Here is a 56,464-nt window from a genome sequence, read left to right as displayed (position 1 = left end):
CTCGCAGGTCGTGGGCTTCAACGGCTATCCGAGCATCAAGATCTCGGGGAGCGCCGCGCCGGGCTACGCCAGCGGCGATGCGATGGCCGAGATGGAGCGCCTCGCCGCGCAGCTTCCCGCCGGCTTCGACTATGCCTGGACCGGTCAGTCGCTTCAGGAGAAGCTCTCGGGCAGCCAGGCGGTCTATCTGCTGGCCCTGTCGCTGTTCTGCGTCTTCCTCTGCCTCGCGGCGCTCTACGAGAGCTGGTCGATCCCGCTCGCCGTGCTGCTCGTTGTGCCCACAGGCATCGTCGGCGCCGTCTTCGCCATGCTGCTGCGCGACATGCCGAACGACGTCTACTTCAAGGTCGGCCTGATCACCGTGATCGGCCTCACCGCGAAGAACGCCATCCTGATCATCGAGGTCGCCAAGGACCTCGCGGCGCAGGGGCGCTCCCTTCGGGAGGCGGCGCTCGAGGCGTGCGTCCTGCGCTTCCGGCCGATCGTGATGACCTCCTTCGCCTTCATCCTCGGCGTGGTGCCGCTCGCCATCGCCACGGGCGCCAGCATGAACAGCCAGCGGGCGATCGGCACGGGCGTCCTCGGCGGCATGATCACCGCCACCGTGCTCGCCGTGTTCGTCACGCCGCTCTTCTACGTCCTCATCGCACAAGCCTTCCGGCGCGAGCCCAAGGCGGCCGCCGGCCCAGCCGTCGCCGAGGAGGCTTCGGAGGGCGCACGCTAGGAGATCGACGCGCATGGTGGACTTGCCCATCGCCCGCTTGCGGCCGGCGCCCCGGATCGCCCATAAGGGCGGCGATGACCGCGACGCGACGTCATGGGGCCTTCGGGGCGCTGACGGGCTGGTGGGCGAGTGCCGCCCGCGCGCTGGCGCTCGTCCTGGCGCTCGCCGTCGCCGCGCCGACCGCCGGCCTCGCCGAGGATCTCGCGTATCACCAGGATCACCCCGGCCACGCGCAGACGGAGCGCGCCTTCGCGTCCTCGGCCGACGCCGGCGGAAGCCAGACCGCCGATCCCGGCCTCGGCTGCCACGTCCATTGCGGCTGCCATGCCGGCATCGCGCTGGACGAGGCCGCGTCCGCGCCCCTGCCTTCGGCCTCCCGTCCCCGCTACGAGCGGGTGAGCCTGGCCGCCGCCTCGATCTTCCCCGACCGCCTGCCGAGACCGCCCCGCGCCTGAGGCGACGCCGCGAAGGCGCGCGTCCCGAGCCCGGAGCGAAGCGTTCCGGAGCCGCCCTCACGCAACGGAACCGGACCGACCGCGACGCCGCTGCTGCGTCGGGTCCAAGGCCGAGCAGGCATCATGCGCATTCTTCTCTCCGCGGCCCTCGTGGCCGCCGGCGTCCTCGTGGGCGCCGCCTTTCCCGCCGTCTCCGATCTCGTCCGCGGCCTGCTGGCCTCCGCCGGGCTGCCGCCGACGCTCTTCACCCCCGCCGCAGGGCCCGGGCACACCGAGGGCGACGGCCACGACCACGGCAAGCACGCCGCGAAGGGCGAGTCTTCCCACGGCGGTCACGACCAGTCGGAGGCCGAGGGCGAGGAGGATCACGTCCGGATGACCGCCGAGCAGATCGAGAACCAGGAGATCCGCGTCGCGAAGGCCGAGGGCGGCACGCTGTACCGGCACATCCTGGTGCCCGGCACCGTCGCGCCCGATGCCGACCGGATCGCCCGCGTGCCCGCGCGGGTGGTCGGCACCGTCTCCGAGATGCGCAAGCGCCTGGGCGACGACGTGGCGAAGGGCGAGGTCGTCGCCGTGCTCGACAGCCGCGAGGTCGCCGACGCCAAGAGCGAGTACCTGACCGCCTCGGTCAAGGCCGAGCTGGAGAAGATCAACTTCGAGCGCCAACAGAAGCTGCTGGCGTCCCAGTCGGCCTCCGAGGCCGCCTTCCAGAGCGCCCGCGCCGTCTTCCTGGAGGCCCGCCTGCGCGTCGATCTCGCCCGGCAGAAGCTCTCCGCCCTCGGCCTCGACGCCGCCGAGGTCGCCGCCGCGCAGAAGCGCGACGAGGCGACCCCGAACACCTCCACGCTGCGCCAGTACGAGCTGCGCGCGCCGATGGCCGGCCGGATCGTCGAGCGCAAGGTCGATGTCGGCACCGCGGTGGGCAAGGAGGGCGACCCCCCCGACCTCTACGGCGTGGCCGATCTCTCGACCGTCTGGATCGAGCTCGCGGTCCCGACCGTCGAGCTCGCCAGGGTCCGGGAGGGCGCCCGCGTCACCGTCACGCCGACGCGGGAAGGCCGCGAGCGCCACGCGGAGGGCCGGGTCGTCTTCGTCAGCCCGCTCCTCAACGCCGAGACCCGCTCGGCCCGCGTCGTGGTGGCGCTGCCCAACAAGGATATGGCTTGGCGCCCCGGCACCTACGTCACGGCCGAGGTCGAGATCGCCCGCGACGCGGTGCCGGTCCGCGTGCCCAAGCAAGCTCTCCAGACGATCGAGGGCAAGCGCGTCGTCTTCGTGCGCACCGAGGAGGGTTTCGAAAAGCGCGAGGTCGCGCTCGGTCGCTCCGACGACGACGCCTTCGAGGTCGTCTCCGGCCTGAAGCCCGGCGAGGAACTTGCCGTCGCCAACTCCTTCCTCCTCAAGGCCGAGCTCGGGAAGAGCGAAGCCGGCCATTCGCATTGAGGAGCCCGGACATGATCGGCCGCATCCTCGATTTTTCGGTCCGACGGCGCTGGCTCGTGCTGCTCCTGACGCTGCTGGCCGCCGGCTTCGGCGGCTACGCGGCCATGAAGCTGCCCATCGACGCCGTGCCCGACATCACCAACAACCAGGTCCAGATCAACACGACCGCGCCCTCGCTCTCGCCGGTCGATGTCGAGAAGCAGGTGACCTACCCGGTCGAGACGGCGCTCGCCGGCATCAAGGGCCTGGAATACACCCGCTCGCTCTCGCGAAACGGCTTCTCGCAGGTCACTGCGGTCTTCGCCGAGGGGCTCGACATCTACTTCGCCCGGCAGCAGGTCGCCGAGCGCCTCGCCCAGATCCGGCGCGACCTGCCGCCCGGTGCCGAGCCAGCCATGGGCCCGATCTCCACGGGGCTGGGCGAGATCTACATGTGGTCGATCCACTACGCGGCGCCCGACGCGCGCACCGTCTCCGACGGCAGGCCGGGCTGGCAGGGCGACGGCAGCTATCTGACCCCCGAGGGCCAACGCCTTCGAACGGAGCTGGAGCAGACCGCCTACCTGCGCACGGTGCAGGATTGGATCATCCGGCCACAGATCAGGACCGTGCCGGGCGTGGCCGGGGTCGACGGCATCGGCGGCTACGAGAAGCAGTACCACGTCCAGCCGGACCCGACGAAGCTCGCCTCCCTCGACCTGTCCTTCGGCGACGTCGGCCGGGCGCTGGAGACCAACAACGCCAACCAGGGCGCCCGCTACCTGGAGGACAACGGCGAGGGCTACGTCGTGCGCGCGGCCGGCCGCCTGGAGGGCATGACGGATATCGAGACCGTGGTGGTCGCCACCCGCGGCGGCGTGCCGGTGCGCATCCGCGACATCGCCGAGGTCCGCATCGGCCGCGACCTGCGCACCGGCTCCGGCAGCGAGAACGGCCGCGAGGCCGTGATCGGAACCGCCCTGATGCTGATCGGCGAGAACAGCCGCACGGTCGCCGCCGCCGTCGACGCCCGCATGGAGCAGATCCGCAGGACCCTGCCGCCGGGTGTCGAGGTCCAGACCGTCCTCGACCGCACGCAGCTCGTCGAGGCGACGATCCGGACCGTGGTCAAGAACCTCACCGAGGGCGCCGCCCTGGTGATCCTCGTGCTGTTCCTGCTCCTCGGCAACATCCGCGCCGCGATCATCACCGCGCTCGTCATCCCGATCGCCATGCTCGCGACCCTGACCGGCATGGTCGAGGCCCGCATCTCGGCCAACCTGATGTCGCTCGGCGCCCTCGATTTCGGCCTCATCGTCGACGGGGCCGTCATCATCACCGAGAACGCCCTGCGCCATCTCGCCGAGCGCCAGCATCGGCTCGGCCGGACCCTCGCCCTCGAGGAACGGCTCGAGACGGTGCGGGCCTCCGCCGAGGAGATGATCCAGCCGACCCTCTACGGGCAGGCGATCATCATCCTGGTCTACGTGCCGCTCCTCGGCTTCACCGGCGTCGAGGGCAAGATGTTCCAGCCGATGGCGGCGACGGTCATCATCGCGCTGGCGGCCGCCTTCGTCCTGTCGCTGACCTTCGTGCCGGCGCTCATCGCCGTGGCGGTCACCGGCAGGGTCAGGGAGACGGACAACCCCCTCGTCCGCGCGCTCAAGGCGGCCTACCGGCCGCTGCTCGCCGGGGCGGTCCGGGCGCCGGGCGCCTTCGTGACCGGCGCCGTCCTGCTGCTCGTCGCGGCGGGTCTCCTTTCCACCCGCCTCGGGACCGAGTTCATCCCGCAGCTCGACGAGAAGAGCATCGGGCTCAACGCCACCCGCATTCCCTCGACCTCCCTCACCCAGTCGCAGGCGATGCAGCTCAAGGTCGAGCGGGCGATCGCGAAGTTCCCGCAGGTGGCCTATGTCTTCTCCAAGACCGGCACCGCCGAGGTCGCCTCGGACCCGATGCCGCCGAACGCCTCCGACACCTTCGTCATCCTCAAGCCGCAGAGCGCCTGGCCCGATCCGAGCCTCTCCAAGGCCGATCTTCAGGAGCAGATCGAAGCGGCGCTCGGGCAACTCGCCGGCAACGTCTACGAGTTCTCGCAGCCGATCCAGCTCCGCTTCAACGAACTCTTGGCCGGCACCCGCGGCGATCTCGCCGTGAAGGTGTTCGGCGACGAGTTCGAGCCGATGCTCAAGACGGCCAACCGGATCGCGGCGGTGCTGCGCGGCGTCCGGGGCGCGGAGGACGTCAAGGTCGAGCAGATCGCGGGCCTGCCCTTTCTGGAGATCGCGATCGACAAGGCCGAGGCCGCCCGATACGGCCTCAGCACCGGGGCGATCCAGGAGGTCGTCGGCGCCGCGATCGGCGGGCGGGAGGCCGGGGTCGTCTTCGAGGGCGATCGCCGCTTCCCCATCGTGGTGCGCCTCACCGACGAGGTGCGCGAGGACCGCGAGGCCCTGGAGAACATCCCGGTGCCGCTGCCGCCGGGTCCGGGCGGAAGGACGACCTCCTTGCTGCTGAAGCAGGTGGCGTCCTTCTCCGTCACCGAGGGGCCGAACCAGATCAGCCGGGAGAACGGCCGGCGCCGGGTCGTCGTCACCGCCAACGCGCGCGGCCGCGACATCGGCTCGCTTGTGGCGGAGGCGCAAGCGAAGGTCGCCGCCGAGGTGCCGCTGCCGCCGGGCTCCACCGTGACCTGGGGCGGGCAGTTCGAGAACCTCGCCTCGGCCAAGCGGCGGCTGATGGTCGTCGTGCCGGTCTGCTTCTTCCTGATCTTCCTGCTCCTCTCCTCGGCTCTGGGCTCGGCGCGCGACGCGCTCCTCGTGTTCAGCGCGGTTCCCCTGGCGCTCACCGGCGGCATCGCGGCCCTGTGGCTGCGCGGCATGCCGATCTCGGTGTCGGCGGCGGTCGGCTTCATCGCGCTGTCCGGCGTGGCGGTGCTGAACGGGCTCGTGATGCTGACCTTCATCAAGCAGCTCGCGGCGCAGGGCCGTCCGAAGCGCGAGGCCATCCTGGAGGGCGCCATGACGCGTCTGCGGCCGGTGGCGATGACCGCGCTCGTCGCCTCCCTCGGCTTCGTGCCGATGGCGATCGCGACGGGAACCGGGGCCGAGATCCAGCGGCCGCTGGCGACCGTCGTGATCGGCGGCCTGATCAGCGCAACCCTGCTGACGCTGGTGGTGCTGCCGGCCCTCTACGCCCGCTTCGGCAAGGCGGAGGCGTCGCCCGTCGAGACGGCGCCGCGGCCCCTCGCGGCGGCGGAGTAGGCCCCGAACGATCCTCTCTCGAACCCGGAAGCGACGTATGGGACACGGACACTCGCATGGCGGCGGCATCCCCTCGGGATCGGCCGCCGCCCGCAACAAGGGCCGGCTCGCCTGGGCGCTCGGGCTGACGCTCGCCTACATGCTGGTCGAGGTGATCGGCGGCCTGCTCACCGGCAGCCTCGCGCTGCTCGCCGACGCCGCGCACATGGTCACCGATGCCGGCGGCCTCGCCCTGTCGCTGCTGGCGATCCACGTCGCGGGCAAGGCGCCGACGCCCGGCAAGAGCTTCGGCTACGTGCGCTTCGAGATCCTGGCCGCGCTCGCCAACGCCGTCGTGCTCCTCGGCGTCACCGCCTTCATCCTCTACGAGGCCTACCGGCGCTTCGTGGAGCCGACCGAGATCCTCGGCTGGCCGATGATGCTGGTGGCCCTCGTCGGCCTCGGCGTGAACCTCGCCAGCATGAAGCTGCTCTCCGGCGGCGCCTCCGAGAGCCTCAACGTGCGGGGCGCCTATTTCGAGGTGTTCTCGGACATGCTGGGCTCGCTCGGCGTCATCGTCGCGGCCCTGGTGGTGATGGCGACGGGGTGGACCTGGGTGGACCCGCTCGTCGGTGCCGGCATCGGCCTGTTCATCGTGCCGCGCACCTGGCGGCTCCTGAACGAGGCGCTGCACATCCTGCTGGAGGGCACGCCGCCGGGCGTCGACCTCGCCGCGCTGAAAGCCGAGATCGAGGCGATGCCGGGCGTGCTCCGGGCCTACGACCTCCACGCCTGGACGCTGACCTCCGGGCTCGACGCCATGAGCGGGCACGTCGTGGTCGACGATTTCGCCGGCGGTCCGGCGGTGATCCGCGCGATCAGGGCCCTGCTCGACGATCGCCACGGCATCGAGCACGTGACGATCCAGATCGAGGACGAGGCGCTCGCCGCCGAGACCCCGCGCCTACCGATCTGACCGGAGCCCGGCGGGCGGGGGCGGCGGCTCCGCGATCCTAAAACGGGATGTCGTCGTCGAGGTCGTAGTTGCCCCGCGAGCTGCCACCCCCGCCACCGCCGGAGGCCGGACGGCGCTCACCGCCCTGGGCGCGGCCACCGCCGAACTCGTCCCGCGGGCCGCCGCGGCTGATCTGGCCGCCGCCGCCCTCGTCCTCGGAGGCGAACTCGCCGCCCCCGCCGCCGCGGCCGTCGAGGATCGTCAGCTCGCCCCGGAAGCGCTGGAGCACGACCTCGGTCGTATACTTCTCGACGCCCGACTGGTCCTGCCATTTCCGGGTCTGGAGCTGGCCCTCGACGTAGACCTTCGAGCCCTTGCGCAGGTACTGCTCGGCCACGCGGGCGAGGTTCTCGTTGTAGATCACCACCGAGTGCCACTCGGTCTTCTCCTTGCGCTCGCCCGACATCTTGTCCTTCCAGGAGTCCGAGGTCGCGATGCGCAGGTTCACCACCGGATCGCCCGAGGAGAGCCGCCGCGTCTCGGGATCGCGCCCGAGGTTGCCGACGAGGATCACCTTGTTGACGCTGCCCGCCATGTCACTCTCCCTAGCCTGTCGATCTCACGGGGCCGCCCGGATCGGGCCCGCACGGTTGTCCTCCGGTAGCCGCCCCGCCGCAATCGGCGGGCGCGGCAATCCACGGGGATAACGGCCGATATGTTCTATTTTCGTTCTCAATCGGCGGCAAGGGACCGTCAGTCGAGGCGCACCACGAGCTTGCCGAAGTTGCGTCCCTTCAGGAGGCCGACGAAGGCCTCGGGCGCGTTCTCCAGCCCGTCCACCACGTCCTCGCGATAGGCGACGCGGCCCTCGGCGAGCCAGGCGCCGACGTCGCGCCCGAACGCGTCCGCCCTGTCGGCGAAATCCCACACGATGAAGCCCTGGAGATGCAGGCGCTTGGTGAGCACCGCCCGCATCAGCACCGGCGAGCGGTCGGGCCCCGCGGGCAGTTCGGTATCGTTGTAGCCCGCGACCAGCCCGCAGACGGGCACCCGCGCGAAGTCGTTGAGGAGCGGCAGCACCGCCTCGAACACGGCGCCGCCGACATTCTCGAAGTAGACGTCGATGCCGTCCGGGCAGGCGGCGGCGAGCGCCTGGGGGAAGTCGGCGGCGCGGTGGTCGATCGCGGCGTCGAAGCCGAACACCTCGGTCAGCGCCCGGCACTTCTCCGGCCCGCCGGCGATGCCGACAGCACGCGCCCCCTTCAGCCGGGCGATCTGCCCGACGAGGGAGCCGACCGGGCCCGTTGCGGCCGCCACCACCACGGTCTCGCCGGGCTTCGGGCGGCCGATGTCGAGAAGGCCGGTATAGGCGGTCATGCCCGGCATCCCGAGGATGCCGAGCGCCAGGCTCGGCGGCGACACGCGCGGGTCGAGCTTGCGCAGGCCCTTCGCGCCCGACACCGCGTAGTCCTGCCAGCCGCCGAAGGCGACGACCGTCTCGCCCGCCGCGAAATCCGGATGCTGCGAGGCGACGACCTCGCTCACGGTGCCGCCGACCATCACCTCGCCGATGCCGACGGGCTCGGCGTAGGACTTCGCCGCGCTCATGCGCCCGCGCATGTAGGGGTCGAGGGAGAGCCAGCGGTTGCGCAGCAGCACCTCGCTCTCGCCGGGGTGGGGCACACGCCCCTCCTCCATCCGGAAATGCGAGGCGTTCGGCTCGCCGTGGGGGCGCGCGGCCAGCACGATGCGGCGGTTGATCTCTGCCATGGACGGCCTCCGGTCGCTCGTTCGGGAGGCCGACAGATGGAGCGGCATCGCGTCCTCGGCCACCCATGCGCCTGAGGCGCGGCGCGGGGCGTTGTCCCGCCGCGATGCCGGTCAAGGCCGGCCGAACCGGAGCCCGACGGAATGAGACCGTTCCACGCCCTCGCGATAATCGCCCTGTCCCTCACCGGAGGCGCGGACGGGGCAGAGGCCTCGGACGATCCCCTCGCCGCCTATCGCTGGAAGGCGCGCCTCCTCGTGGTCGCGGCGCCGGACCCGGCCGACCCGCTCCTCGCCGCGCAGCGCCGGATCCTGGAGGCGGCGAAGGCCGGAGCCGGCGAGCGCGACCTCGTCACGGTCGAGGCGATCGGCGCGTCGGGGCAGGCTCCGCGGGTGCGGCGGCGGCTCTCGCTGCCGGCGGACGCGTTCCGGGCCGTGCTCGTCGGCAAGGATGGCGAGGCGAAGGTCGTCTCGGCCGAGCCGATCACTGCGGACCGCCTGTTCGGCACCATCGACGCCATGCCGATGCGCCGCGACGAGATGCGGAAGTAGGCGACACCGCTCGCGTGGGCGAAAGAAAAGGGCCGCCCCGAGGGCGGCCCTTCCGTCGATCCGTCGGGATCAGTAGCAGCGCTGCACCCAGACTCGCTGCGGTCCCCAGGGCGTCCAGCGGGTGCGCGGAACGGAGTAGCAGCCGCCATAATCGTAGCCGCCATAGGCAGCCGGGGCGTAGCCGTAGCCGCCATACCCATATCCCGGATAGCCGTAGCCGCCGTAGTAGCTGCCCGCCGCAAGCCCGAGGCCGACGCCGAGCCCGAGGCCGCCGAGCCCGTAGCCGTAGCCACCGCGGCGCCAGCCATATCCGCCGCGGTAGCCACCGTAGCCGCCGCGATAGCCGAAGCCGGCCCCGCGGAAGCCGCCCCCGAATCCACCGCCGCGGAAGCCGCCGAACCCACCGCCATGGAAGCCGCCCCCGTGGAAGCCGCCGCCGCCGAAGCCGCGGGCGTCGGCCGTGGCCGGCACCATCGCCAGCGCGCCGGCCATCAGGGCAGAGCCGAGAAGAAGATGTCTCATCGTCAGAACTCCGGAATCGCCTTCGTCCCCCAGTGGCTTGAGAACGTGCAGAAGCCGCGGACAGTTCAGCGGTCGAGTGACGCATCTTCGACGCCTTTCTCCCGCCCGATCCGCTTCGGCCGCTTGAAAATCGCCACGCTCTCTGGCGAGAGGGCGCACGGGGCGCGTTCGCGGTCGTCCCGGCGAGGCTTCACGATGTCGTTACGTCCCGTCCCGAACCGATCGCCCCGCCCCATCCTGGCGGGTCTGGTGCTGGCGCCACTGCTCGGCGCACTGGTCTCGGCCGCTCCGGCGGCGGGCCCCTGCCGCGCCGTCCAGGCCGAGGGCGAGGCCTACACGGTCTGCGTCGTCGACCTCAGGAAGCAGCGCCTGCGCACCTTCTGGCGGGGCAGGGACGGGCAGCCCTACGCCTCGGTCGGCAACCTCGCCGATCAGGTCGGACCCTCGCTGAGCTTTGCCATGAACGGCGGCATGTACGATCGCGAGCAGGCGCCGGTCGGTCTCTACGTCGAGGAGGGCCGGGAGCTGAAGGGCGTCTCGACGGCGAACGGCCCCGGCAACTTCCACCTGAAGCCGAACGGCGTCTTCTACGTGGCCGGCGACAAGGCCGGCGTGCTCGACACCGCCCGTTACCTGCGCGCCAAGCCGAAGGCCGAGTTCGCCACCCAATCCGGCCCGATGCTGGTGGTGGACGGCCGCATCCACCCGAAGATCTCGACGGACGGGCCCTCGCAGAAGATCCGCAACGGCGTCGGCGTGCGCGACGAGGGCCGCACCGCGGTGTTCGCGATCTCCGAGCGTCCTGTGAGCTTCGGCGCCTTCGCCCGCCTCTTCAAGGACGCGCTCGGCTGCCGCAACGCGCTCTTCCTCGACGGCAGCGTGTCGAGCCTCTACGCGCCGGGCCTGGGGCGGCGGGACATCAGCCGGCCGCTCGGACCGCTGGTCGGCGCCGTCGCCCGGTAGCGGGGTCAGCGCTGGCCGAAAGACGAGTCCTCGAACAGGTCCTTCAGCGCGCGGGGCTGGCAGCGCCAGTACTGCTTCGGGGCGCGGACCTGCGCGCCGAGCTCGGCCGCCGCGTGCCAGGGCCAGCGAGGGTCGTAGAGCATGACGCGGGCGAGCGAGATCGCGTCCGCCCTGCCCTCGGCGAGGATCGCCTCGGCCTGAGCCGCCTCGGTGATGAGTCCGACGGCGATGGTGGCGAGCCCCGTCTCGGCCTTGATGCGCGCGGCGTAGGGCACCTGATAGCCCGGCCCGAGCTTGATCGCCTGCTTCGGCGAGACGCCGCCGGTGGAGACGTGGATCGCCGGGGCGCCGCGCTCCTTCAGGGCGGCGGCCAGCGCCACGGTGTCCTCGATGTCCCAGCCGTCCTCGACCCAGTCGGTGGCCGAGACCCGCATCCAGACGGGATCGCCCGGCGGCACCACCTCACGCACCGCCTCGAACACCTCCAGCGGGAAGCGCATCCGGTTCGCGAGGCTGCCGCCGTAGGCGTCCGTGCGTTGGTTGGCGAGCGGCGACAGGAACTGGTGCAGCAGGTAGCCGTGGGCGCCGTGAAGCTCGAAGGCCTCGATGCCGAGACGCACGGCGCGGATCGCGGTCGCCACGAAGTCGTCGCGGATGCGCGCGAGGTCCTCGAGGTCGAGAGCGTGCGGGACCACCTCGCCCTCGGAGTGGGGCAGCGCGGAGGGGGCCTCCGTCCGCCAGCCGTGGGGCGAGTCCGGCGGAACCTGGGCGCCGCCGGCCCAGGGTGCCTCGCTCGAGCCTTTTCGCCCGGCATGGGCGAGCTGGATGCAGACCGGGATCGGGGCGTACTCGCGCACCGCGCCGAGCACGCGGGCCAGCGCCCGCTCGCAGGCATCGTTGTAGAGGCCGAGATCCACGTCGGTGATGCGGCCCTCGGGAGAGACGGCCGTCGCCTCCAAGGTGAGCAGCCCGGCGCCCGACATGGCGAGATGCCCGAGATGCATCATGTGCCAGTCGCCCGCCTCCCCGGCGCTCGCCGAGTACTGGCACATCGGCGCGATCAGGATGCGGTTGTCGAGCTCGAGCTCGTCGAGGCGCAGCGATTCGAACAGGCGGGGCGGCATCGCGGTCTCCGATGGGACGCGCGGTCATAACCCGGCCGGGGCGGAACGTCTCCCCTCGTCGGGGAGGCGCCGATCAGTTGAACAGCGAGCCCATGCCGCCGGAGACCCGGCCGAGGCCCTGCTTGGCCACCGGGTTGCCGGGGTCGATCTGCGCGGCGCGCTGGTAGCTCTCCATCGCCTCCTTGCGCCGGTTCGACTTCTCGTAGGCGAGGCCGCGATAGGCCCAGGAGGTCGCGTCCTTGTTGTTGACGTTGAGGGCCGCGTTGTAGTCCTCGATCGCCTTGTCGAACTGGTTCGTGGCGATGAGGCTCTGGCCGCGGGCGGCGTAGGGCGCGCTGACGAAGGGGTTGCGGTCGATCGCGGCGTCGAAGTCGGCGATGGCGTGGGCGTTCTGGCCCTGCCTCTGCTTCACGAGGCCGCGGGCGTGGTAGGCCTCGGCCGACTCCGGCGCGAGGCGGATCGCCTGGTTGAGGTCGGAGAGGGCGCCGTCGAGGTCGCCGTTGGCGCGCAGCACGTTGGCCCGGCCGATATAGGCGGGGGCGTAGTTCGGGTCCGCGGAGATCGCCTTGGCGAAGTCCTGGAGGGCGGCGTCGTTGCGGCCGGTCTGGCGGTAGGCGAGCGCCCGGTTGTTGTAGGCCGCGCCCGAGTTTGGATCGATCTGGATCGCCTTGGTGAAGTCGCCGATCGCCTCGTTGAACTGGCCGGCGCGGGCGTAGGCGGCGCCGCGGGTGGTGTAGGCGGCGGCATCGTTCGGGTTGCGCTGCACGACCTCGCTGAGCGAGGCGATGTTGGTGTTGGTGGCGCCCGTCGTGTCGGTCTCCAGCACGGCGAACTGGCGGGGCGCGGCGGCGCTGCCCACGGTCTCGCAGCCCGCGAGCCCGACCGCCGTCAGCGCGAGCGCGCCGGCGAGACCCGTGCGCAGCTTGCCCGTCTCCAGCTTGAGTGCCGTCATCGCCCCGTTCTCCCCGGCCCCTCGCGCGTCCCGGCGCCCGGCCATCGCTTCCCTCGCCATCGCGGCGGCCTCGGGCTCGACCGGGATGCCGCGACGGCCCGGGGACCGTCTCGCATCGCGGTGAACGCCCGCTTAATGCCGCGCGCCTTTGCGCTCACAACGGCCTGATGTGGCGAAGGTATGGCCCGCCGGAGAACCCCTCGCGAAAGCCGTGCCGAGGGTGCTCGGGCGCCCTCCCCTGTGGCCCGCGGGCCGCAGAATCGGGACGGTCAGCGCCGGTCGGGGATGAGCCGGGTGACGTGGCCCATCTTGCGGCCGGGTCGGGCCTCGCCCTTGCCGTAGAGGTGCAGGTGGCTGCCCGGACGGCCCAGGATCCCGGCCCAGGAATCGGCGTCGGCGCCGATCAGGTTCTCCATCTCGACGGCCATGCCGCCTGTGCGCGACGGGTCCCCGAGCGGCCAGCCGCAGACCGCCCGCACGTGCTGGTCGAACTGGGAGCTGAGCGCCCCCTCGATGGTCCAGTGGCCGGAGTTGTGGACCCGGGGCGCGATCTCGTTGACGACGAGCCGCTCGCCGCCCTCGCGCACGAGGAACATCTCGACGGCGAAGACGCCGACATAGCCGAGCGCGTCGCCGATCGCCCTGGCGATGCGGGCGGCCTCCGTGGCGGTCGCCTCCGAGAGGCCCGGCGCCGGCACGCGGGTGAGCGCGAGGATATGGTCGCGGTGCTCGTTCTCGCAGAGGTCGAAGGCGGCGAAGGCGCCGTCGGCGCCGCGGGCGGCGACCACCGAGACCTCGCGCTCGAAAGGCACGAAGCCTTCGAGGATGCAGGGCACGTCGCCGAGGCTCCTCAGGATCGCGGCCGGATCGATCGCCTCGCCGGGGCGGATCATGCGCTGGCCCTTGCCGTCGTAGCCCAGCCGCCGGGTCTTGAGGACGGCGGGACGGCCCAGCGCCTCGAGGGCGGAGGCGAGGTCCTCGGCCGTGTCCACGGGCCGGAACGGCGCGGTCTCGATGCCGAGGCCGTTGACGAAGCGCTTCTCGGTGAGCCGGTCCTGCGTGGTCGCGAGCGCCCGCGCGCTCGGCCGCAGCACGGAGCGCGATTCGAGGATGTCGGCGGTGGCGCCGGGGATGTTCTCGAACTCGTAGGTGACGACGTCGACCTCCGCCGCGAAGGCCGCGAGCGCCTCCGCGTCGTCGTAGGCCGCGACGGTGCTGTGCGCCGCCACCTCGAAGGCGGGGCTGTCGGCGTCGGGCGCGTAGATGTGGCACTTGAGGCCGTAGTTCGCCGCCGCCAGCGCGATCATGCGCGCGAGCTGTCCGCCGCCGAGGATGCCGATGGTGGCACCCGGCGCGATCGTTGGGGTCTTGGTCACGGGAGGTCCGCCTGCGGGCGCTCGGCCACGGACTCGCTCTGGCGGGCGCGCCAGGCGTCGAGGCGCTCGGCGAGCGCTGGGTCGGTGAGCGCGAGGACGGCGGCGGCGAGCAGCGCCGCGTTGACGGCGCCGGCCCGGCCGATGGCGAGCGTGCCGACGGGGATGCCCGCCGGCATCTGCACGATCGAGAGCAGGCTGTCCTGGCCCGAGAGCGCCTTCGATTCGACTGGCACGCCGAACACTGGCAGGCTCGTCATGGCGGCCGCCATGCCCGGCAGGTGCGCGGCGCCCCCGGCCCCGGCGATCACCACCTTGAAGCCGGCTTCCCGCGCGCCCTTGGCGAAGGCCACGAGCCGGTCCGGCGTGCGATGCGCCGAGACGATGCGGTCGTCGTGGGGGATGCCCAGCGCGTCGAGCGTCTCAGCGGCGTGGCGCATGGTCGCCCAGTCGGACTGGCTGCCCATGATGATCGCCACGGGAGGCTGTGAGGCCATCGAAGGGTCCGCTCGGGAAACGTCGGGAGCGCCCCTCGCGGGCGCGGGCCGAAACCCGCCGCATACAGGCGCTGCCCCCGTCCCGCAAGGCGAGGGCGGCCGCCCTCCCCCGACAAAGGGCCGTGCCTCAGACCGCCGCGGCGGTCTCGGCCGATGGGGCCTCGGACCCGGCATCGACGCCTAGCGCCAGAGCCTCGCCCACCATCAGGAGCGCCGGCCCGTCGATCCCCGCCGCCTCGACCCGGTCGGCGAGATCGCAGACGCACCCGCGCACGGCTTCCTGCGTCGGCCGCGTGGCGTTGAAGACGAGGAGCGCCGGGGTCTCGGGTGCGAGCCCCTCCGCCACCGCCCGCTCCAGCAGCGTGCGGAGCGTGCGCTTGGGCATGTAGACGACGGTCGTCACGCTCGGGTCGGCGAGCGCGCCCCAGTTGAGGTCCTCGGGCAGGGCCCCGCGGCGGTCGTGACCGGTGACGTATTGCAGGCGCCGAGCCGCGTCCCGGTGGGTGAGCGAGACGCCGAGCGATGCTGCGGCGCCCTGTGCCGCGCTGACGCCGGGCACCACCCGCACGGGGATGCCTGCGAGCCGGCAGGCCTCGATCTCCTCGCCGGCCCGGCCGAACACGAGGGGATCGCCGGATTTCAGTCGCACGACCTGCTTGCCGGACTTCGCCAGCGAGACCATCAGCGCGTTGATGTCGTCCTGCCGGCAGGATGGCCCGTGCCCGGTCTTGCCGACGAGCATGGTGCGGGCCTCGCGCCGCGCGTAGTCGAGGATCTCACGGGCGACGAGATCGTCGTAGAGGATCACGTCGGCGTTGCGCAGCGCCCGCAGCGCCTTGAGGGTGAGAAGCTCCGCGTCCCCCGGCCCGGCGCCGACCAGGGTGACGGCGCCGCCCTTCGGCGCGGCCTCGGTGCGGGAGAGCAGCTCCGAGAGATCGGCCTCGGTCGGCGTCCGGTCTGGCTCGGCGAAGGCGCGGTCGGTCAGGCCCTCCCAGAAGCGGCGGCGCTCCGCGAAGCCGTGCAGCCGCGCGCTCACGCTCTCGCGCCAGTCCCGTGCCGCGGCCACCCAGGCGCGAAAGCCCTGCGGCAGCATCGCCTCGATCCGTGCCCGCACGGTCTGGCCGAAGACCGGGGCGGCACCCTCCGTGGAGATGCCGACGACGAGAGGCGAGCGGTTGACGATGGCGCCGAACTTCACGTCGCAGAGATGCGGCCGGTCGACGGCGTTGACGATGGCCCCCGCGGCGCGGGCCGCCTCGACGAAGGCGAGGCAGGGCTCCTCCTCGTCGAAGGCGCCGATCGCGAAGGCGGCGCCCGCGAGGTCGCCCGGCATCCAGTCGCGCTCGTGGAGCGTGACGCGGCCGGCGACCTCGGTGCCCGGCACGGTGCGCAACTCCTCGCTGGGCTCCGGCGCGTAGACGTCGACCTCGGCACCGGCGGCGGCGAGCAGCCGCACCTTCCAGGGCGCGCCGGGGTTCGAGCCGGCGAGCACGGCCCGCTTGCCCTTCAAGTCGAGGAAGACCGGCAGCACGCTCAAGGGTTCGAGGCCTTGCGACTGCGTCTCGCGCGGCTGGCGGGGAATGCTCATGAGGGTCGGTGCGGTCACGATGGTCGAAGGCTCCAAGGGTGGGCCTATGCTGCGCTGCGCGCAAGCGCCGCCGGCAGCAGCTTGCGGATCTCGGGGATGCAGGAGCCGCAATTCGTGCCCGCCTTGCAGGCGGCGCCGACCGCCTCGACGCTGCCCGCGCCCCCGGCGATGCAGGCAGTGATGGCGTCGAGCCCGACCCCGTGGCACGCGCAGACGGTCGGGCCGGCGGCGGAGGCCGCGCGGCCGGTCAGCAGCGCCCTACGGGCCGCCGCGTCCGGCGCGTCGAGGGCGAACAGCGCCTTGGCCGCCTCCCAGTCCGGGCGCGCCTCGGCAGGACCCAGCGCCAGGCAGGCGACGAGGTGCTCGCCGTCGTAGACGGCGCAGCGGTAGCGGCCGCGGGCGTGGTCGGCGTACTCGGCGAGCTCCATCCCCTGGAACAGGCCGCGCATCATCAGGGCGATCTCGCGGGAGCCGTCGTTCGTCGCGAACTGGAGGGCCGAGCCGCCCACGACCGTGGCGCGGGCCCACCACCAGCCCTCCGGCAGGCTGCGCTTGCTCCGCGTCAGCAGGAAGCCGCGGGACCGGTAGGGCACGGGGGTGACGGCGGCCGGCGTCGCCTTCAGCTCGGGCTGTCCGGAGACGGGATCGTTCGCGCCCTGCGCCAGCGCGCCGACGAAGGCCCGAGAGGCGGTGGCGTCGCTCCAGTGCATCGGCATGAACGGGTTGCCGGGCAGGGCCGCGTCCGTCACTGCGACCTCCAGCTCCGCCTCGCCATGGGCGCTCGACAGGCGGGCGATGCCCCCGTCCGTCAGCCCCGCGGCGGCCGCGTCGTCCGGGTGAATCTCGAGGAAGGGCACGGAGCGGTGGGCGGCCAGCCGCTGGCTGCGGCCGGTGCGGGTCATGGTGTGCCAGTGGTCGCGGACGCGGCCGGTGTTGAGCACGAGGGGCCGCTGAGGCGTCGCCGGCTCGGCGAGCGCCGGCCTCTGCACGGCGACGAAGCGGGCGCGGCCATCGAAGGTGAAGAAGCGCCCGTCCGCGAAGAGGCGCTTGCGGGTCGAGACGGTGCCGCCCTTGCGCGTCACCGGCCACTGCACCGGGGCGCTCACGTCGTAGGCGCGGTCGCCGATATCGGCGAGGCCCCCGATGTCGAAGTCGCGGGTGCCTTCGTTCTCGAAGGCCGAGAGCGCCGCGTGCTCACGGAAGATCGCGGCCGCCGAGGTGTAGGGGAAGGCTTCCCCATGCCCGAGCCGGCGGGCGACGTCGCTCAGGATCGCCCAGTCGGCCCGGGCCTCGCCCGGCGCGGTCAGGAAGCCGCGCTGGCGGGAGATGCGGCGCTCGGTGTTGGTGACGGTGCCGTCCTTCTCGCCCCAGCCCAGCGCCGGCAGCAGCACCGTGCGCTTCCCCCTGGCGGCGGCGGTATCGGAATCGGCCACGACCTCCGAGACGACGTAGAGGTCGAGCGTCTCGATGGCCGCGCGGATGCGCTCGGCGCGGGGCATCGAGACGAGCGGGTTGGTGCCTATCACCCACAGCGCCTTGATCCGGCCCGTCTCGATCGCCTCGAAAAGGGCGACCGCCTTCATCCCCTCGCCTGTGATGATGTTCGGCGCCTTCCAGAAGCGGCGGACCCGGTCGACCTCCTCGGGCGTGAAGTGCATGTGCGCGGCGAGCATGTTGGCGAGCCCGCCGACCTCGCGGCCGCCCATGGCGTTGGGCTGGCCGGTCAGCGAGAGCGGCCCGGCGCCGGGGGTGCCGATGCGCCCCGTGGCGAGGTGGCAGTTGATGATGGCGTTGCCCTTGTCCGTGCCCTGCGCGGACTGGTTGGCGCCCTGGGAGAAGGCGGTGACGACCCGCTCCGTGTCGGCGAACATGGCGTAGAATTCGGCGATCCGCGCCTCGTCGAGCCCGGTCAGGGCGGCGACCGCGGCAAGGTTCGGGGCGATGCTCCGTGCCCGGTCCAGCGCCGCGTCGAGCCCGGAGGTCGAGCGCTCGATGAAGCCCGCGTCGAGGGTGCCGGTGTCGGCGAGGTGGACGAGGAGGCCGGAGAACAGGGCGCTGTCGGAGCCCGGCGCCAGCGGCAGGAACAGGTCCGCCTCCTCCGCCGTCTGGGTGCGGCGGGGGTCGATCACCACGAGGCGGGTGCCGCGCTTGGTCCTTGCGTCCGTCATGCGCCGGTAGAGGATCGGGTGGCACCAGGCGGTGTTCGAGCCGACGAGCACGATGAGATCGGCCTCGTCGAGATCCTCGTAGCAGCCCGGCACCGTGTCCGAGCCGAAGGCGCGGCGGTGCGCGGCCACCGCGCTCGACATGCAGAGCCGCGAGTTGGTGTCGACATGCGGCGTGCCGATGAAGCCCTTCGCGAGCTTGTTGGCGACGTAGTAGTCCTCGGTCAGGAGCTGGCCCGAGAGGTAGAAGGCGACCGAGTCCGGCCCGTGCCGCTCGATGGTCCTGCGCAGGCCCCCCGCCACGGCGCCGAGCGCCTCTTCCCAGGAGGCGCGGCGGCCGTCGAGCATCGGGTGCAGCAGACGATCCTCGAGGCCGAGCGTCTCGCCGAGCGCCGAGCCCTTCGAGCAGAGACGGCCGAAGTTCGCAGGATGGTCCGGGTCCCCCGCGATCGCCGCGCCGCCCTGCCCGTCCGGAGTCGCGAGGACGCCGCAGCCGACGCCGCAATAGGCGCAGGTGGTGCGGACGGTCGGCTCCGGCGCGTGCGCGGTCATGCCTGGCTCCTCCACGGATGGCTTTCGACGGCGGGAGCAAGAGTCACGCCGCCTTGCTCTCCCCCCTCTGCGGGGGAGGGTGGCGCCCGAAGGGCGACGGGAGAGGGAAGCAACGGTGCCGGACCCCGCTCGGCATCGACGCCGCGTCCGTGCCGGAAGCGGCGTTTCCTCTCCCGCCTCGCATCCGCGAGGCACCCGCCCCCGCGAAGGGGGAGGGTTGGTGCGTGTCAGTACACGTCCGCCTGATACCGCCCGGCCTTCTTCAGGCCGGCGAGATAGGCCACCGCCTCGTCGGGCGACTTGCCGCCATGCGCCGCGGCGACGTCGATTATCGCCCGCTCCACGTCCTTGGCCATGCGCTTGGCGTCGCCGCAGACGTAGAAATGCGCGCCGCCCTCCAGCCACTTCCAGAGGTCGGCGCCGTTCTCGCGCATGCGGTCCTGGACGTAGGTCTTCTCGGCGCCGTCGCGGGACCAGGCGAGCGACAGGCGCGTGAGCACCTTGTCGTCGCGCAGCTTCGTCAGCTCGTCCTTGTAGAAGAAGTCCGAGGCCTGCCGCTGGTGGCCGTAGAAGAGCCAGTTGCGGCCCGGCGCCTTCGTCGCCGCGCGCTCCCGCAGGAAGGCGCGGAACGGGGCGATGCCGGTGCCTGGCCCGCACATGATCACGTCCTTCGAGAGGTCGTCCGGCAGGGCGAAGCCGTGCGCCTTCTGGAGGTAGACCTTGACCTTGGTGGTCTCGGGCATGCGCTCGCCGAGATGGGTCGAGGCAACGCCGAGACGCAGGCGCGAGCGGTGATTGTAGCGCACCGCGTCGACGGTGAGCGACACGCGCCCCGGATCGGCCTTGGGCGATGAGGAGATCGAGTAGAGCCGCGGCTGGAGCTCGTCGAGCGTCTCCAGGAAGACCTCCGCGTCGGGCCGGGCGCCGGGGAACTTGTGGAGCGCGCCGAGCACGTCGAGATAGGCGGCGTCCCCGTCCGGGTCCTCCCCGGTGGCGAGCGCCTGCGCCTTCCTGCGGGCCTCTCCGGAGGTGAGGAGCGACAGGAGCTGGTAGAGCCCGTCCGGCGCGGCGCCGAGCGAGTAGTCCGCGAGCAGCCGCTGACGCAGGGTCTTGCCGCCGACGATCCGCTCCGGCCGGGCGCCGAGCTCGGCGATCACCGCGTCGACCAGCGCCGGGGCGTTCGCCGGGAACAGGCCGAGGGAATCGCCGACGACGTACTCGATCGGCGTGTCCTTCAGGTCGATCTCGATGTGCCAGGTCTCCTTCTCGCCGCCCGGCGCGTTGAGGCGCGTGCGCGACAGGAAGGTCGCCTCGACGGGGTTCTCACGGCAGTAGCCCAGCGGGCCGAGCGGGGCCTCGGCGGCGGCAGCCGCGTCCGCGGAGGCGGGGGCGACGCCGCCGCCTGAGGCGCCGAACTCCTCCTCCAGGCGCTTGAGCATCCGCAGCGTGTCCTTGCCGCCGGGCTGGCAGAGGTTGAGGCGGGCCTCGCTCTTCAGGAAGATCGCGTTGGCGTAGTCGGCGCAGTTGTAGCCGCACTGGCCGCAATCCTGCTGGGCCATGGCCGCCATCAGCTTCTGCGGCTCGGAGCGGTCCTTGGCCAGCTCCATGCGGTCGCCGATGACCATGGACGGGTCGTGCCAGGGCGCGTCGCCGTTGTCGGCGAGCGCCGGGCCCGAAGGCGTCTCTCCGGCGGCGAGCGCGGTCGCGCCCTCGACGGCGGGGCCGAGCAGCGCGGCGAAGTAGCCCGACAGCCAGGAGCGCTGGTCCGCCGAGAACGGCGCCGTCTCCGGGATCAGGACGAGGGGGGGCGCGACGTGCTGGCTCATGCGGCAGCCTTCAGGACAGTCTGGTGTTCGGCGAGCGCGCGCAGGGCCTCGGGGCCGGTGCGCAGGGTGAAGGCCTGGAAGCTCTCGGCGAGGCTCTCCCGTCCGGCGAGGTAAGAGCGCAGCAGCGCCTCGACCCGACCGGGACAGTCCTCGGCCTTCACGGCCTTCCAGATCTCGGTGCCGATCTTGGCGCTCTCCGCGAAGCCGCCGCCGACCACCACGTCGTAGCCCTCGACGGTGTCGCCCTCCTCCGAGACGACGACCTTCGCGCCGATGAGTCCGATGTCGCCGATGTAGTGCTGGGCGCAGGAGTGGTGGCAGCCCGTGAGGTGCAGGTTCACCGGCACGTCGAGCTCCTTGAGGTTCGCCTCGATGTAGTCGGCGATGACGAGGGCGTGGCCCTTGGTGTCGGAGGCGGCGAACTTGCAGCCGCGGTTGCCGGTGCAGGCGACCAGCCCGGCGCGGATGCTCGACGCCTTCGTGTGCAGCCCCAGCGCCGCCACCCGCGCCTCGACCTCGGCGACCTTGGCATCGGGCACGCCGGAGAACAGGAAGTTCTGCCAGACGGTCATGCGGATCTGGCCGTCGCCGCACTCGGCGGCGATACCCGCCAGGGCCCGCATCTGATCGGTGGTGAGCTTGCCGACCGGCAGCACGACGCCGATCCAGTTCAGGCCGTCCTGCTTCTGCTTGTGCACGCCGACATGGGCGAAGCGGTTCGTCTCGCGGCGGGGCAGGACGTGGGCCGGGTCGACCCGCTCCAGCTTCCTCCCGAGCTTCTCCTCGACGGCGGCGAGGTACCGGTCGAAGCCCCAGGCGTCGAGGACGTACTTCATCCGCGCCTTGTTGCGGTTGGTGCGGTCGCCGTGGTCGATGAAGACGCGCAGGATCGCGTCGGCGACCCGATTGCACTCCTCGGGGCGCAGCACGACGCCGGTGTCGCGGGCGAGGTCCCTGTGCCCCGAGATGCCGCCGAGGACGAGGCGCATCCAGATGCCCGTGGGGACGGCGGCGCCCTCGGCGATCTCCACGGCCTGGAAGCCGATGTCGTTCGTCTCCTCCAAGACGGGGATGATGCCGCCGCCGTCGAAGGCGACGTTGAACTTGCGCGGCAGGCCGTAGAGCGAGCGGTCGTTGAGGATCCAGTTGTTCCAGGACTTCGCCAGCGGGCGGGTGTCGAGAAGCTCCCCGGCGTCGATGCCGGCCACCGGCGAGCCGGTGACGTTGCGGATGTTGTCGGCGCCCGCGCCCCGCGCGGTGAGGCCGAGATCGACGAGTCCGTCGAGGAAGGGCTGGGCGTGCTCGGGGGCGATCTCGCGGACCTGGAGGTTCGCCCGCGTCGTCACGTGGCTGTAGCCGCCGCCGTGAAGGTCGGCGAGGTCGGCGACGCCCGCGAACTGTGCGGCGGTGAGGATGCCGTTCGGGATGCGCAGGCGGCACATGTAGGAGGTCTGGGTCGGCGCCACCCAGAACAGGCCGTGATAGCGCCAGCGGAAGTTGTCCTCGGGCTTCGGCGTCGTGCCGGCCGCCGCCTCGGCGATGAGCCGGTTGTGGGCATCGAAGGGGTTCTCGGCCCGCTTCCACTTCTCCTGGTCGCAGAGCTTGCCGCCTTCCCTGACGGTGCGCTCCTGCGCCTTGATGTGCGTCGCCTCCGGGCCCGTGGGCTCGGAGGGCGCGGTCGCGGCAGTGCCGGCCGCGAGCCCTCCGGTGAGACGCGCGGCGGCGATGCCCGAGGCGAAGCCTTCGAGGTAGCGCTTCTGCTCGGCGTTGAACTCGTCCGTCGCGAGTGGTTCAGCCATGACGCGTCTCCTTCACGCTGCGAGCGGCTGGGACGTGCCCGCCTCGGCAGGTCGTCCGAACATCAGGTCGTCGCGCATCTCCGCCACCGGCTCGCCGGAGCGGATCAGCGCCTTGCACAGGGCCTGTTCGGCGATGTCGCCGACGAAGACGGCGCCGATCAGCCGTCCGTCCTCGATCAGGAGCTTGCGGTAGAGGCCGGCGCCGGCGTCGCTCATCACCACGGCCTCGGCGCTCTCGGGGGTGTCAACCACGCCCGCCGAGAAGACCGGCAGGCCGGACACCTTCAGGCTCGTGGAGAGCGCGGTCCCGGCGTAGCGGGCCTCGTGGCCGGCGAGATGCTTGGCCAGCACCTCGGCCTGCTCGTAGGCGGGCTCGACCAAGCCGTAGACCATGCCCCGGTGCTCGGCGCACTCGCCGAGCGCGAAGATGCGCGGGTCCGAGGTGGCCATGGTGTCGTCGACCAGGATGCCGCGGCCCGTGGCGAGGCCGGCTCCTTGCGCGAGCGCAACGGACGGGCGCACACCGACCGAGACCACCACGAGATCGGCCGGGATCACGGTACCGTCCGTCAGGCGCAGTCGCTCGGCCCGACCGTCACCCTCGACGGCGGCGGTGTCGGCGTTCAGGATCACGCGGACGCCCCTGGCCTCCATCGCGCGACGCACGAGGTCGGCGGCGGCGTGGTCGAGCTGGCGCTCCATCAGCCGATCCATGACGTGGAGCAGCGTCGTGTCGACGCCGAGCCGGGCGAGGCCGACGGCGGCCTCCAGCCCGAGCAATCCGCCGCCGATCACCACGGCGCGGGCGTGCTCGCGGGCGGCCTTGCGGATGGCGGAGACGTCGGCGAGGTCGCGGAAGGTGAGGATGCCGGGCAGGTCCATCCCGGGCTTCGGGAGCCGGATCGGCGTCGAGCCCACCGCAAGCACAAGCTTGTCGAAGGGCAGCACATGGGTCTCGCCGACGACGGCGAGACCGTTCTCGCGATCGATGGCGGTGACGGGGGCGCCGGTGAGGAGACGGATGCCGTGGCTCGCGTACCAGTCGAGGCCGCGGAAGGCGCAGGCGGCCTCGTCGACCTCGCCGCCGAGAAGAGAGGAGAGCAGCACGCGGTTATAGGCGGCCACCGGCTCCGCGCCGACGACGGTCACGTCGTACAGGCCCGGCGCGTCCTCCGTCACGCGCTCCAGGAAGCGCAGGGAGGCCATGCCGTTGCCGACGACCACGAGGCGCTCGCGCGCCCCGGCGGGACCGGTGCCAGTGGCTGTCATCGTGGGAACCGCGTCTCGTCCTCGTGCCGGAAGGCTGCTCGCTCGGGGCGGGCCGCCGACGAAAACCCTGCCCGGCTCACGCGCTGCCAGCGCCTCATGGCACCCGCAGCACAACCGGATCAGCGGCCTCGCTGACGGTGCTGCCGATCGTCGTTGACCGGCGAGAGAGGAGGAGCAGGTTCCGTGCCAGGGACGAAAGGCAGGCGGCGCGGGCGGAGGCGCGAAGGCTGAAACCGTTTCAGGCCCGCGGAGCGCTCAAATTTTGCGCAGTGCGCAAGCGCGCTATGCAGGCCGAGGGTCCACCGGCTCAGATCAGAAGGGAGAGAAGAAGGGCAATGCCTACGGTCGGCATCACGCCGATGCCGAGCGCCCAATGCCAGATCTGAGGGTGCATCACGCGGCGGTTGTCGTTGGCCGGGCGCGGCGGAAGCGCATGCGAACGGACGTAGCGCGACACGATCGCGGGGGCCGGCCGGGCCGGGAGCGAAGGTGACAGGATCGAGCTGCGGCAACCGGGCATGACGCAGCTATAACGGCGGATATCGACTCCCGTTCCACGCCCGCGCGACGCGACGTTTCAGGCCCGCAATCCGGCCATGGTCAGGATGTCCGGGCGGTAGACCGCGGCCGCGGCCCGGGGCTCGATGGAGGTCGGAAACTGCCCGGCCGCGCGCATGTCCGCCACGATCCGCGCCACCGACTCCGCCGCCGGCTTTTGCGCGTGGCCGTCGAAGCGCAGGTAGTCCGGCGCCGAGCGCCGGGTCCCGGCGTCGTCGACCAGAAGATCGCCCGACAGGCAGCGCTCGATTACGGCCGCGTCGGCCTCGATCCGGCCGCGCTGCGTCACGACATGGGCAATCTCGGTGCGGTTGGCCGGGTCCGCGCACCATTGCCCGGCCCGCGCCACCGCCCGCACCAGGGGGAGCGCGCCGTCCGCGATCCGCGCCGAGACCGCGAGGACCTTCTCGGGATAGTCCGGCGCGATCTCGCAGCAGAGCACGGCGATGCGCCCGAGGCCGGCGGCGACGGCGACGCTGTTCCAGGGCGCGCCGGCGCAGAACCCGTCGATGATGCCGCGGGCCAGCGCCTCGACGCTGCGCTGCGGCGGCATCGCCACGAGCCGTATCGCCTCCGGGTCGAGACTGCCGAGGCCGCAGAAGCGGCGGATCTGGTAGGTGTGCGAGGAGTAGGGATGAACGGTGCCGAGCGTCAGGGGCCGGCCGGTGCGGTATCGCTCCTCGGCGACGCGGGCGAAGGCGCGCGCCACGGTCTTGGGATCGTCGTTCTCCGGGGCCATCGCCTCCCAGAGGCCGTCGCCGACGGTGACGGCGTTGCCGTTGAGGCTCATCGAGAGCGGCACGGCGAGGTCCGAGGGCGGCCCGCTGAGGCCGAGCGCGCTCGCCAGCGCCAGGGGCGCCAGCATGTGCGCGGCGTCGAGATGGCCGAGCGCCAGCCGGTCCCGGAGCGTCGCCCAGGACGGCTCCGCCGAGAGCTCGATCTCGAGCCCCTCCTCGCGGCCGAAGCGCATGTCCGCCGCCACGATCAGGGGAGCGGCGTCGCAGAGGGGGACGTAGCCGGCGTGCAGTCTCATCGCGCGCTCCTCATCCGAGCATGTCCGCGGTCGTGACGATGGCGCGCGCGATGTCGGCGATCTTGCGCTTCTCGTTCATGGCCTTCTTGCGCATCTGCTTGTAGGCCTCCTCCTCCGAGAGCCCCTTCATCGCCATCAGGATGCCCTTGGCGCGCTCGATCAGCTTGCGGTCGGCGAGCTCGCCCCGCGCCTCGCTGAGCTCCCGCTGGAGCCGGGCGAAGGCGTTGAAGCGCAGGATGGCGACGTCGATGATCGACTTGATCCGGTCCTGCTGAAGCCCGTCGACCACGTAGGCGGAGATCCCGGCATCGACCGCCGCCTGCATCATGGTGGCGTCGGAGCGGTCCACGAACATCGCCACCGGCCGCTCGACCTGCCGGGTGACGCTCGACATCTGCTCGAGGATGTCCCGGCTCGGGCTCTCGAGATGCACGACCACCACGTCGGGCTTCAGGGTCTCGATCCGCTCCACGAGGTCGGCCGAGTCGGGCACGACGAACACGCGGCCGACGCCCGCCGCCTTGAGACCCTCCTCGAGGATCGCGGCGCGGGCGCGGCTGGGATCGATCACGGCGACGGTGAGGCTGGTGTCGGACATGGGGCCGGGAGGCGGCGTCGGAGGGAGAGGGAACCGTGCGCGATGCATGGCGCAGCGGTCGCCGATCACGCAAGAGGCATGCCCGACAAAGCGCCACCTGACCGGATTCGAGGCAGGCGCAACCCCCGCGTTGACCGCCCCGCCGGCTTGGGGCCATCAAGCCTCATGACCGGCGCGCCCCGGCCCTGGCGGGCCACGATCCTCACTCTCTACCCCGAGATGTTTCCCGGCCCCCTCGGCCTGTCGCTCTCGGGTGATGCCCTGGCACGGGGCGCCTGGTCCATCGAGCCGCGCAATATCCGCGATCACGGCATCGGCCGGCATCGCAGCGTGGACGACACCCCGTCCGGCGGCGGCGCGGGCATGGTGCTGCGCTGCGACGTGCTCGCCGCCGCCATCGACGCGGCGCTCGATCCCGACGACGCCCGCCCCCGCCTGCTGATGTCGCCCCGCGGCCGCCCCCTCACCCAGGCCCGCGTCCGCGCGCTGGCGGAGGGCGAGGGCGTGATCGTGGTCTGCGGGCGCTTCGAGGGCGTGGACGAGCGGGTCATCGAGGGCCGGGGCCTCGAGGAGGTCTCGATCGGCGACTACATCCTCTCCGGCGGCGAGATCGCGGCGCTGACGCTTCTCGACGCCTGCGTGCGCCTGCTCCCCGGCACCATGGGAAAGGCGGCCTCCGGCGAGGAGGAGAGCTTCGAGGGCGGGCTCCTGGAGTATCCCCACTACACCCGCCCCCGCGACTGGGAGGGGCGCGGGATCCCGCAGGTGCTCGCCGGCGGCAATCACGGCGCCATCGCGGCTTGGCGGCGCGAGCGGGCGCTGGAGATCACCCGCGCGCGGCGGCCGGACCTACTCTCGGAAACGTAACCCTCAGGCGGGCTCGGCGTCGATGACCGGACCGCCCATGTCGAGGAACTCGATCTCGGGCCGCTCTTCGCGGTCGGGGGATCGGCGCCCGCGCAGGGCGCGGGGCGCCATGCAGGCGACGACGACGAACAGGATCGCCCAGGCGATCCCGATGAGGCTGGCTTCGGAGAGCATGACGGGCCTTACGCAACGCGGCCCCGCCAGCCTGCCCGATTAAGCTTAACGCGGCCTCTCGGTCCGAGACGGAAACCCGCTGTGGCCGGGGCGCCACTTGTCAGATGCCGAATTTGAGCGCATCGCCATGAGCGGGACACTCCTCCCCAACGAGGAGCGCCCATCTGTAAGGATGGATCACATGACGAGCCGACCCGACGCGCGCCCGCGCGCGAATACCTTTTCGTCCGGCCCCACGGCCAAGCGCCCCGGCTGGACCCTCGACGGCCTCTCCGGAACGCCCTTCGGCCGCTCGCACCGCTCCCCCGCCGGCAAGGCGAAGCTGAAGCAGGCGATCGACCTCACCCGCAAGGTCCTGCAGGTCCCGGCCGACTACCGCATCGGCATCGTGCCGGGGTCCGACACCGGCGCCGTCGAGATGGCGATGTGGTCGCTGCTCGGACCGCGCTCGGTCGAGGTGCTCGCCTGGGAGGCCTTCGGGGCCGAGTGGGTGACGGACGCGCTGAGCGAGCTGAACATCGCGCCGAAGCTGCACCAGACGCCCTACGGCGTGCTGCCCGATCTCTCGGCGGTCGATACGAAGAACAACGACGTCGTCTTCACCTGGAACGGCACCGCCGCCGGCGTGCGCGTGCCCGACGGCGACTGGATCGCCGCCGACCGCGAGGGGCTGACGATCTGCGACGCCACCTCCGCTGCCTTCGCGATGGCGCTGCCCTTCGACAAGCTCGATGTCGTGACCTTCTCCTGGCAGAAGGTGATGGGCGGCGAGGCGGCCCACGGCATGCTCATCCTCTCGCCCCGCGCCGTCGCGCGGCTCGAGAGCCACAAGCCGGCCTGGCCGATCCCGAAGGTGTTCCGCCTGACCAAGGGCGGCCGGCTCATCGAGGGCATCTTCCAGGGCGACACCATCAACACGCCCTCCATGCTCGCGGTCGAGGACTATCTCGACGCGCTGGCCTGGGCCGAGCGCATCGGCGGCCTCGACGCCCTGATCGGGCGGGCGAACGCCAACGCGGCCGTGATCCACGACTGGATCGCCCGCACGCCCTGGATCGGCCATCTCGCCGTCGACCCGTCGACCTACGCCAATACCGGCGTCTGCATGGTGATCACCGATCCCGACGTGCTCGCCAAGGGCGACGCCGTGGTGGCCAAGGTCGCCAAGGGCATCGTCGACCGGCTCGACCGCGAGGGCGTCGCCCTCGACATCGGCGCCTATCGCGACGCGCCCGCGGGCCTGCGGGTCTGGTGCGGGGCCACCGTCGAGACCGCCGATGTCGCGGCGCTGATGCCCTGGCTCGACTGGGCCTTCGCCCAGGAGAAGGCCGCGCTCGCCGCGGCCGCCTGATCGCCGAGACCGTGCGGCGGCCGCTCACCCGATCGGCCGCCCCCTCCCCGATGCGCGCGCAGTCGAGCGCCGACGGTCCGCGCCCCGCCGCGGCCGGCGCGTTTCAGCGGAGCGACCGCGATCCTGCGCGCCTGACCGAACAGGTGCACCCATGAGCACGCCCACCAAGCACACGCCCAAGGTCCTCATCTCGGACGCCCTCTCCGACGCCGCCGTCCAGATCTTCCGGGATCGCGGCATCGAGGTCGATTTCCGCCCCGAGCTCGGCAAGGACAAGGAGGCGCTGGCGGCAATCATCGACCGGTATGACGGCCTCGCCATCCGCTCGGCCACGAAGGTGACGCCGAAGCTACTCGCCGAGGCCGGCCGCCTCCGGGTGATCGGCCGCGCCGGCATCGGCGTCGACAACGTCGACGTGCCGGCCGCCACCGCGCGGGGTGTCATCGTCATGAACACGCCCTTCGGCAACTCGATCACCACCGCCGAGCACGCCATCGCCATGATGCTGGCGCTCGCCCGTCAGATCCCCCAGGCCGACGCCTCGACCCAGGCCGGCAGGTGGGAGAAGAACCGCTTCATGGGCGTGGAGCTGACGGCCAAGACCCTTGGCGTGATCGGATGCGGCAACATCGGCGCGGTCGTCGCTGACCGCGGGATCGGGCTGCGCCTCAAGGTCGTCGCCTACGATCCCTTCCTGACGCCCGAGCGCGCGGTCGAGATCGGCGTCGAGAAGGTCGAGCTCGACGAGCTGCTGGCGCGGGCCGACATCATCACGCTCCACGTGCCGCTCACCGACCGCACCCGCAACATTCTCTCGGCGGAGGCTCTCGCGAAGACGAAGCGGGGGGTGCGCATCGTCAACTGCGCCCGCGGCGGTCTCGTGGACGAGGCGGCGCTGCGCGCGGCCCTCGAGTCCGGCCAGGTCGCCGGCGCGGCTTTCGACGTGTTCGTGACCGAGCCCGCCACCGAGAACCCGCTCTTCGGCCACCCGAACGTGATCTGCACGCCCCATCTCGGCGCTTCGACCAACGAGGCGCAGGAGAACGTGGCGCTTCAGGTCGCCGAGCAGATGTCGGACTACCTCCTCTCCGGCGCCATCTCGAACGCGGTCAACTTCCCCTCGATCTCTGCGGAGGAGGCGCCGCGCCTCAAGCCCTTCGTGGCGCTCGCCGAGAAGCTCGGCTCCTTCCTCGGGCAGCTCACCGAGGCGCCGATCCGCGGCATCCGCATCACCTACGAGGGCGAGGTCGCGGGCATGAACACCCGCGCGCTCACCGCCGCCGCCGTGACCGGCGTGCTGCGACCGTTCCTTCAGGACGTGAACATGGTCTCGGCGCCGGTGATCGCCCGCGAGCGTGGCGTCGTCGTGGACGAGATCAAGCGCGAGGGGGGTGCGAGCGACTACGAATCGGTGATTCGCATCGCGGTCGAGGCCGAGGACATGACGCGGGACGCCGCCGGCACGGTCTTCCACGACGGCAAGCCGCGGGTGGTCGAGATTCGCGGGATCGCCATCGACGCCGCCTTCGCGCCGCACATGCTCTACGTGCGCAACCACGACAAGCCGGGCTTCATCGGCCGCTTCGGCAGCGTGCTCGGCGAGGCGGGCGTCAACGTCGCGACGTTCAACCTCGGCCGCGAGCGCGAGGGGGGCGACGCCATCGCCTTCGTCGCCGTGGACGTCCGGCTCGACCCCGAAACCCTGGAGCGCATCGCCGCGATCCCGCAGGTGAAGCGGGTCCGCGCCGTCGCCTTCTGAACGAAGCGGGTCGAGGCATCCGAGAGGGCCCGTGCATTCCTTGCGCGGGCCCTCTGCTTTTTTCAGGCGCTGCGGGGGCCGAGCAGGATCAAGCCTGCCCCGGCGATGCAGACCGCGCTGCCGGCGATGTCCCAGCGGTCGGGCGTGCGTCCTTCCGCCAGCCAAAGCCACAGAACCGAGGCGAGGACGTAGACACCGCCATAGGCCGCGTAGCTGCGCCCCGCAGCCTCGCTCTCCACCAGCGTCAGCAGCCACGCGAACAGTGCCAGCGACGCCATGCCGGGCACGAGCCAGAGCGGCGAGCGGTCGAGGCGCAGCCACGCCCAGAAGGCGAAGCAGCCGGAGATCTCGGCGAGCGCGGCGCCGGCGTAGGCGAGGATCGTGGACATGGTCGCGCTCGATACCTCGCGGTCCGCGCCGCTCCAACGGGCATACCGCCCTCGTCCCGCGACCGGGTCCGACCCGGAGGGCGTCGCCGGCGTGTGCCGGCATCGCAAATGAAAAGGCCCCGGAGCGATCCGGGGCCTCGTCGGTTCGGTGATCTGCCCCGCGGCGCGAGGCTGAAGTCTTAGCGGAAGAGGTTCAGGATGCCGCCGGGCTCGGCGTAGACGCCGGGGGCGGCCGTGGAGGTCTGCCACTTGATCGTGCCGATGAAGGCGTCGCCGCACCAGCGGGAGGTGCCGCCGTTGATGTTGCCCCGGAAGTCGCCGGTCAGCGCGAAGCACTGGCGGGCGGTGAGGTCCGTGGTGTGGAAGCGGACGTCGAGGGAGAGGTTCTTGTAGGCCCAGGTCAGGCCGACGTTGCCGTAGTTGTAGGACGGCAGGTCGAAGGCGATGAAGTTGGTGGCCGAGGTCTTGGCGGCGCCGATGAAGTAGTGACCGCCCTCACCCGAGACCGAGAAGCCGCCCGAGGCCCAGTCGGGCAGGAAGCCGAACCAGGTGGCCGGCAGCGTGTAGGCGATGGTGCCCGAAGCGTAGGTCGCGTTGGTGTGCTGGCCGAGGTAGTTCGGCGCATGGAACACGTTCGCGCCCATCGCGAACTCGGGGGTGAACTGGTAGAGGGCCTTGGCCGCGTACTCGATGAAGTCGGTGTTGGCGGTCGTCAGGAAGCCGGGGCCGCCGTTGATGAACAGGCGCTGCTCGTTCGGGTAGTAGTAGTAGATCACGCCGAGATCGAGCGAGAGCTTGTCGAAGGTCGGCCGGATACCGGCGACGAGATCGAACTCGAAGTCGGGCCGCGTGGGCAGGCGGGTCTGCCACTGGTAGAAGCCCGCGTAGGCGAAGTTGTTGAAGAACTGCGCCTCGAAGAAGGTCTGGTAGCTGCCCTGCAGGTTCGACTGCGAGACGCCGCGGAAGTTATAGTCGGTGGCGTAGGCGGAGTAGAAGGCGAAGCCGATCAGCGGGTCGGGCGCCTTGGCCTCGGCGGGCATCACCTTCGGCGCCGGCATGTCGGCGGCCTGGACCTGCCCGGTGAGCACGATCGTGGCGAGCGAGGCCGCGACGCCCCAGAGAGACAGCTTCGAAGTCATGTGCACGAGCCCCTTGATTTGTATGCGTCAAGAGTGCCGAAACACCGCCTGCATCGCAAAACCAACTTTCGAGCATTTGCCTAGTTCTTGAGCAATTCGGGGGCTGCCGCGGCTTTGCCTCATCGCTGTTGCTCCTCTGCCACATTGTGGCATGCCTGCCTTGAATCGTCTCCGCTGTCGGCCGTGAGAACGAAAGAGGCCCCGGCTCGCCGAGCCGGGGCCTCTTCGCTTGCGAACCGGCGGAGCAAAGCCCCGCCGGCCGATTCCCGAGATCAGTAGTTGTAAGCCCGCTCGCCGTGGTCGGCGATGTCGAGACCCTCGCGCTCCTCCTCCTGCGTGACGCGCAGGCCGATCGTGAAGTCCACGAGCTTGTAGAGGATCGCCGAGCCGATGCCCGACCACAGCACGGTGAGGCCGACGCCCCAGCCCTGCGCGATGAGCTGCGGGACGAGATCGTAGGTGCCGACGACGAGCTCGCCGGGCTTCGTGGTGTAGTCGGGGATGCCGACGCCGCCGAGGGCGGGGTTCACCAGGATGCCCGTGGCGAAGGCGCCGATGATGCCGCCGACGCAGTGGATGCCGAACACGTCGAGCGAGTCGTCGTAGCCGAGGGCGTTCTTCACCGCCGAGCACATCACGAAGCAGGCGCCGCCCGCCACGAGACCGAGGACGATCGAGCCCATCGGGCCCGCGAAGCCCGCCGCCGGGGTGATGGCGACGAGGCCCGTGATGGCGCCCGAGAGCATGCCCAGCAGCGAGGGCTTGCCCTTGGCGGCCCACTCCACGAACAGCCAGGCGACGGCCGCCGCCGCGGTGGCGACGAAGGTGTTGACCATCACCAGGGCGGTGGTGGCGTTCGACTCGAGGTTGGAGCCGGCGTTGAAGCCGAACCAGCCGACCCAGAGCAGCGCGGCGCCGATCGTGGTCATGGTCAGCGAGTGCGGGGCGAGCAGGTCGCGGCCGTAGCCGATGCGCTTGCCGAGGATCAGGCAGCCGACGAGGCCGGCGATGCCCGCGTTGATGTGCACCACGGTGCCGCCGGCGAAGTCGAGGGCGCCCTTCTTGAAGAGGAAGCCCGCATCGGCGTTGACGGCGTCGAGCGCGGCCTGGGCCGAGGTCTTGGCGGCGTCGTCGGTCGCGGAGGCCAGCGTCTTGGCGGCACCGGCGACCACGTCGGGCCCGCCCCAGTACCAGACCATGTGCGCCATCGGGAAGTAGATGAAGGTCACCCAGAGGACGATGAAGACGAGGAGCGCCGAGAACTTGATCCGCTCGGCGAAGGCGCCGACGATCAGGCCGGGGGTGATCATCGCGAAGGTCATCTGGAAGGCGATGTAGACGTATTCCGGAATGACGACGCCATTCGAGAAGGTCGCCGCGACGGAGTTGACATCGACGCCCTTGAGGAAGGCCTTCGAGAAGCCGCCGACGAAGTCGTTGAGCCCGCCGCCGTTGGTGAAGGCGAGGCTGTAGCCGTAGAAGACCCACAGCAGGCAGACCACGCAGGCGATCGCGAAGACCTGCGTGAGGACCGAGAGCATGTTCTTGGTGCGCACGAGACCGCCGTAGAACAGGGCCAGGCCCGGCACGGTCATCAGCAGCACGAGGACGCAGGAGATCAGCATCCAGGCGACGTCGCCCTTGTTGGGCACGGGTGCGGCTGCCGCCGGAACGGCCTCGGCCGTCGGGGTCTGCGCGAGGGACGGCTCGACGAAGAGAAGGGCGAGTGCCGCTCCTCCCAAGCCGAGCGCGAGGGCATTGCGAAGTTTCATGGACACGAGACTCCCGGTCGCGGTTTGATTCTGGTTGGGTTCTGGAAAGCTGGCGGACACGCGGAGCGTGTCCTCAGAGCGCGTCGGCGTCCGTCTCGCCGGTGCGGATGCGGACCGCCTTTTCCAGCGGCATGACGAAGACCTTGCCGTCGCCGATCTGGCCGGTGCGGGCGGCGGCGGCGATGGCGTCGATGACGGTGGAGGTGAGATCGGCCGAGACCGCGACCTCGATCTTGAGCTTCGGCAGGAAGCTCACCGCGTACTCCGCCCCGCGGTAGATCTCGGTGTGGCCCTTCTGGCGGCCGTAGCCCTTCACTTCGGTCACCGTCAGGCCGTGGACGCCGATGCCGGTGAGGGCGTCGCGCACCTCCTCCAGCTTGAACGGCTTGATGATGGCCATCACGATTTTCATGGGCGGCGCCCCCTTGATCTGTGGGACCGGACCCGGGGGCGACATGAAGGCGGCCCCGTTCCCGAACTCTCTGCCCGCCGGCAGGCCCCTCCGAGACCCCCGCGTGCGCCGAGCCATATTCAAGGTCTATGCCAGAGCGACGCGGCGGGAACCTTTTTCCGTTTCGTTAATCTGCCCAGGATTTGACGGGCCGGTGGCGCGCGCTCGGGCAACACGTGTTCGTGATCTGCTCACATCATGTGCAGAGCGACGCCAACGAGGGCAGAATGCGCACGACGGCGCCACGCGGCGTCAGGCGCGCTCGTTGCGCGGCCGCACCAGCCCCTCCTGCGCGACGGAGGCGACGAGACGTCCGGACCGGTCGAAGATCTGCCCGCGGGCGAAGGCGAGCGCTCCCGACGCGCTCGGGCTGTCCTGGGCGTAGAGCAGCCACTCGTCCGCCCGGAAGGGGCGGTGCAGCCACAGGGCATGGTCGAGGCTCGCGGATTGGATGTCCGGATCGAAGACCGTGCGCGCGTGGGCGACGAGGGTCGATTCGAGGAGCGTCATGTCGGAGGCATAGGCGAGCACCGCCCGGTGGATGGCGGGGTCGTCCGGCAGCGCCGAGGCGGCCCGGAACCAAACATGGCTGCGGGGCTCGCGGGGCTTGCGCTCGAGATAGTGGCGCAGCTCCACCGGCTTCAACTCGATCGGCCGCTCGCGGGCGAAGTAGCGCGCCACCGCGATGGGGATGGCGCTGCCGGCCTGCGCCACCAGGGCGGCGGTGTCGGGCAGGCTCTCGGGCGGGGGCACCTCCGGCATCGCGGCGGCGTGCTCCAGGCCCGGCTCGGTCTCGTGGAAGGAGACCGACATCGCGAAGATCGCGCGGCCGTGCTGGACGGCCTTGACGCGGCGCGTGGTGAAGCTGCCCCCGTCCCGGATGCGCTCGACCTCGTAGATAATCGGCACCTTCGGGTCGCCGCCGAGCAGGAAGTAGGCGTGGAGCGAGTGCGGCGGCCGGGTGCTCGGCACCGTCCGCGCCGCAGCGACGAGGGCCTGGCCGACGACCTGGCCCCCGAAGACCCGCGGCCAGGACTGCTCCGGGCTGAAGCCCCGGAACAGGTCCGTCTCCAGGCGTTCGAGATCGAGCAGGGTGAGAAGCTCGGCGACGATTCCGGTCATGGGTGGAAGATGGCTCCCGCGCGACGCCCCCGCGTTGTCTGACTCCGCTGATACGCCATTTCAGGCCCGCGCGCGCGGGCGCCGTTGTGCCCGCCCGCGCGGGGTGCCACTTGAGCGGCGAGATGTTTCGCGAAGAGGCTGCTGGCATGGCGGAGGCCGAGGGACGGGGCGGACGGCACGTCGTCGTGGCCGGTGCGGGCATCGCGGCGCTGGGGCTCGCCCTCGCCCTGAAGCGCGCGAACGGACCTGCGCTCGCCGTGAGCGTCTTCGATCCCGGCCTGCCCGAGGGCGCCTCCCGACACCGGGGCCGCGCCTACGCGGTGGCGGCAGGCGGCCGGCGGATGCTGGAGCGGATCGGCATCTGGGATCGCATCGGGCCGGCGACGCAGGCGATCACCGACATGGCGATCAGCGACAGCCGGCTGCGCGATCCGGTGCGGCCGGTCTTCCTCACCTTCGAGCGCGAGGGCGAGGCCGAGCCCTTCGCGCATATGGTGGAGGCCGGGCCGCTGGTGGCCGCGCTTCTCGCGGCCTGCGCCGAGGCGGGCGTCGCGCTCGACGCGTCCGGCATCGCCTCGGTCCGGACGGAGGCCGGGGCCGCCCGCGTCGCGCTCTCGGACGGGCGCAGTCTCCGGGCCGAGCTGGTGGTGGCCGCGGACGGGGCGCGCTCGCGTCTGCGCGAGGCGGCGGGGATCGGCTTCGTGACCCGCGCCTACGATCAGCAGGGCATCGTCGCGACCATCGGCCACGCGCGCTCGCACGAAGGGCGGGCGTTCGAGCATTTCCTGCCGAGCGGCCCCTTCGCGATCCTGCCGCTGGCGGATGGGGGCGCCCTCGGCCACCGCTCCTCGATCGTCTGGACGGAGCGCGCGGACGAGGCCGGAGCGCTGCTGGCGGGAGATCCGGAGGAGGTGCTCGCCGAGATCGAGCGGCGCTTCACCCCGGCGCTCGGCCGGCTTTCGCTGGAGGACGGTCCGAGCGCGCATCCGCTGCATCTCGGCCTCGCCCGACGCTACCGCGCCGGCCGGCTCGCGCTCCTCAGCGACGCGGCCCACGTCATCCACCCGCTCGCGGGCCAGGGCCTGAACCTGGGGCTCGCCGCCGCGGCCTGCCTCGCCGAGGGTATCACCGACGCGCTGCGGCTCGGGCTCGATCCCGGCGGGGAGGACGTGCTCGCCGCCTACGAGCGGAGCCGGCGCTTCGACGCGCTCGCCATGGCGGCGGCGACCGACGGGCTCAACCGGCTGTTCTCCAACGACCTGACGCCGCTCCGCCTCGTCCGGGATTTCGGCCTCGGCCTCGTGGACCGCATGCCGGGCCTGAAGCGGGCCCTGATCGCGGAGGCCGCCGCCGCGCGGGGGCCCCAGCCGAGGCTGATGCGGGGCGAGCCGCTCTAGGACCGCTCACCCCGCCTTTCGCGTGAGATCGGAGAGGCTTACGCCTTGTCCTTCTTGGCGCGCTCGATGCCCTCCAGGATGAGGCGTTGCGCCTCGTCCTTGTCGCCCCAGCGCACGACCTTGACCCACTTGCCGGGCTCGAGGTCCTTGTAGTGCTCGAAGAAGTGCTGGATCTGGCTGAGCGTGATGTCGGGCAGGTCGGTGTAGTTCTGGATGCGGTCGTAGCGCATGGTCAGGTGCCGGGAGGGCACGGCGATGATCTTTTCGTCCTCTCCGGCATTGTCCTCCATCACCAGCACGCCGACCGGGCGCACGCTCATGATGGCACCCGGCGCGATGGCGCGGGTGTTGGCGACGAGCACGTCGCAGGGGTCGCCGTCGCCCGAGAGCGTGTGCGGGATGAAGCCGTAGTTCCCGGGATAGACCATCGAGGTGTAGAGGAAGCGGTCGACGACGAGCGCGCCGGCCTCCTTGTCCATTTCGTACTTGATCGGCTCGCCGCCGAGCGGCACCTCGATGATGACGTTGACGTCCTGCGGCGCGTTCTTGCCGATCGAGATGGCGTCGATGCGCATGGTTCTGCCTCCCCAGGGGCGCAACTCCGTGCCGCCCCGTATCCGCGGCGGTCTTAATGTCCTTTTCCGGCGAAGGACAACGCCGTTCGCGACATCGCGCGACGTTTCGCGAGGAACGTCGCAAGGCTGCACCGGAAGCCGTCAGGTGAAGATGTAGGCCCGCTTTGCGATGGCGAGGCCGGCGATCCGGTCGACCGCCTGCGGGCCCTCGATGCCGCCGAGGCTGGTGTAGAAGCCCCGCGCCCGCTCGTTGTCGTCGAGCGCCCAGACGCCGTCCCGCGGCAGTCCGTGATCGGCGAGATCGTTGCGCACGGCACGGAACAGCCGGCGGCCGAGGCCGAGCCCCTGATACTCCGGCGCTAGGTAGAGCTCGTCGATCTCGCCCTCGCAGCGGAGCGTCCCGCTGCGCGCCCGCCCATAGGAGGCGTAGCCGACGACGCGCTCCCCGGCCTCGACCACCGCCATGCTGCGCCCGCGCCCCATCGCCCGCGCCCACCAGGCGCCGTCGCGCTGCGCGATGATCCGCTCCAGGGCGAGCCCCGGAATGATGCCGCGATAGGCCTCCCGCCAGGCCGCGTCGAAGACCTGCGAGAGGTCGAGGACGTCGCAGCCCCGTGCCCGGCGGATCGCTGGCGCCGCGCTCACGTCGCCCGCGCCGCGAAGTCGATACGCGGATCGATCCAGACGTAGATCAGGTCCGAGAGCAGGTTCACCGCAAGGCCGAGCAGGGAGAAGATGTAGAGCGTGGCGAACACCACCGGGTAGTCGCGGCCGACGATCGACTGGAAGGAGAGAAGCCCGAGCCCGTCGAGGCTGAAGATCGTCTCGATGAGGAGCGAGCCCGTGAAGAAGGCCGAGATGAAGGCGCCGGGAAAGCCCGCCACCACGATCAGCATCGCGTTGCGGAAGACGTGCCCGTAGAGAACCCGGCGCTCGCTGAGGCCCTTCATGCGGGCGGTGAGCACGTACTGCTTGCGGATCTCGTCGAGGAAGGAGTTCTTGGTGAGCAGCGTCGCCGTGGCGAAGGCGCCGATCACCAGGGCGGTCAGCGGCAGCACCATGTGCCAGGCATAGTCGGTGACCTTCCCCCAGAGGGAGAGGTTCTCCCAGCCCTCGCTGACGAGGCCGCGCAGGGGGAAGATCTGCACGAAGGAGCCGCCGGCGAAGAGGATGATCAGCATCAGCCCGAACAGGAAGCCGGGGATCGCGTAGCCGATGATGACCACGAACGAGGTCCAGAGGTCGAAGCGCGAGCCGTCCCGCACCGCCTTGGCGATGCCGAGGGGAATCGAGATCGCGTAGGACAGGAGCGTCATCCAGAGCCCCAGGGAGATCGAGACCGGCAGGCGCTCGACGATGAGGTCGACGACGCTGACGTCGCGGAAGTAGCTGCGCCCGAAATCGAAGCGGGCGTAGTCCCAGAGCATCTTGGCGAAGCGCTCGGGGGCCGGCTTGTCGAAGCCGAACTGCTGCTCGAGCTTGGCGATGAACTGCGGGCTCAGGCCCTGCGCGCCGCGGTAGCGGGCGTTGGTGTCGCCGCCGGCCCGCGCCGCCGCTCCCCCGCCGCCGAGGTCGCCGGAGCCGCCCGTCACCCGCGAGAGACTGCCGTCGCCCTGGCCCTGGAGCTGCGCGAGCACCCGCTCGACCGGTCCGCCGGGCGCGAACTGCACGATGGTGAAGGTGATGAGCATGATCCCGAGAAGCGTCGGGATCATCAGCGCGAGCCGGCGGAGGATGTAGGCGATCATCAGGTCCGTCCGATCCGGCGCGCCCTGGCCGCATCGTGCCACCAGGTCGCGGGGGCGCCGGTGCCGTAGGCCGGTCCCCGCTCCGGCCGGCCGTAGACATCCCAGACCGCGAGGCGGTGGCTCGCGGAGTACCACATCGGCACCCAGTAGCGGCCGGCGCGCAGCACCCGGTCGAGGGCCCGGCAGGCGGTGACGAGCTCGGCCCGCGACGTCGCCGAGGCGGCCTTGTCGATCAGCGCGTCGATCGCCGGGCTGGCGATACCGGGAAGGTTGTTGGAGCCGGAGATGCCGGCCGCCCGCGAGCCGTAGCTCTGGCGCATCTCGGCGCCGGGCGTCAGCCCGTTGGCGTAGCGGCGGGAGGTGAGGTCGAAGTCGAAGTCCTTGAGGCGGGACTGGTACTGCGAGGCGTCCACCGTGCGGATCGTCGCCGGAATGCCGACGAGGCCGAGGTTGCGCACGAAGCCCTGCGTGTGCGGCTCCAGCGACGGGTTGTTGTCGAGGAACTCGATCGTCAGCGGCTTGCCGCCGGGCAGGCGCATGCTGCTGCCCTCGCGGGTGCAGCCGGCCTCCTTCAGGAGGGCGACCGCCCGGGAGAGGTTCGCCCGGTCGCGGCCCGAGCCGTCAGAGGCGGGGGGCGTCCAGGCCGGGCCGAACACCTCCGGCGGCAGCTGCGCGCGCAGCGGCTCCAGCAGCGCCAGCTCCTCCGCCGAGGGCGGTCCCTCGGCCTTGAGATCGGAGTTCTCGAAGTAGGAGGCCGTGCGCTTGTAGGCGCCGAACATCAGGTTGGCGTTCGTCCACTCGAAGTCGAAGCACAGGCCGATGGCCTCGCGCACCCGCGGATCGCGGAAGGCCTCCCGGCGGGTGTTGATCCACCAGCCCTGCGTGCCCGAGGGCGTCGCGTCGGGGATCGTGGTGCGCACCACCCGCCCCTCGGCCACCGCCGGGAAGTCGTAGCCCGTCGCCCAGACGCGGGCGGTGAACTCCTCGCGATAGGTGTAGGCGCCGCCCTTGAAGGCCTCGAACGCCACCTGCCGGTCGCGGAAGCACTCGTAGCGGACCGCGTCGAAGTTGTTCTGGCCGACGCTCACCGGCAGCTCGGCGGCCCAGTAGTCGGGCACGCGCTCGAACTCGATGAAGCGTCCGACGTCCAGGCGCCCGACCCGGTAGGGGCCGGAGCCGATGGGCACCTCCAGGGTCGAGGCCTCGAAGTCGCGGCCCTTCCACCAGGCGGCCGAGAAGACCGGCAGCTGCGCGACGATCAGCGGCAGGTCGCGGCTGCGCCCTTCCGCGAAGGTGACGACGAGCGTGTCCTCGGCCTCCGCGACGGCATCGGTCATGTCGCGGATCACCTCCGCGATCTCCGGGTGCCCCTTCTCCTTCAGGATCCTGAACGAGAAGGCGGCGTCGTGCGCCGTCAGCCGCGAGCCGTCGTGGAAGCGGGCCTGGGGGCGCAGCCGGAAGCGGTAGGTGAGGCCGTCGCCGGCGATCTCGACGGCACGGGCGAGAAGCCCGTAGAGCGCGTCCGGCTCGTCGAGGGCGCGGACCATCAGGCTGTCGAAGGTCAAGTTCATGCCCGGCGCGCCGTCGCCGCGCAGGACGTAGACGTTGAGCGTGTTGAAGGTGTCGCCGGACTGGTTGCCGAAGGTCGTGGTCAGCTGGGACGAGAAGCGCCCGCCCCGCGGCGCCTCGGGGTTCACGTAGTCGAATCGCGGGAAGTCGGCGGGGTACTTCAGCTCGCCGAAGCTCGACAGGCCGTGCGTGGTGCGGGAACCCTCCTGTCCGAGGGCGAGACGCGGCAGCGCCGCGGCGGAGGCGGCGCCGAGAAGCAGCCCCCGGCGGCTGAGGCCGAGGCTCAACGGGGCGCCCCGGTCTTGGCGGCGAGCGCCTCGTCGTACCACCAGGTCGTCGGGAAGCCCGAGGAGCCGTAGAGCGGCAGGGTCGCCGGGCGGCCGAACCGGTTCCAGCGGATGGTCCGCGCCGCGTTCGAGGCCCATTGCGGCACCACGTAGTTGTGGGCGAGCAGCACACGGTCGAGCGCGTGGGTGGCGGCGAGCACGCCGGGCCGGTCCTTGGCGAAGATCACCCGGTCGATCAGCGCGTCGACTCCGGCATCCTTGATACCGGCGAGGTTGCGCGAGCCCTGCCGGTCGGCGGAGGCCGAGCCCCAGTACTCCCGCTGCTCGTTGCCGGGGGAGAGCGACTCGGGCCAGTTGTTGGTGGTGATCTCGAAGTCGAAGCTGCGCAGACGGTTCTGGTACTGGGCCGGATCGATGACGCGCAGGCTGCTGTCGATGCCGATCAGGCGCAGCTGCGCGGCGAAGGGCAGGATCACCCGCTCGAAGGCCGCCGAGGCCTCGATGAACTCCACGGTCAGCGGCTGGCCAGTCTTGGCGTCGACCATCTTGCCGCCGCGCTGCTCGTAGCCGGCCTCCCGGAGCAGCTTCACGGCCTCGCGCAGGTTCGCCCGCACGGCCTCGGGCGTGTCGTTGACCGGGTTGCGGTAGGGCGTGGTGAAGACGGAGGCAGGGATCTTGTCCCGGACGCTCTCGAGAATCTCCTTCTCCTCGCCCTCCGGCAGGCCGGAGGAGGCGAGCTCGGAGCCGTAGTAGTAGGAGTCGATCCGCCTGTAGAGGCCGTAGAACAACGCCCGGTTCATCTCCTCGAAGTTCATGGCGAGGTTGAAGGCGCGCCGCACCCGCTCGTCCTTGAACTTGTCGTTACGCAGGTTGAACACGAACGCCTGCATGATGCCGTTGCCGCGATCGGGAAACGCCTCCTTGACGAGGCGGCCCTCCTTCACGGCGGGCAGGTCGTCGTAGGAGGTCGCCCATTGCCGGGCGATGTTCTCCTGGCGGAAGTCGTAGAGGTCGCCCTTGAGCGCCTCGACGAGCACGGTGGCGTCGCGGAAGTACTCGATCCGCGAGACGTCGAAGTTGTTCTGACCGGCATTTACCGGCAGGTCGCGGCCCCAGTAGTCGGCCACCCGCTCGTAGGTCGCGGTGCGGCCGGGCTCGAAGCGGGCGAGCCGGTAGGGGCCGGAGCCCAGCGGAATCTCGAGCGTCGTCTCGGTGACGTTGCGGGGACGCCCCTGGGCATCCTTGCCGGTCCACCAGTGCTTCGGCAGGACGCGGAGCTGGCCGACCACCTGCGGAAGCTCGCGGTTGCCGGGGCCGGAGAAGGTGAAGGTCACCTCGCGCTCGCCCGTGACGGCGGCGCCGGTCACGTTGGCGTAGTAGTTCGAGTAGAAGGGGCTGTTTTCCTTCTGCACCTGGAACGACCAGACGACGTCGTCCGGCGTGATCGGCTTGCCGTCGTGCCAGCGCGCGCCCTCCCGCAGACGGTAGGAGACGGAGGAGAGGTCCGGGGCGAGGCGGATGCCCTCGGCCAGCAGCCCGTAGGAGGTGAAGGGCTCGTCGAGCGATTCGGTGGTGAGCGTGTCGTAGATCGAGGCGATGCCGCCTTCGAGGTCGCCCTTCAGGCCGGCGACGACGATGTTGAAGTTGTCGAAGCCGCCCTGCGCGCCCCGGCGCACGGTGCCGCCCTTCGGCGCCTTGGGGTCGGCGTACTCGAAATGCGTGAAGCCGGGGCCGTATTTCGGCTCGCCCATCAGCGTGACCGCGTGCCGCCAGCCCTCAGGGGCGGTCGCCGCGGGCGAGGCCGCAGGCTCGGGCGCGGACTGCGCGGGGGCGGCGACGAGCGCGAGGGCGAGGGTCGCGGCGGCGAGGTGTCCGAGCGCGGTGAGGGCTTTCACGGTCCGGCGGTCTCCCCTGCGCCGCGAAGGCGGCGGGGCGCCGTTCTATGTCGGGACGCGCCCGGCGCAAAGTCGGCCGATGCGCGCAGCCGCCCGGATGCGCGAAGGGCCGGACCTTCCGGCCCGGCCCTCGCTGTAGAGGCTTACTGCTCCGAGGGCTTCTCGGCGCCCGGCGCGGGCTGCTGGGCCGGCGCGGCGGGCGGCGTCGCGGGTGCCGCCTCGGCGGGCTTGCCCGGATCGGGCTGCGCCTGCGGCGACTGGGTCGGGCCGGGATCGTTGCGGGTGTTCACGGCCTCCGGAGGCTTCGGCTGCGCGGGCACGGCATCCGGCGCCTTGGGGTCGGCGGGCTTGGCCGGGGAGTCCTTGCCCTCGGACCCCTTCGAGGCCGCGGGCTTCGTCTCGGCCGGCTTCGTCTCCGCGGGCTTGGTCTCGGCGGCCTTCTCGGCCGGCTTGTCCTCGGCCTTCTTCTCGGCGGCCGGCAGGGGCTTGGGACTCTCCGAGAGGGAGCGCAGGTAGGCGATGACGTTGGCGCGCTCGGCCGGGTTGCCGATGCCCGCGAAGGCCATCTTGGTGCCCTTCACGAAGCCTTTCGGGCTCTCGAGGAAGTGGTCGAGATCCTCGTAGGTCCAGGTGCCGCCCTTCTCCTTCAGGGCCGCCGAGTAGTCGAAGCCGCCGTGGCCGGCCTTCTGGCGCTCGACCACGTCGTAGAGGTCCGGGCCGACCTTGTTCGGGCCGCCCTTCTCGAAGCTGTGGCAGGCCTGGCAGGCCTTGGTGCCGCCCTGGCCCTTCTCGGCGCTGGCGCTGGCGAGCCGCACTGCGATCGGCTCGGCCTTCGGCGCGGCCGCAGCGCCGCCGGCGGGGGCCGGCTCCGGCTCGGGCAGCTCGTACCCGGCTTTGCCGGCGGGCTTGGGATGGTAGATCAGCTCGGCGACGAAGCCCGATCCCAACGCGAGCAGCAGGGTGCCGAACACCGCGCCCAGAACCTTGTTGACCTCGAACGAGTCCATCCCATCCCCTTCCGGCATCCCGCCCGGTTCTCTCCGGCACGGGGCGAGACGTAACGCGCCGGCGGACATGGCGCCGGACATTGGAAAGTTTCGAGGGTGCTTAGCCGCTCGGCCCCGATCTTGACAATGGCGCTCGGCGGATTCCCACGGTCGCAGCCCCACGCGGCGGCGATCTGTTGCAGATGGAGCCTGCGGGCCCTGCCGCCGCCGCCATGACAAGGCCGGCCGTCGCTGTTAAGCACCCCCGCCCGATCGAGCGGAGCCCCGTGCCAGCGATGTCCGATCCCATCGTCCTGATCCCGGCGCGACTTGCGGCGACGCGCCTGCCCCGCAAGCCGCTCGCCGACATCTTCGGCGAGCCGATGATCGTCCATGTCTGGCGCCGGGCCATCGAGGCGGGGATCGGCCCCGTCGTCGTGGCCGCGGACTCGCCGGAGATCGTGGCGGCGGTGGAGGCGGCCGGCGGCGTCGGCGTGCTCACCGCGGTCGATCATCCCTCCGGCACGGACCGTCTCGCCGAGGCGCTGGCCATCGTCGACCCGGAGGGCCATCACGACGTGGTGGTCAACGTGCAGGGCGACCTGCCGACCATCGACCCGGCGATCGTCGGCGCCTCGATCATCCCCCTCGCCGATCGCAGCGTCGACATCGCCACGCTCTGCGCGCCGATCGTGCGGCCGGAAGAGATGTCCGACCCGAACGTGGTCAAGCTCGTCGGCGTGGATGTCGGCCCGTTACGCATGCGGGCGCTCTACTTCACCCGCGCGCAGGCGCCCTGGGGCGAGGGGCCGCTGTTCCACCATATCGGCCTCTACGCCTACCGGCGCACGGCGCTGCGCCGCTTCGTCGGGCTGCCGCAGGGCCGGCTCGAGGCCCGCGAGAAGCTGGAGCAGCTCCGCGCGCTGGAGGCCGGCATGCGCATCGATGCCATGATCGTCGACGACACGCCCCTCGGCGTCGACACGCCCCACGACCTGGAGCGGGCGCGCGCCGTCCTCTCCGCCCGCCGCCTGAACTGACGCGGCGGATTCCCGGAACCCACCATGACCCAGACCATCTCCTACCAGGGCGAGCCCGGCGCGAACTCGCACATCATCTGCGCGCAGGCCTATCCGGACTGGACGCCGCTTCCCTGCCCGACCTTCGAGGACGCGTTCGCGGCGGTCGCCGAGGGCCGCGCCCAGCGGGCGATGATCCCGATCGAGAACTCGATCGCCGGCCGCGTCGCCGACATCCATCACCTGATCCCGGCCTCGACGCTGCATATCGTGGCCGAGCACTTCCTGCCGATCCACTTCCAGCTCATGGCGCTGCCGGGCACCGCTCCGGAGGGGCTCGCGACCGTCCACAGCCACATCCACGCCCTCGGCCAGTGCCGGCGCCTGATCCGCCGCATGGGCCTGCGCCCGGTCGTGGCGGGCGACACGGCGGGCGCCGCCCGCGAGGTGGCGGAGGCCCGCGACCCGACCCGCGCGGCGCTCGCCCCGGCGATGGCGGCGGAGGTCTACGGCCTCGAGATCCTCGCCCGAGACGTCGAGGACGAGGCGCACAACACCACCCGCTTCGTGGTGTTCTCGCCCGAGGCCCTGGAGAGCACCGATCCGCAGGACGGCCCCTGGGTGACGAGCTTCGTCTTCCGGGTGCGCAACATCCCGGCCGCCCTCTACAAGGCCCTCGGGGGCTTCGCCACGAACGGCATCAACATGTCGAAGCTCGAGAGCTACATGGTCGAGGGCCAGTTCACGGCCACGCAGTTCTACGCCGAGGTCGACGGCCATCCCGACGAGACGGGCCTCGCCCGGGCGCTCGACGAGCTCGCCTACTTCTCCCGCGAGCTGAAGGTGATCGGGATCTACCCGGCGCACCCTTTCCGCGAGACGACGCGGCTCGCGGCGGAGTAGCTCACTCCCGGCGGATCACCCGGTCCACCACGAGGTCGGACCAGAAGCCGGGGCGGAAATCCCGCTTCAGGGCCTCCGGGTCGTACCGGGTCTCGACCCAGGTCAGGAAGTTGAGGCCCTCCGGCTCCCCCTCTGCGAGGTAGCGGGCGAAGAAGGCGTCGAGGATCCCGGTTTTGGCGAAGCGGAAATGCCCGTAGCGGGCCGAGAGCTGGCCCACGGCCTCACGCACCGGCCGGCCCTCGTGGAGGATCAGATACAGCGTCGCGGCGAGCCCCGCCCGGTCCGCGCCCGACTTGCAGTGCATCACCGCCGGGTAGTCGAGCGCGGCGAAGAAGTCGCGGGCGGACAGGATCGTCTCCTTCGAGGGCGCCTCGCGGGAGCGCAGCACGAACTCGACGAGCTTGAGCCCGTGGCGATGGCAGGCTTCCCGCTGGAGGGGCCAGGAGCCATGCTCGCGCCCGCCCCGGAGCGACACGATGGTGCGCACGCCCTCCCGGCGGAAGCGGGCGAGGTCGAGGGGGCTCGGTTGGGCCGAGCGCCACAGCGCCCCCTGCCCGACCCGGTGCCGGTTGAGATAGGCGAGTCGGAAGATGCCGTGGTCGACGAGCAGCATGTTCGCCCAGGCCGACAGGCGGGCCGCCGGCCCCTCGATCGGCCGCTCGAACCGGGCGATCCGGGCCATGCGCCGCGCGTAGCGAGCCTCGGGGGAGCGGAAGCGGTTCAGCAACGGGCGCGGTCGGGGCTCGCGGCGGGACGGGTGAGGATGCGCCTCTACCAGCCGCCCGGCGCGCGGGCAATTCTCCGTGCCGCCTGCCCCGGCTTCCGGCAAAGCCCGAGGCGGGTGGCGGACGGCCTCCGCGCCGGGGCCGGAACCGAACGCCCCGGCGGCGTCCGGTGCGGTCTTGGCCCGTTCGCGACGCACGCCGCCGATCCGCCGGAATGGCGGGATCGGCGACGGTTCGCCCGACGATCCGTGGAGAGACCGACCTCAGGCCGCCTTCATGCTGGCGAGGAAGCGATGCAGCTCGGACCTGAGGTGCTCCGACTGGCGCGACAGGTCGGAGGCCGACATCAGCACTTGGCTCGCCGCCGCGCCCGTCTCCTCGGAGGCGCGCGCCACCCCCGAGATGTTATCGGTGACCTGCGCGGTCCCGGCCGACGCCTCGGCCACGTTGCGCACGATCTCGTTCGTCGCCGCGCTCTGCTCCTCGACCGCCGCCGCGATGCCGGTGGCGACCGAATTGATCTCGCGGATGCGTGCCGTGATCGTGTCGATGGCGCCGACGGCCTGTCCCGTCGCTCCCTGGATCTGGCCGATCTGAGCGGCGATCTCGCCGGTGGCGCGGGCGGTCTGGCTGGCCAGTTCCTTCACCTCGGTCGCGACGACGGCGAATCCTCGCCCCGCCTCTCCTGCCCGGGCGGCCTCGATCGTGGCGTTCAGGGCAAGCAGGTTGGTCTGCGCCGCGATGGACGAGATCATCTGCACCACGTCGCCGATCTTGCCCATGGCGCTGTTCAGCGCGCTCACGAGGGCGGCCGCCTGATCGGCCTCGGTCACGGCCTGCTGGGCGAGGCCGGCCGAGTTGGCGACCTGCCGGCCGATCTCCTGCACCGAAGCGCCCAGCTCTTCGGCCGCCGAGGCCACCGTGTTGACGTTGACGGAAGCCTCCTCGGCCGCCGTCGCGACCGTGGTCGACTGGTCGGCGGTCTGCTGCGCCGTCGCCGTCATCTGCTGCGCCGTCGCCTGCAGCTCGGTGGCCGCCGAGGACACCGTTCCGACAATGCCGCCGACCGCACGCTCGAAACCGTCGGCCATCTCGGACATCGCCGCCCGCCGCTGGGTCTCCGCCGAGGCCCGCGCCAGCGCCGTCTCCTCTTCCAGCTTGCGGTTCTGGATCAGGTTGTCCTTGAAGACCTGAACGGAGGCGGCCATGACGCCGATCTCGTCCCTTCGACCGATGCCGGGGACCGATTGCGTCGCATCGCCGCCGGCCAGCTTCTGCATCATCCGCGCCATGGATCCGAGCGGGTCGATGACCCCGCGCAGCACCACGAACAGGGCAAATCCCGCTGCAACGATGCCGAAGATCAGCGTGATGAAGCGCAAAGCCTTCAGCGTCTCTGAAAGGGACGTAAAATCGTCGTAGACTTTATGGCTCTCCTCGATCTGCAGATTGATCAGGGCCTGTATGGCGTCGCCGACCGGATCCGCGCTCTGGTAGAGCTTGTTGCGCACGAAATCCGCCAGCTGGTTCTTGTCTGCCTTGGCAATGATGGCGGTCAGCTCTCTGACGGCTGCGTTCGCAACGACCATCTTCTCTTCCACGGCCGTAGCGAGACGCTTCTCCTTCTCCGTCAGGTTCGTGGCAAGATAGCGGGCCCAAGTCTTCGCGATGCGCTCTTTGGCCTCCGCGATCGATGAAGCGCCCTGGGACCAGTCCAGATTGCCGTTATTGATCTTCTGCGATGTGTCGACGACGTTGACGGCATACGTGTCGGCGACGATTTTGAGCTCGCGGAGAGGGACGATGCGATCGTTATAGAGATCGCTCATGCTCGCGCTTGTGCGGGACGTCGAGTACAAGCCCATCGTCACATTGAAGGCGAGGGCCGAAATCAGCACGACGACCGACGCAGTGAGTCGAAATCGGATGGTGGTCATTTTCGAATTCCGTCGATGTTCCCATACAATATCGACATAGATTGGTTAAAAATTGCAATATTGGAAATACAATCTAGAATTGATAATTCGAATACGGAGTCTTACTTCGTAATCGGCGGGATATTTGGCAAAAGCACGATGAGCCCTCAATGTGGCGACCTCGATCTGCAACCTCAGGCTTTCCCAAGCGATCGTTCGCATCGCCGGCTCACGACGGGCCGATCACGCGACGTCCGGTCGTTGCGGGGGCGCGGCCCGGCTGCTATCGCCCGCAATCCTCGATCCGGACCCACCGTGCCCTCGCTTCCCCTCGTCATCCGCCAGGAGCAGCCGGAGGATGCGGCCGCCATCGACCGCCTGCACGCCCGTGCCTTCGGGCCGGGACGCTTCGCGCGCACGGCCTTCCGCCTGCGGGAGGGCGTGGCGCACCGGTCGGAGCTGAGCTTCGTCGCCCTGGTCGGCACCTTCCTGACGGGTTCGGTGCGCGTCGATCCGGCCCGCGCCGGCGGCGCGCCGGTGCTGGCGCTCGGGCCGCTCACCGTCGACCCGAGCTTCGGCGGCCGCGGCATCGGCACCGCGCTGATGGAGGCGAGCCTCGACGCGGCGCGGGCACAGGGCCACGGCCTCGTTCTTCTCGTCGGCGACGCGCCCTACTACGGCCGCTTCGGCTTCGCGCCCGTTCCGCCGGGGCGGCTCGTGCTGCCTGGACCGGTCGATCCGTCCCGCTTCCTGTGGCTGGAGCTGCGCGAGGGCGCGGCGGAGGGCATCGCCGGATCGGTGACGCCCGACCGCTGAGGCCGGTTCAGGCCGCCTGCCCGCGCCGCCCTTCCACGAGCCACATGGCGAGGAGCGCGGCCGCGATGAGCGCCAGCGCCGCGAGGCCGATCCCGAGGGGGTAGACCTCGACGCCGCGGATGACGGCGCTGTCGCTCGGACGGAAGCCGATCCAGTCGCCGCCCGACAGCCGGCCGCCGCGCACGCTCTGGAGGCGCGGCACCACGGTCGTGCCGTTCTCCGAGAGGCGCCGGACGGAGCCGCCCGTCGCCTCGGCCACAGTGCGCAGGCGCTCGGTGTCGCTGAAGACATCCGTCAGCTCCCGCGGGTTCGCCGGGCCGACGCTGACGAAGGCGGTGAGCGCCCCGGACCGCAGCGTGTAGAGCCCGAGCTCCTCCGCCTCGAAGGTCGCGGTGAACAGGCCGGGCTCGGCGGTCGCGAGGTCGATCCGGCGCTCCTTGCCCGTGGGACCGGTGACGGTCACCGGTTCGGCCGTGTCCGCCATGGTCTGGCGCTCGATCCGCACCTCGCGGCCGCGGCCGGTGGTCTGCGCCCGCAGCGCCTCCTCTTCCAGCGCCGGCTCCTTCATGAGCCAGTGGCCGAGCCGGCGCAGCAGGTCGAGATACGGCCCGCCCTCCTGGTATCCCCGCGCCCAGAGCCAGGCGTGGTCGGAGAGCAGCAGTGCGACGCGGCCCTTCTCCTCCCGCGAGAGCGTCAGCAGGGGCTGGTCATCGGCCCCCGACAGGATCGGCTGGAGCCCGGCGCGGGTCTGCGAGGAGACGATGCGCAGCCAGTCGCCCCAGGCGGGCGGGTTGGCGTCCGAGCCCGGCAGGGCCCGCGTCACCGGGTGACGGGCGCCGGTCTGCGTCAGCTTCGCCTTGTAGGGCCGCTCGACTACGCGCCCGTTCGGGTCGCCGGGCAGAATGGAGGCGAGCCGGGTGCGGGCGAGACTCGCCGCGGAGGCGAACTCGGGTCCGGCCGCGACGAGCAGCGCCCCGCCCTCCTTCACGTAGCGGACGATGTTGTCGAAATAGGCCGAGGGCAGCACGCTCTGGTTGGCGTAGCGATCGAAGACGATCAGGTCGAAGTCCTTGATCTTCTGGACGAAAAGCTCCCGCGTCGGGAAGGCGATCAGGGACAGCTCCGAGATCGGCGTGCCGTCCTGCTTCTCCGGCGGGCGCAGGATGGTGAAGTGCACGAGGTCGACGTTGGCGTCGGACTTCAGGAGGTTGCGCCAGGTCCGCTCGCCCTGGTGCGGCTCGCCGGAGACGAGGAGGACGCGCAGCTTCTCGCGGATGCCTTCGATCGGCAGCACCGCCCGGTTGTTGACCGTGGTCAACTCGCCCGGCAGGGGCTCGACCTCGATCTCGAGGACGTTCGGGCCGCCGTGCTCGATGCGGGTCGTCAGCGAGAAGGGCTGGCCGGTCGGGAAGGCCCGGCGGCCGAGCTCGACGCCGTCCCGGCGCACGATCACCGTGGCGTTGCCGGTGCCGCCGCGCTCCATCACCTCGGCGCGCACGGTGAGGTCGCGGCCGACGATGCCGAAGCGGGGCGCCTCGATCAGCTTGATCTGGCGGTCGCGCTCGTCCGGATGACCGGTGACGAGGACATGGAGCGGCGCCTTGATGCCGAGTGCCGCGGCGGAGGCCGGGATGTCGTGGACGACGCCGTCGGTGAGCATCACGACGCCCGCGAGCCGCTCCGGCGGCACGTCGGCGAGCGCTTGGCCCAACGCCGTGAAGAGCTTGGTGCCGTCGTCGCCGCCGCGGGAATCCGGCACGTCGATGAAGCGCGGCTCGACGCTGGCGAGGCTGCCGAAGCGCCGCTCCAGCTCGGCCCGGACCTGATCGGTCATCGCCGGCCGGTCGCCGAGGGACTGCGACCCGGAGCGGTCCACGACGATCGCCGCCACGTCCTTCACCGGCTCCCGGTCCTCCCGCACCAGGGAGGGGTTGGCGAGCGCAGCGAGCACCAGCGCCAGCACCAGCGCCCGCAGCGCCGCGACGCGGCCGCGGGCGTAGAGGGCGAAGCCGGCGAGAAGCGCGGCGACGACCCCCAGCCCGGCCAGCACCGGCCAGGGCAGAAGCGGCGTGAAGCTGAGGCTCAGCATGACACGCGCCCCCTCCCTCTCCCCTCAGCGGAAGAGAGTGGCCCCTGCGTCGGCAGGGATCGGGAGAGGGGAACCCGGCTTCCGCTAGGGGCGCGGCCTCCACGGAGCGCAGAGCGCTTCTCGGCACCGTCGCACCCCTCTCCCGACCTCCTTCGGAGGCCACGTTCCCCCGCGGAGGGAGGAGGGAGATGCGCGGCAGCGATGCGGAACTCCTCGCAAGACATCACTGTCCCAGCCGCTCCAGCAGGGCCGGCACGTGGACCTGGTCGGCCTTGTAGTTGCCGGTGAGCGTGTACATCACGATGTTGACGCCCCCGCGGAAGGCCATCTCCCGCTGGCGCTGGTCGCCGCCGGTGATCGGGTAGAGCGCCTCGCCCCGCTTGCCCACGGCCCAGGCGGCGGCGAGATCGTTGCTGGTGATGACGATCGGGCTCACCCCGTCCCCCGCCCGCGCCGGGCGGCGCTCGCCGCCCTCGCCCGCCGGCGGCAGGGCCTCGACCCAGGTCTGGCCGGTATCGTAGCGGCCGGGGAAGCTGTCGACGAGATAGAAGGCCTTGGTCAGCACGTGGTCGGCGGGCACGATCTCGAGTTCCGGCACTTCCAGCGTCGCGAGCATCTTGCGGAGATACGCCGTCTCCGGCGTCGGCGGGCCGCCGGGACGGCTGGTGAGCGCGTCGCGGGTGTCGAACAGGACGGTGCCACCGTTGCGCATGAAGGCGTCGATACGCCGGATCGCGGCCTCGCTCGGCTGCGGGCGGCCCGGCGCGATCGGCCAGTAGATCAGCGGGTAGAAGGCGAGCTCGTCCTTGGCCGGATCGAGGCCGGCGGGCTCGCCGGGTTCGAGCGCCGTGCGGGTGGCGAGCATCTGCGTCAGCCCAGCGAGCCCGGCCCGGCTCGCCTCGTCGATCGCCGCATCGCCCGTAACGATGTAGGCGAGCCGCGTGACGAGGGCGGATTCGATGCCGTTCGGGCGATTGGCCGGCGGCTCCTCGGCGCGCGCCGGTCCGGGCGGGATCGCGGCGGCAAGCGCCAAGGCGGCGAGCGCCAGGACGGCGGGGCGCCCCCGCAGGCGCCCGGCTCGGCGGGCGAGGAAGCCGCCGAGCCAGAGCGCGGCAAGCGTGTCGAGGACGAGAAGCATCAGCGCCAGGGTGAAGAGCCCGGCGCGCAGGTCAAGCGTCTCCGCGCCGGCGAGCGATCCGGTGCGAGCACCCGTAAGGGCCGCGAGGTCGAGGGGCTTCAGGGTGTCGCTGCTCCGCAGGGCATTGACGGCGATGCCGGCGTCCGGCGGCCCGTAGAAGCCCGGCGGATGCTCGCCCGTCGCCCGGTCGCCGTAATCCGCCGAGACCGCCACGGCGGAGGCCGGCGGGCTGCCGAGCGCTCCGAACCCGTCGAGGGTCAGGCGCGGGGCGAGCACCGCCGCGGGGCCGCCCTGCCCGGCCGCGGGCGCGGCGCTGCCGGCGAGGCCGACGACGCGCCTGAGCATATCGATGAACAGACCCGAGAGCGGCAGGTTCGACCAGGTGGTGTCGGCGGTGACGTGGAACAGCGCCACGAGCCCCTGCCCGCGCTTCTCGGCGGTGACGATCGGCGTACCGTCCTCGAGCGAGGCCCAGGTCCGGCTCGGCAGGTCGCCATCGGGCTCGGCGAGGATCTGGCGGCGCACGCCGATGTCGGCCGGCGGCACCAGTCCGGCGAAGGGGCTCTCGGGCGCGAAGGGCGCCAGCGTCTTCGGGCTGTCCCAGGAGAGCGTGCCGCCGAGTGAGCGGCCGCCCCGGCGCAGGCGCACCGGCACGAGCGGGTCGTTGCCGGCGGCGAGGCGGGGACCTGCGAAGCGCAGGAGCACGCCGCCCTCATCCACGAACTTGGCGACGCGGGCGCGGGTCTCCTCGTCCATGGCGCCGACATCGGCCAGCACCAGCACCGAGACCTGCCCGTCGAGCATCTGCGCGACGGACTCGGCCACGCCCTTCGCGCCGCGGGGCTCCTGCACGTCGGCGAAGGGCTGGAGGGCGCGGGCGAGGTAGTAGGTAGGGGCCAGCAGCGGCTGCGCCTGATCGGCGGTGCCGCCGAAGACGATACCGACGCGGCGCCGCTTGCCGCGCTCGTCCATCAGCGTGACGGCCCCGGCCGAGCGCTCTCCGGCCACCTCGATGCGCGCGATGGCGTTGCGCAGCTCCACCGGCATTTCGAAGCCGACATCGGTCTCCGTGGCGTCCGGCGCGAACCGGAAATCGTGCTCGGCGAGCGGCAGGCCCTTGGCGTCGAGCGCCCGCAGCAGGCCGGCGTCGCGGCCGTTCGGCGCGGCACGCAGCACTCGCGCGGTGAGGCGGCCGCCGGCATCGGCGGCGCTCAGCGCCAGGGCGGGCGGGCGCTCGGCGGCGAGGATCGTCAGCCCGGCGCCGGTTCGGGCGACCAACGGGCCGAGGCCCTTGGCGAGATCGTCGCCGGCATCCGCCACGCCGTCCGCGATCCAGACGATCTCGGCACCGGCCTGCTTCTCCAGGAAGGCGGTGATGCTTGAGAGATGGGCGGCGCGGTCGCCGAGATGCGGGCGCGGCGCCACGGCCCGCAGGCGCTCCAGCGCGGCCGCGGGCTGGCGGGCCTCGACCGGCGCGGCGGGCTCGGCGGTGGCGAGGACCGCGACGGGGCGGCCATCGCGGGCGGCCCCTTCCACCGCGTCCTGGGCGACGCGCATCCGCGTCCGCCAATCGTGGGCGGCGGTGAACCCGTTGTCGATCATCACGAGGAGCGGCGTCCGCGCCCCGGTGGCGCCGATGCCGGACGGGCTCCAGACGGGTCCCGCCACGGCGAGGATCAGGGCGGCGGCCGCGAGAAGGCGCAGGATCAGCAGCCAGGGCGGGGTGCGCGCCGGGCTCTGGCGCTCCGGCAGCAGGTCGGCCGCGATCCGCAGCGGCGGGAACGCGATCCGCTTCGGACGCGGCGGCGTCACGCGCAGCAGCCACCATAGCACGGGCAGCGCCGCGAGGGCGGCGAGCGCGAAGGGCGCGGCGAAGGTCAGCGGACCGAGCATGCCGTCCTCAGGCCGCGCCGCGGGAGGCGGCGACGAGCGTCAGCAGCCGCAGCGCCGCCTCGCTCGCCGGCCGGTCGGTGCGATGGATCGTCAGCGTCCAGCCGCGGGCGCGGGCGATCTCCGCGAGGCCCTCCCGGTGGATCGCGATGCGGCGGCGATAGGCCGTGCCCCAGCCCCCAGCGTCCCCGATGGGCAGCTCGTGGCCGCTCTCGGGGTCGTGGAGCACCGCCTGGCCGGCGAAGGGGAAGCTTTCCTCGATGGGGTCGACGATCTGTACGAGATGCCCCCGAGAGCCCCGCCCGGCGATGTCGGCGACGGCCGCCCCGACGCGATCGAGCGGTGTGAGGAAGTCGCTCATCAGCACCGCCTCGTCGAAGCGGCCGGGACTGGCCCGCGGCGGCAGGTCCTCGGTGAGGCCCGCCTCGTCGGCCACGAGGGCGCGGGCGAGGCCCTCTACGATCCGCCGTGAGGCGGTCGCCCGCGTCAGCCCGAGGAGGCCGACCCGCTCGCCGCCCTCGACCAGGGTGTCGGCCAGCGCGAGCCCGAGCACCAGCGCCCGGTCGACCTTGGCGGCCAGCGCGAGGTCCGAGGCGAAGCCCATCGAGGCGGAGCGGTCGATCCAGATCCAGACGTTGTGGGCGGCCTCCCACTCACGCTCGCGCACGTAGAGCCGGTCGTCGCGAGCGGAGCGGCGCCAGTCGATGCGGGCGGCGGCCTCTCCCGTCACGAAGGGCCGGAACTGCCAGAAGCTCTCGCCGGGACCCGCCCGGCGGCGGCCGTGGAGGCCGTGGGCGAGGCTCGTGGAGACGCGCCGCGCCTCCAGCACCAGCCGCGGCATCCGCTCGGCGAGCGACAGCGCCCCCTCGGTCTGGCCGCGGCCGGGCCTGCGCTCGGTCTCGCCGAGAAGGCGGGTGGCGACCATCCGCTAGAGCTTGCCCGCCAGTGTCGCGATGAGTCCCGGCACGGTCTCGCCGTCGGCGCGGGCTCCGAAGGTGAGCGCCATGCGGTGCTTGAGCACGGGCTCGGCGAGCGCCTTCACGTCGGCGACCGAGGGCGCGACGCGGCCCTCGATCAGGGCGCGGGCGCGCACGGCCAGCGTCAGCGCCTGGCTGGCGCGGGGGCCGGGGCCCCATTGCAGCTTGTCGCGGATCGCGGCGTCCCCGCCCTCGGGCCGGGCCGAGCGCACGAGGTCAAGGATCGCCTCGACCACGCTCTCGCCGACCGGCAGGCGCCGCACGAGGCGCTGGGCGGCGAGCAACTCGTCCGTGGTCATCACCGGCTTGGCGCGGCTCTCCTCGGCGCCTGTCGTCTCGATGAGGATGCGCCGCTCCGCGTCCCGGTCCGGGTAGCCGACGTCGATCTCGAGGAGGAAGCGGTCGAGCTGCGCCTCGGGCAGCGGGTAGGTGCCCTCCTGCTCGATCGGGTTCTGGGTGGCGAGCACGTGGAAGGGGCGCGGCAGGTCGTGGCGCTCGCCGGCCACCGAGACGAAGTGCTCCTGCATGGCCTGGAGCAGCGCCGACTGGGTGCGCGGGCTCGCCCGGTTGATCTCGTCGGCCATCAGGAGCTGGCTGAACACGGGTCCGCGCACGAAGCGGAAGGAGCGCCGCCGGTCGGCATCCTCGTCGAGGATCTCAGTGCCAAGGATGTCTGAGGGCATCAGGTCCGGCGTGAACTGGACGCGCCTCGCATCGAGCCCGAGCACGGTGCCGAGCGTCTCCACGAGCTTCGTCTTGGCCAGGCCCGGAAGCCCGACGAGGAGCCCGTGGCCGCCGGCCAGGATCGTGACGAGCGCCAGGTCGACGACGTTCTCCTGCCCGAAGATCACACCGTGGATCGCCTCGCGGGCGCGACTGACGGAGCCGAGGCTGGCCTCGGCCGCCGCGACGATGCCCTCGTCGAGGCTGGTGGCGGGTTGCGCGCCCTGCGTCATGGAAGCCTGTTCTGTATGCGACCGCCACCGGCGGTCCGGACAAGGCGGGGAGTGGACGCCGTTTTCCGCGACCATGCAAGGTCGGCGTCGCCGCACGCCGCCGAGGCGCCTCGATGGAACGTCGTTCCCCGCCCCGTTCGCCGCGGACCGTTGATCGGCGCGGGCGCCGCTTCTATGCCGAAGGCCATGACCCGCGAGACCGCAGACGCCGAAGGCCCAGCCACCCTGCCCGAGGGCTTCGTGCCCGGCGGCGCCAGCGGCTTCTTGGACCTCGTCGGCCCGGTCTACGTGCGGCAGGCGGACGGCGCCTTCGGCTTCCATGCGGAAGAGAAGCACGCGAACCTGATCGGCGTCGTCCATGGCGGCATGCTGATGAGCCTCGCGGACCGGGCGCTCGGCGTCGCGGCGATGCGGGCGGCGGACGGGGCCAACTGCGTGACGATCGAGCTCGGGATGCAGTTCGTCGGCGCCGGCCAGATCGGCACCTGGATCGAGGCGCGGCCCTTCGTCGTGCGGCGCACCGGCTCCCTCGTGTTCCTGCGCGGCGAGGTCGTCTCCGGCGGCGACGTGCTGGCCTCCGCCTCCGGCGTCTGGAAGATCCTGCGCCGCCGGCCG

48 protein-coding genes (2 of these 48 running past the window's edge) are annotated in these 56,464 nt (G+C 71.6%); 15 read left to right on the top strand and 33 right to left on the bottom strand.

Translation table 11 applies throughout. The features are described 5' to 3' along the window. From MFF04_RS00770 to MFF04_RS00750, 5 genes are all read left to right on the top strand, one after another. On the top strand, window positions 1-724 hold the 3' end of the coding sequence (locus MFF04_RS00770) for a multidrug efflux RND transporter permease subunit (RefSeq protein ID WP_238273577.1). Its footprint begins 2,423 nt before the window's first position; 724 of the gene's 3,147 nt are visible here — the last part of the coding sequence; its start codon lies beyond the left edge, outside the window; it ends in the stop codon at window positions 722-724. Between the two features lie 74 nt (window positions 725-798). After that, entirely contained in the window at window positions 799-1,179 is a 381-nt protein-coding gene (locus MFF04_RS00765) for a hypothetical protein (RefSeq protein ID WP_238273576.1), read from the top strand. Between the two features lie 123 nt (window positions 1,180-1,302). Next, window positions 1,303-2,625 (top strand): efflux RND transporter periplasmic adaptor subunit, encoded by a 1,323-nt coding sequence (locus MFF04_RS00760; protein ID WP_238273575.1) that lies wholly within the window; start codon window positions 1,303-1,305, stop codon window positions 2,623-2,625. An 11-nt stretch (window positions 2,626-2,636) separates the two neighbouring features. Next, window positions 2,637-5,867 (top strand): efflux RND transporter permease subunit, encoded by a 3,231-nt coding sequence (locus MFF04_RS00755; RefSeq protein ID WP_238273574.1) that lies wholly within the window; start codon window positions 2,637-2,639, stop codon window positions 5,865-5,867. Window positions 5,868-5,904: 37 nt separating this feature from the next. Further along, complete coding sequence (locus tag MFF04_RS00750) at window positions 5,905-6,822, top strand: cation diffusion facilitator family transporter (RefSeq protein ID WP_238273573.1); 918 nt, start codon at window positions 5,905-5,907, stop codon at window positions 6,820-6,822. 37 nt (window positions 6,823-6,859) lie between these two features. Here the strand turns inward: MFF04_RS00750 and ssb are convergent, their stop codons facing one another. Both ssb and curA read right to left on the bottom strand, forming a co-directional pair. Beyond that, a complete protein-coding gene (gene ssb, locus MFF04_RS00745; RefSeq protein WP_238273572.1) occupies window positions 6,860-7,396 on the bottom strand; it encodes a single-stranded DNA-binding protein in 537 nt (178 codons plus the stop codon). 158 nt (window positions 7,397-7,554) lie between these two features. Further along, window positions 7,555-8,571 carry an NADPH-dependent curcumin/dihydrocurcumin reductase gene (curA, locus tag MFF04_RS00740; protein ID WP_238273571.1) on the bottom strand — a complete coding sequence of 339 codons (1,017 nt, stop codon included), beginning with the start codon at window positions 8,569-8,571 and terminating at the stop codon, window positions 7,555-7,557. Between the two features lie 141 nt (window positions 8,572-8,712). Between curA and MFF04_RS00735 the strand changes: the two genes are divergently transcribed. Beyond that, complete coding sequence (locus tag MFF04_RS00735; protein WP_238273570.1) at window positions 8,713-9,120, top strand: DUF4174 domain-containing protein; 408 nt, start codon at window positions 8,713-8,715, stop codon at window positions 9,118-9,120. A 69-nt stretch (window positions 9,121-9,189) separates the two neighbouring features. Here the strand turns inward: MFF04_RS00735 and MFF04_RS00730 are convergent, their stop codons facing one another. Then, entirely contained in the window at window positions 9,190-9,642 is a 453-nt protein-coding gene (locus MFF04_RS00730) for a hypothetical protein (RefSeq protein WP_238273569.1), read from the bottom strand. Window positions 9,643-9,837: 195 nt separating this feature from the next. On the opposite strand from MFF04_RS00730, the gene MFF04_RS00725 reads away from it, so the two are divergent. Further along, complete coding sequence (locus MFF04_RS00725; RefSeq protein WP_238273568.1) at window positions 9,838-10,605, top strand: phosphodiester glycosidase family protein; 768 nt, start codon at window positions 9,838-9,840, stop codon at window positions 10,603-10,605. Between the two features lie 5 nt (window positions 10,606-10,610). Here MFF04_RS00725 and MFF04_RS00720 read toward each other — a convergent pair whose 3' ends face one another. The 12 genes from MFF04_RS00720 to MFF04_RS00665 form a co-directional block, all read right to left on the bottom strand. Continuing rightward, the gene (locus MFF04_RS00720) at window positions 10,611-11,729 is read right to left on the bottom strand and encodes an NADH:flavin oxidoreductase/NADH oxidase (RefSeq protein WP_238273567.1); all 1,119 of its coding nucleotides are present in this window, start codon (window positions 11,727-11,729) and stop codon (window positions 10,611-10,613) included. A gap of 73 nt (window positions 11,730-11,802) precedes the next feature. Next, window positions 11,803-12,681, bottom strand: coding sequence for a tetratricopeptide repeat protein (locus MFF04_RS00715; protein ID WP_238273566.1), 879 nt, complete (start codon window positions 12,679-12,681; stop codon window positions 11,803-11,805). 269 nt (window positions 12,682-12,950) lie between these two features. Further along, complete coding sequence (locus MFF04_RS00710) at window positions 12,951-14,057, bottom strand: 5-(carboxyamino)imidazole ribonucleotide synthase (protein WP_283206332.1); 1,107 nt, start codon at window positions 14,055-14,057, stop codon at window positions 12,951-12,953. Continuing rightward, the gene (purE, locus tag MFF04_RS00705) at window positions 14,054-14,551 is read right to left on the bottom strand and encodes a 5-(carboxyamino)imidazole ribonucleotide mutase (protein ID WP_238273565.1); all 498 of its coding nucleotides are present in this window, start codon (window positions 14,549-14,551) and stop codon (window positions 14,054-14,056) included. Before purE ends, MFF04_RS00710 begins: the two co-directional genes overlap by 4 nt. A 127-nt stretch (window positions 14,552-14,678) precedes the next feature. After that, window positions 14,679-16,139 (bottom strand): siroheme synthase CysG, encoded by a 1,461-nt coding sequence (gene cysG, locus MFF04_RS00700; protein WP_238273585.1) that lies wholly within the window; start codon window positions 16,137-16,139, stop codon window positions 14,679-14,681. Window positions 16,140-16,183: 44 nt separating this feature from the next. Next, window positions 16,184-18,856 (bottom strand): nitrate reductase, encoded by a 2,673-nt coding sequence (locus tag MFF04_RS00695; protein ID WP_238273564.1) that lies wholly within the window; start codon window positions 18,854-18,856, stop codon window positions 16,184-16,186. 227 nt (window positions 18,857-19,083) lie between these two features. After that, window positions 19,084-20,682 carry a sulfite reductase subunit alpha gene (locus MFF04_RS00690; RefSeq protein WP_238273563.1) on the bottom strand — a complete coding sequence of 533 codons (1,599 nt, stop codon included), beginning with the start codon at window positions 20,680-20,682 and terminating at the stop codon, window positions 19,084-19,086. Then, the gene (locus MFF04_RS00685) at window positions 20,679-22,481 is read right to left on the bottom strand and encodes a NirA family protein (protein WP_238273562.1); all 1,803 of its coding nucleotides are present in this window, start codon (window positions 22,479-22,481) and stop codon (window positions 20,679-20,681) included. Before MFF04_RS00685 ends, MFF04_RS00690 begins: the two co-directional genes overlap by 4 nt. 12 nt (window positions 22,482-22,493) lie before the next feature. Next, on the bottom strand, window positions 22,494-23,750 hold the full coding sequence (locus MFF04_RS00680) for an NAD(P)/FAD-dependent oxidoreductase (protein ID WP_238273561.1): 1,257 nt from the start codon (window positions 23,748-23,750) through the stop codon (window positions 22,494-22,496). A 307-nt stretch (window positions 23,751-24,057) separates the two neighbouring features. Beyond that, a complete protein-coding gene (locus tag MFF04_RS00675; RefSeq protein ID WP_238273560.1) occupies window positions 24,058-24,207 on the bottom strand; it encodes a hypothetical protein in 150 nt (49 codons plus the stop codon). Between the two features lie 120 nt (window positions 24,208-24,327). Further along, window positions 24,328-25,341, bottom strand: a complete 1,014-nt coding sequence (locus tag MFF04_RS00670; protein WP_238273559.1) for a CmpA/NrtA family ABC transporter substrate-binding protein — start codon at window positions 25,339-25,341, stop codon at window positions 24,328-24,330. A 10-nt stretch (window positions 25,342-25,351) separates the two neighbouring features. Then, window positions 25,352-25,939, bottom strand: coding sequence for an ANTAR domain-containing response regulator (locus MFF04_RS00665; RefSeq protein ID WP_238273558.1), 588 nt, complete (start codon window positions 25,937-25,939; stop codon window positions 25,352-25,354). A 165-nt stretch (window positions 25,940-26,104) separates the two neighbouring features. On the opposite strand from MFF04_RS00665, the gene trmD reads away from it, so the two are divergent. After that, window positions 26,105-26,806, top strand: coding sequence for a tRNA (guanosine(37)-N1)-methyltransferase TrmD (gene trmD, locus MFF04_RS00660; RefSeq protein ID WP_238273557.1), 702 nt, complete (start codon window positions 26,105-26,107; stop codon window positions 26,804-26,806). Between the two features lie 3 nt (window positions 26,807-26,809). Here trmD and MFF04_RS00655 read toward each other — a convergent pair whose 3' ends face one another. Continuing rightward, a complete protein-coding gene (locus MFF04_RS00655; RefSeq protein WP_238273556.1) occupies window positions 26,810-26,980 on the bottom strand; it encodes a hypothetical protein in 171 nt (56 codons plus the stop codon). 181 nt (window positions 26,981-27,161) lie between these two features. Between MFF04_RS00655 and MFF04_RS00650 the strand changes: the two genes are divergently transcribed. Both MFF04_RS00650 and serA read left to right on the top strand, forming a co-directional pair. Then, window positions 27,162-28,331 (top strand): phosphoserine transaminase, encoded by a 1,170-nt coding sequence (locus MFF04_RS00650; protein ID WP_238273555.1) that lies wholly within the window; start codon window positions 27,162-27,164, stop codon window positions 28,329-28,331. 151 nt (window positions 28,332-28,482) lie between these two features. Continuing rightward, complete coding sequence (serA, locus tag MFF04_RS00645; protein ID WP_238273554.1) at window positions 28,483-30,090, top strand: phosphoglycerate dehydrogenase; 1,608 nt, start codon at window positions 28,483-28,485, stop codon at window positions 30,088-30,090. 62 nt (window positions 30,091-30,152) lie between these two features. On the opposite strand, the gene MFF04_RS00640 is transcribed toward serA, so the two are convergent. The 5 genes from MFF04_RS00640 to tesB form a co-directional block, all read right to left on the bottom strand. Then, complete coding sequence (locus MFF04_RS00640; protein WP_238273553.1) at window positions 30,153-30,479, bottom strand: YnfA family protein; 327 nt, start codon at window positions 30,477-30,479, stop codon at window positions 30,153-30,155. Window positions 30,480-30,658: 179 nt separating this feature from the next. Beyond that, a complete protein-coding gene (locus MFF04_RS00635) occupies window positions 30,659-31,618 on the bottom strand; it encodes a TorF family putative porin (protein ID WP_238273552.1) in 960 nt (319 codons plus the stop codon). A 272-nt stretch (window positions 31,619-31,890) separates the two neighbouring features. Next, entirely contained in the window at window positions 31,891-33,390 is a 1,500-nt protein-coding gene (locus MFF04_RS00630) for an ammonium transporter (RefSeq protein WP_238273551.1), read from the bottom strand. A gap of 73 nt (window positions 33,391-33,463) precedes the next feature. Then, the gene (locus tag MFF04_RS00625) at window positions 33,464-33,802 is read right to left on the bottom strand and encodes a P-II family nitrogen regulator (protein WP_238273550.1); all 339 of its coding nucleotides are present in this window, start codon (window positions 33,800-33,802) and stop codon (window positions 33,464-33,466) included. Window positions 33,803-34,093: 291 nt separating this feature from the next. Further along, a complete protein-coding gene (gene tesB / locus MFF04_RS00620) occupies window positions 34,094-34,963 on the bottom strand; it encodes an acyl-CoA thioesterase II (protein ID WP_238273549.1) in 870 nt (289 codons plus the stop codon). Between the two features lie 146 nt (window positions 34,964-35,109). Here tesB and MFF04_RS00615 point away from each other — a divergent pair, with 146 nt between their 5' ends. Further along, entirely contained in the window at window positions 35,110-36,360 is a 1,251-nt protein-coding gene (locus tag MFF04_RS00615; protein WP_238273548.1) for an FAD-dependent monooxygenase, read from the top strand. A 38-nt stretch (window positions 36,361-36,398) separates the two neighbouring features. On the opposite strand, the gene ppa is transcribed toward MFF04_RS00615, so the two are convergent. The 6 genes from ppa to MFF04_RS00585 all read right to left on the bottom strand — a co-directional run bounded on the left by ppa (window position 36,399) and on the right by MFF04_RS00585 (window position 43,441). Then, the gene (gene ppa, locus MFF04_RS00610; protein ID WP_238273547.1) at window positions 36,399-36,935 is read right to left on the bottom strand and encodes an inorganic diphosphatase; all 537 of its coding nucleotides are present in this window, start codon (window positions 36,933-36,935) and stop codon (window positions 36,399-36,401) included. Window positions 36,936-37,076: 141 nt separating this feature from the next. After that, window positions 37,077-37,580 carry a GNAT family N-acetyltransferase gene (locus tag MFF04_RS00605; protein ID WP_238273546.1) on the bottom strand — a complete coding sequence of 168 codons (504 nt, stop codon included), beginning with the start codon at window positions 37,578-37,580 and terminating at the stop codon, window positions 37,077-37,079. Then, on the bottom strand, window positions 37,577-38,683 hold the full coding sequence (locus MFF04_RS00600) for a microcin C ABC transporter permease YejB (RefSeq protein WP_238273545.1): 1,107 nt from the start codon (window positions 38,681-38,683) through the stop codon (window positions 37,577-37,579). The genes MFF04_RS00605 and MFF04_RS00600 overlap by 4 nt, the downstream gene beginning before the upstream one ends. Continuing rightward, complete coding sequence (locus MFF04_RS00595) at window positions 38,683-40,539, bottom strand: extracellular solute-binding protein (RefSeq protein ID WP_238273544.1); 1,857 nt, start codon at window positions 40,537-40,539, stop codon at window positions 38,683-38,685. Before MFF04_RS00595 ends, MFF04_RS00600 begins: the two co-directional genes overlap by 1 nt. Continuing rightward, window positions 40,536-42,434, bottom strand: coding sequence for an extracellular solute-binding protein (locus MFF04_RS00590; protein ID WP_238273543.1), 1,899 nt, complete (start codon window positions 42,432-42,434; stop codon window positions 40,536-40,538). Before MFF04_RS00590 ends, MFF04_RS00595 begins: the two co-directional genes overlap by 4 nt. Before the next feature lie 143 nt (window positions 42,435-42,577). Next, window positions 42,578-43,441 carry a c-type cytochrome gene (locus MFF04_RS00585; RefSeq protein ID WP_238273542.1) on the bottom strand — a complete coding sequence of 288 codons (864 nt, stop codon included), beginning with the start codon at window positions 43,439-43,441 and terminating at the stop codon, window positions 42,578-42,580. Window positions 43,442-43,716: 275 nt separating this feature from the next. Between MFF04_RS00585 and MFF04_RS00580 the strand changes: the two genes are divergently transcribed. Together MFF04_RS00580 and MFF04_RS00575 are read left to right on the top strand one after the other, a co-directional pair. Continuing rightward, window positions 43,717-44,460, top strand: coding sequence for a 3-deoxy-manno-octulosonate cytidylyltransferase (locus MFF04_RS00580; RefSeq protein WP_238273541.1), 744 nt, complete (start codon window positions 43,717-43,719; stop codon window positions 44,458-44,460). 24 nt (window positions 44,461-44,484) lie between these two features. Continuing rightward, complete coding sequence (locus tag MFF04_RS00575; protein ID WP_238273540.1) at window positions 44,485-45,342, top strand: prephenate dehydratase; 858 nt, start codon at window positions 44,485-44,487, stop codon at window positions 45,340-45,342. 1 nt (window position 45,343) lies between these two features. Here the strand turns inward: MFF04_RS00575 and MFF04_RS00570 are convergent, their stop codons facing one another. Together MFF04_RS00570 and MFF04_RS21895 are read right to left on the bottom strand one after the other, a co-directional pair. Beyond that, a complete protein-coding gene (locus MFF04_RS00570; protein WP_238273539.1) occupies window positions 45,344-46,069 on the bottom strand; it encodes a tyrosine-protein phosphatase in 726 nt (241 codons plus the stop codon). A gap of 261 nt (window positions 46,070-46,330) precedes the next feature. Further along, window positions 46,331-48,004 (bottom strand): methyl-accepting chemotaxis protein, encoded by a 1,674-nt coding sequence (locus MFF04_RS21895; protein ID WP_283206331.1) that lies wholly within the window; start codon window positions 48,002-48,004, stop codon window positions 46,331-46,333. Window positions 48,005-48,298: 294 nt separating this feature from the next. On the opposite strand from MFF04_RS21895, the gene MFF04_RS00555 reads away from it, so the two are divergent. Beyond that, entirely contained in the window at window positions 48,299-48,799 is a 501-nt protein-coding gene (locus MFF04_RS00555; protein ID WP_238273538.1) for a GNAT family N-acetyltransferase, read from the top strand. A gap of 7 nt (window positions 48,800-48,806) precedes the next feature. On the opposite strand, the gene MFF04_RS00550 is transcribed toward MFF04_RS00555, so the two are convergent. The 4 genes from MFF04_RS00550 to MFF04_RS00535 all read right to left on the bottom strand — a co-directional run bounded on the left by MFF04_RS00550 (window position 48,807) and on the right by MFF04_RS00535 (window position 55,849). Next, on the bottom strand, window positions 48,807-50,888 hold the full coding sequence (locus MFF04_RS00550; protein WP_238273537.1) for a hypothetical protein: 2,082 nt from the start codon (window positions 50,886-50,888) through the stop codon (window positions 48,807-48,809). Between the two features lie 223 nt (window positions 50,889-51,111). Then, window positions 51,112-53,919 carry a DUF4159 domain-containing protein gene (locus MFF04_RS00545; RefSeq protein ID WP_238273536.1) on the bottom strand — a complete coding sequence of 936 codons (2,808 nt, stop codon included), beginning with the start codon at window positions 53,917-53,919 and terminating at the stop codon, window positions 51,112-51,114. Window positions 53,920-53,926: 7 nt separating this feature from the next. Further along, window positions 53,927-54,841 carry a DUF58 domain-containing protein gene (locus MFF04_RS00540; RefSeq protein ID WP_238273535.1) on the bottom strand — a complete coding sequence of 305 codons (915 nt, stop codon included), beginning with the start codon at window positions 54,839-54,841 and terminating at the stop codon, window positions 53,927-53,929. Between the two features lie 3 nt (window positions 54,842-54,844). Beyond that, entirely contained in the window at window positions 54,845-55,849 is a 1,005-nt protein-coding gene (locus tag MFF04_RS00535) for an AAA family ATPase (RefSeq protein ID WP_238273534.1), read from the bottom strand. Window positions 55,850-56,035: 186 nt separating this feature from the next. On the opposite strand from MFF04_RS00535, the gene MFF04_RS00530 reads away from it, so the two are divergent. Then, window positions 56,036-56,464, top strand: the 5' portion of a protein-coding gene (locus MFF04_RS00530; RefSeq protein WP_238273533.1) for a PaaI family thioesterase. Its footprint extends 39 nt past the window's final position; only the first 429 of its 468 coding nucleotides appear in the window; it begins with the start codon at window positions 56,036-56,038; its stop codon lies off the right edge, out of view.

The sequence above is a fragment of the Methylobacterium jeotgali genome (genome assembly GCF_022179345.1).
Classification (GTDB): Bacteria; Pseudomonadota; Alphaproteobacteria; order Rhizobiales; family Beijerinckiaceae; genus Methylobacterium; species Methylobacterium jeotgali.
Note: the sequence above shows the minus strand (reverse complement) of the source record. Positions and strands in the feature narration are given on the sequence as shown.

What these genes read in the sequence shown, in the direction of transcription:
- MFF04_RS00765 (WP_238273576.1), top strand. Translation starts at nt 799, where the DNA reads ATGACCGCGACGCGACGTCATGGGGCCTTCGGGGCGCTGACGGGCTGG.
- MFF04_RS00760 (WP_238273575.1), top strand. Translation starts at nt 1,303, where the DNA reads ATGCGCATTCTTCTCTCCGCGGCCCTCGTGGCCGCCGGCGTCCTCGTG.
- MFF04_RS00755 (WP_238273574.1), top strand. Translation starts at nt 2,637, where the DNA reads ATGATCGGCCGCATCCTCGATTTTTCGGTCCGACGGCGCTGGCTCGTG.
- MFF04_RS00750 (WP_238273573.1), top strand. Translation starts at nt 5,905, where the DNA reads ATGGGACACGGACACTCGCATGGCGGCGGCATCCCCTCGGGATCGGCC.
- ssb (WP_238273572.1), bottom strand. Translation starts at nt 7,396, where the DNA reads ATGGCGGGCAGCGTCAACAAGGTGATCCTCGTCGGCAACCTCGGGCGC.
- curA (WP_238273571.1), bottom strand. Translation starts at nt 8,571, where the DNA reads ATGGCAGAGATCAACCGCCGCATCGTGCTGGCCGCGCGCCCCCACGGC.
- MFF04_RS00735 (WP_238273570.1), top strand. Translation starts at nt 8,713, where the DNA reads ATGAGACCGTTCCACGCCCTCGCGATAATCGCCCTGTCCCTCACCGGA.
- MFF04_RS00730 (WP_238273569.1), bottom strand. Translation starts at nt 9,642, where the DNA reads ATGAGACATCTTCTTCTCGGCTCTGCCCTGATGGCCGGCGCGCTGGCG.
- MFF04_RS00725 (WP_238273568.1), top strand. Translation starts at nt 9,838, where the DNA reads ATGTCGTTACGTCCCGTCCCGAACCGATCGCCCCGCCCCATCCTGGCG.
- MFF04_RS00720 (WP_238273567.1), bottom strand. Translation starts at nt 11,729, where the DNA reads ATGCCGCCCCGCCTGTTCGAATCGCTGCGCCTCGACGAGCTCGAGCTC.
- MFF04_RS00715 (WP_238273566.1), bottom strand. Translation starts at nt 12,681, where the DNA reads ATGACGGCACTCAAGCTGGAGACGGGCAAGCTGCGCACGGGTCTCGCC.
- purE (WP_238273565.1), bottom strand. Translation starts at nt 14,551, where the DNA reads ATGGCCTCACAGCCTCCCGTGGCGATCATCATGGGCAGCCAGTCCGAC.
- cysG (WP_238273585.1), bottom strand. Translation starts at nt 16,139, where the DNA reads ATGAGCATTCCCCGCCAGCCGCGCGAGACGCAGTCGCAAGGCCTCGAA.
- MFF04_RS00695 (WP_238273564.1), bottom strand. Translation starts at nt 18,856, where the DNA reads ATGACCGCGCACGCGCCGGAGCCGACCGTCCGCACCACCTGCGCCTAT.
- MFF04_RS00690 (WP_238273563.1), bottom strand. Translation starts at nt 20,682, where the DNA reads ATGAGCCAGCACGTCGCGCCCCCCCTCGTCCTGATCCCGGAGACGGCG.
- MFF04_RS00685 (WP_238273562.1), bottom strand. Translation starts at nt 22,481, where the DNA reads ATGGCTGAACCACTCGCGACGGACGAGTTCAACGCCGAGCAGAAGCGC.
- MFF04_RS00680 (WP_238273561.1), bottom strand. Translation starts at nt 23,750, where the DNA reads ATGACAGCCACTGGCACCGGTCCCGCCGGGGCGCGCGAGCGCCTCGTG.
- MFF04_RS00670 (WP_238273559.1), bottom strand. Translation starts at nt 25,341, where the DNA reads ATGAGACTGCACGCCGGCTACGTCCCCCTCTGCGACGCCGCTCCCCTG.
- MFF04_RS00665 (WP_238273558.1), bottom strand. Translation starts at nt 25,939, where the DNA reads ATGTCCGACACCAGCCTCACCGTCGCCGTGATCGATCCCAGCCGCGCC.
- trmD (WP_238273557.1), top strand. Translation starts at nt 26,105, where the DNA reads ATGACCGGCGCGCCCCGGCCCTGGCGGGCCACGATCCTCACTCTCTAC.
- MFF04_RS00655 (WP_238273556.1), bottom strand. Translation starts at nt 26,980, where the DNA reads ATGCTCTCCGAAGCCAGCCTCATCGGGATCGCCTGGGCGATCCTGTTC.
- MFF04_RS00650 (WP_238273555.1), top strand. Translation starts at nt 27,162, where the DNA reads ATGACGAGCCGACCCGACGCGCGCCCGCGCGCGAATACCTTTTCGTCC.
- serA (WP_238273554.1), top strand. Translation starts at nt 28,483, where the DNA reads ATGAGCACGCCCACCAAGCACACGCCCAAGGTCCTCATCTCGGACGCC.
- MFF04_RS00640 (WP_238273553.1), bottom strand. Translation starts at nt 30,479, where the DNA reads ATGTCCACGATCCTCGCCTACGCCGGCGCCGCGCTCGCCGAGATCTCC.
- MFF04_RS00635 (WP_238273552.1), bottom strand. Translation starts at nt 31,618, where the DNA reads ATGACTTCGAAGCTGTCTCTCTGGGGCGTCGCGGCCTCGCTCGCCACG.
- MFF04_RS00630 (WP_238273551.1), bottom strand. Translation starts at nt 33,390, where the DNA reads ATGAAACTTCGCAATGCCCTCGCGCTCGGCTTGGGAGGAGCGGCACTC.
- MFF04_RS00625 (WP_238273550.1), bottom strand. Translation starts at nt 33,802, where the DNA reads ATGAAAATCGTGATGGCCATCATCAAGCCGTTCAAGCTGGAGGAGGTG.
- tesB (WP_238273549.1), bottom strand. Translation starts at nt 34,963, where the DNA reads ATGACCGGAATCGTCGCCGAGCTTCTCACCCTGCTCGATCTCGAACGC.
- MFF04_RS00615 (WP_238273548.1), top strand. Translation starts at nt 35,110, where the DNA reads ATGGCGGAGGCCGAGGGACGGGGCGGACGGCACGTCGTCGTGGCCGGT.
- ppa (WP_238273547.1), bottom strand. Translation starts at nt 36,935, where the DNA reads ATGCGCATCGACGCCATCTCGATCGGCAAGAACGCGCCGCAGGACGTC.
- MFF04_RS00600 (WP_238273545.1), bottom strand. Translation starts at nt 38,683, where the DNA reads ATGATCGCCTACATCCTCCGCCGGCTCGCGCTGATGATCCCGACGCTT.
- MFF04_RS00585 (WP_238273542.1), bottom strand. Translation starts at nt 43,441, where the DNA reads ATGGACTCGTTCGAGGTCAACAAGGTTCTGGGCGCGGTGTTCGGCACC.
- MFF04_RS00580 (WP_238273541.1), top strand. Translation starts at nt 43,717, where the DNA reads ATGTCCGATCCCATCGTCCTGATCCCGGCGCGACTTGCGGCGACGCGC.
- MFF04_RS00575 (WP_238273540.1), top strand. Translation starts at nt 44,485, where the DNA reads ATGACCCAGACCATCTCCTACCAGGGCGAGCCCGGCGCGAACTCGCAC.
- MFF04_RS21895 (WP_283206331.1), bottom strand. Translation starts at nt 48,004, where the DNA reads ATGACCACCATCCGATTTCGACTCACTGCGTCGGTCGTCGTGCTGATT.
- MFF04_RS00550 (WP_238273537.1), bottom strand. Translation starts at nt 50,888, where the DNA reads ATGCTGAGCCTCAGCTTCACGCCGCTTCTGCCCTGGCCGGTGCTGGCC.
- MFF04_RS00545 (WP_238273536.1), bottom strand. Translation starts at nt 53,919, where the DNA reads ATGCTCGGTCCGCTGACCTTCGCCGCGCCCTTCGCGCTCGCCGCCCTC.
- MFF04_RS00540 (WP_238273535.1), bottom strand. Translation starts at nt 54,841, where the DNA reads ATGGTCGCCACCCGCCTTCTCGGCGAGACCGAGCGCAGGCCCGGCCGC.
- MFF04_RS00535 (WP_238273534.1), bottom strand. Translation starts at nt 55,849, where the DNA reads ATGACGCAGGGCGCGCAACCCGCCACCAGCCTCGACGAGGGCATCGTC.